General features: G+C 33.2%; 89 protein-coding genes (2 of these 89 cut by a window edge). 83 read left to right on the forward strand and 6 right to left on the reverse strand.

Going from position 1 to position 52,867, the window contains the following annotated elements; all coding sequences use genetic code 11:
* The 10 genes from BC351_RS00645 to BC351_RS00685 all read left to right on the forward strand — a co-directional run.
* Positions 1–69, forward strand: the 3' portion of a protein-coding gene (locus BC351_RS00645) for a hypothetical protein (RefSeq protein ID WP_079408777.1). 129 nt of this gene lie to the left of the window's left edge; only the last 69 of its 198 coding nucleotides appear in the window; the start codon falls outside the window, past its left edge; it ends in the stop codon at positions 67–69.
* Positions 70–130: 61 nt separating this feature from the next.
* Positions 131–622: a hypothetical protein gene (locus BC351_RS00650; protein ID WP_079408778.1), complete on the forward strand. Its 492-nt coding sequence runs from the start codon at positions 131–133 to the stop codon at positions 620–622.
* Between the two features lie 43 nt (positions 623–665).
* Entirely contained in the window at positions 666–968 is a 303-nt protein-coding gene (locus BC351_RS00655) for a hypothetical protein (protein ID WP_079408779.1), read from the forward strand.
* A gap of 40 nt (positions 969–1,008) precedes the next feature.
* Complete coding sequence (locus tag BC351_RS00660) at positions 1,009–1,200, forward strand: hypothetical protein (RefSeq protein WP_079408780.1); 192 nt, start codon at positions 1,009–1,011, stop codon at positions 1,198–1,200.
* A 308-nt stretch (positions 1,201–1,508) separates the two neighbouring features.
* Positions 1,509–1,754, forward strand: coding sequence for a hypothetical protein (locus tag BC351_RS00665; protein WP_079408781.1), 246 nt, complete (start codon positions 1,509–1,511; stop codon positions 1,752–1,754).
* The gene (locus BC351_RS42015; protein ID WP_158081946.1) at positions 1,744–1,908 is read left to right on the forward strand and encodes a hypothetical protein; all 165 of its coding nucleotides are present in this window, start codon (positions 1,744–1,746) and stop codon (positions 1,906–1,908) included. Before BC351_RS00665 ends, BC351_RS42015 begins: the two co-directional genes overlap by 11 nt.
* A 34-nt stretch (positions 1,909–1,942) precedes the next feature.
* Positions 1,943–2,212 carry a hypothetical protein gene (locus tag BC351_RS00670; protein WP_079408782.1) on the forward strand — a complete coding sequence of 90 codons (270 nt, stop codon included), beginning with the start codon at positions 1,943–1,945 and terminating at the stop codon, positions 2,210–2,212.
* Between the two features lie 42 nt (positions 2,213–2,254).
* Positions 2,255–2,947 (forward strand): site-specific integrase, encoded by a 693-nt coding sequence (locus tag BC351_RS00675; protein ID WP_079408783.1) that lies wholly within the window; start codon positions 2,255–2,257, stop codon positions 2,945–2,947.
* A gap of 124 nt (positions 2,948–3,071) precedes the next feature.
* Positions 3,072–3,293, forward strand: a complete 222-nt coding sequence (locus tag BC351_RS00680; RefSeq protein WP_079408784.1) for a hypothetical protein — start codon at positions 3,072–3,074, stop codon at positions 3,291–3,293.
* A 187-nt stretch (positions 3,294–3,480) separates the two neighbouring features.
* A complete protein-coding gene (locus BC351_RS00685) occupies positions 3,481–3,891 on the forward strand; it encodes a hypothetical protein (protein WP_079408785.1) in 411 nt (136 codons plus the stop codon).
* A 174-nt stretch (positions 3,892–4,065) separates the two neighbouring features.
* Here the strand turns inward: BC351_RS00685 and BC351_RS00690 are convergent, their stop codons facing one another.
* Positions 4,066–4,308 carry a hypothetical protein gene (locus BC351_RS00690; protein WP_079408786.1) on the reverse strand — a complete coding sequence of 81 codons (243 nt, stop codon included), beginning with the start codon at positions 4,306–4,308 and terminating at the stop codon, positions 4,066–4,068.
* A 355-nt stretch (positions 4,309–4,663) separates the two neighbouring features.
* Here BC351_RS00690 and BC351_RS00700 point away from each other — a divergent pair, with 355 nt between their 5' ends.
* The gene (locus BC351_RS00700; protein ID WP_244208862.1) at positions 4,664–5,218 is read left to right on the forward strand and encodes a M23 family metallopeptidase; all 555 of its coding nucleotides are present in this window, start codon (positions 4,664–4,666) and stop codon (positions 5,216–5,218) included.
* Between the two features lie 37 nt (positions 5,219–5,255).
* Here BC351_RS00700 and BC351_RS00705 read toward each other — a convergent pair whose 3' ends face one another.
* Entirely contained in the window at positions 5,256–5,495 is a 240-nt protein-coding gene (locus tag BC351_RS00705) for a helix-turn-helix domain-containing protein (protein ID WP_079408789.1), read from the reverse strand.
* 230 nt (positions 5,496–5,725) lie between these two features.
* Between BC351_RS00705 and BC351_RS00710 the strand changes: the two genes are divergently transcribed.
* Entirely contained in the window at positions 5,726–5,920 is a 195-nt protein-coding gene (locus tag BC351_RS00710; RefSeq protein ID WP_079408790.1) for an RNA methyltransferase, read from the forward strand.
* Positions 5,921–5,980: 60 nt separating this feature from the next.
* On the opposite strand, the gene BC351_RS00715 is transcribed toward BC351_RS00710, so the two are convergent.
* On the reverse strand, positions 5,981–6,220 hold the full coding sequence (locus BC351_RS00715; RefSeq protein WP_079408791.1) for a hypothetical protein: 240 nt from the start codon (positions 6,218–6,220) through the stop codon (positions 5,981–5,983).
* Between the two features lie 185 nt (positions 6,221–6,405).
* On the opposite strand from BC351_RS00715, the gene BC351_RS00720 reads away from it, so the two are divergent.
* Positions 6,406–7,569, forward strand: a complete 1,164-nt coding sequence (locus tag BC351_RS00720; RefSeq protein ID WP_079408792.1) for a helix-turn-helix domain-containing protein — start codon at positions 6,406–6,408, stop codon at positions 7,567–7,569.
* Positions 7,569–7,958 (forward strand): hypothetical protein, encoded by a 390-nt coding sequence (locus tag BC351_RS00725; protein WP_079408793.1) that lies wholly within the window; start codon positions 7,569–7,571, stop codon positions 7,956–7,958. The genes BC351_RS00720 and BC351_RS00725 overlap by 1 nt, the downstream gene beginning before the upstream one ends.
* Positions 7,959–7,970: 12 nt before the next feature.
* Here the strand turns inward: BC351_RS00725 and BC351_RS00730 are convergent, their stop codons facing one another.
* Positions 7,971–8,249: a hypothetical protein gene (locus tag BC351_RS00730; protein WP_079408794.1), complete on the reverse strand. Its 279-nt coding sequence runs from the start codon at positions 8,247–8,249 to the stop codon at positions 7,971–7,973.
* A gap of 154 nt (positions 8,250–8,403) precedes the next feature.
* Between BC351_RS00730 and BC351_RS00735 the strand changes: the two genes are divergently transcribed.
* The 30 genes from BC351_RS00735 (at position 8,404) to BC351_RS00920 (ending at position 26,845) form a co-directional block, all read left to right on the forward strand.
* The gene (locus tag BC351_RS00735) at positions 8,404–9,111 is read left to right on the forward strand and encodes a helix-turn-helix domain-containing protein (RefSeq protein ID WP_144028215.1); all 708 of its coding nucleotides are present in this window, start codon (positions 8,404–8,406) and stop codon (positions 9,109–9,111) included.
* A gap of 27 nt (positions 9,112–9,138) precedes the next feature.
* Positions 9,139–9,408 (forward strand): hypothetical protein, encoded by a 270-nt coding sequence (locus BC351_RS00740; protein ID WP_144028216.1) that lies wholly within the window; start codon positions 9,139–9,141, stop codon positions 9,406–9,408.
* Between the two features lie 225 nt (positions 9,409–9,633).
* The gene (locus BC351_RS00745; protein ID WP_144028217.1) at positions 9,634–10,020 is read left to right on the forward strand and encodes a hypothetical protein; all 387 of its coding nucleotides are present in this window, start codon (positions 9,634–9,636) and stop codon (positions 10,018–10,020) included.
* A gap of 25 nt (positions 10,021–10,045) precedes the next feature.
* Positions 10,046–10,396: a helix-turn-helix domain-containing protein gene (locus BC351_RS00750; protein WP_144028218.1), complete on the forward strand. Its 351-nt coding sequence runs from the start codon at positions 10,046–10,048 to the stop codon at positions 10,394–10,396.
* Between the two features lie 30 nt (positions 10,397–10,426).
* Positions 10,427–10,669, forward strand: a complete 243-nt coding sequence (locus BC351_RS00755; protein WP_079408799.1) for a hypothetical protein — start codon at positions 10,427–10,429, stop codon at positions 10,667–10,669.
* Between the two features lie 74 nt (positions 10,670–10,743).
* On the forward strand, positions 10,744–11,118 hold the full coding sequence (locus BC351_RS00760; RefSeq protein WP_079408800.1) for a hypothetical protein: 375 nt from the start codon (positions 10,744–10,746) through the stop codon (positions 11,116–11,118).
* Positions 11,119–11,326: 208 nt separating this feature from the next.
* Positions 11,327–12,646 carry a DNA sulfur modification protein DndB gene (locus tag BC351_RS00765; protein WP_079408801.1) on the forward strand — a complete coding sequence of 440 codons (1,320 nt, stop codon included), beginning with the start codon at positions 11,327–11,329 and terminating at the stop codon, positions 12,644–12,646.
* Between the two features lie 15 nt (positions 12,647–12,661).
* A complete protein-coding gene (locus BC351_RS00770; protein WP_079408802.1) occupies positions 12,662–13,666 on the forward strand; it encodes a phage lytic cycle repressor MrpR family protein in 1,005 nt (334 codons plus the stop codon).
* Between the two features lie 141 nt (positions 13,667–13,807).
* On the forward strand, positions 13,808–14,359 hold the full coding sequence (locus BC351_RS00775) for an accessory gene regulator ArgB-like protein (RefSeq protein ID WP_079408803.1): 552 nt from the start codon (positions 13,808–13,810) through the stop codon (positions 14,357–14,359).
* Between the two features lie 101 nt (positions 14,360–14,460).
* Entirely contained in the window at positions 14,461–15,033 is a 573-nt protein-coding gene (locus BC351_RS00780; RefSeq protein WP_144028219.1) for a hypothetical protein, read from the forward strand.
* A gap of 44 nt (positions 15,034–15,077) precedes the next feature.
* Positions 15,078–15,200, forward strand: coding sequence for an AgrD family cyclic lactone autoinducer peptide (locus tag BC351_RS00785; RefSeq protein WP_079408805.1), 123 nt, complete (start codon positions 15,078–15,080; stop codon positions 15,198–15,200).
* An 80-nt stretch (positions 15,201–15,280) separates the two neighbouring features.
* The gene (locus tag BC351_RS00790; RefSeq protein WP_079408806.1) at positions 15,281–15,805 is read left to right on the forward strand and encodes a LytTR family transcriptional regulator DNA-binding domain-containing protein; all 525 of its coding nucleotides are present in this window, start codon (positions 15,281–15,283) and stop codon (positions 15,803–15,805) included.
* 978 nt (positions 15,806–16,783) lie between these two features.
* Positions 16,784–17,236 carry a macro domain-containing protein gene (locus BC351_RS00805; RefSeq protein WP_079409181.1) on the forward strand — a complete coding sequence of 151 codons (453 nt, stop codon included), beginning with the start codon at positions 16,784–16,786 and terminating at the stop codon, positions 17,234–17,236.
* Positions 17,237–17,295: 59 nt separating this feature from the next.
* Positions 17,296–17,658, forward strand: a complete 363-nt coding sequence (locus BC351_RS44220; RefSeq protein WP_079408809.1) for a beta barrel domain-containing protein — start codon at positions 17,296–17,298, stop codon at positions 17,656–17,658.
* 222 nt (positions 17,659–17,880) lie between these two features.
* The gene (locus tag BC351_RS00820) at positions 17,881–18,117 is read left to right on the forward strand and encodes a hypothetical protein (RefSeq protein ID WP_079408811.1); all 237 of its coding nucleotides are present in this window, start codon (positions 17,881–17,883) and stop codon (positions 18,115–18,117) included.
* A gap of 436 nt (positions 18,118–18,553) precedes the next feature.
* Positions 18,554–18,988 carry a hypothetical protein gene (locus BC351_RS00830; protein ID WP_079408813.1) on the forward strand — a complete coding sequence of 145 codons (435 nt, stop codon included), beginning with the start codon at positions 18,554–18,556 and terminating at the stop codon, positions 18,986–18,988.
* Positions 18,989–19,000: 12 nt separating this feature from the next.
* Positions 19,001–19,264: a hypothetical protein gene (locus BC351_RS00835; protein ID WP_079408814.1), complete on the forward strand. Its 264-nt coding sequence runs from the start codon at positions 19,001–19,003 to the stop codon at positions 19,262–19,264.
* A 168-nt stretch (positions 19,265–19,432) separates the two neighbouring features.
* Positions 19,433–19,861 (forward strand): hypothetical protein, encoded by a 429-nt coding sequence (locus tag BC351_RS00840; RefSeq protein ID WP_144028221.1) that lies wholly within the window; start codon positions 19,433–19,435, stop codon positions 19,859–19,861.
* Between the two features lie 53 nt (positions 19,862–19,914).
* Entirely contained in the window at positions 19,915–20,250 is a 336-nt protein-coding gene (locus BC351_RS00845; protein ID WP_079408816.1) for a recombinase family protein, read from the forward strand.
* Between the two features lie 28 nt (positions 20,251–20,278).
* Positions 20,279–20,491, forward strand: a complete 213-nt coding sequence (locus tag BC351_RS00850; RefSeq protein ID WP_079408817.1) for a hypothetical protein — start codon at positions 20,279–20,281, stop codon at positions 20,489–20,491.
* Between the two features lie 254 nt (positions 20,492–20,745).
* Positions 20,746–21,408, forward strand: a complete 663-nt coding sequence (locus BC351_RS00860) for a hypothetical protein (RefSeq protein ID WP_079408819.1) — start codon at positions 20,746–20,748, stop codon at positions 21,406–21,408.
* A 38-nt stretch (positions 21,409–21,446) separates the two neighbouring features.
* Complete coding sequence (locus tag BC351_RS00865) at positions 21,447–21,833, forward strand: hypothetical protein (RefSeq protein WP_079408820.1); 387 nt, start codon at positions 21,447–21,449, stop codon at positions 21,831–21,833.
* A 41-nt stretch (positions 21,834–21,874) separates the two neighbouring features.
* Positions 21,875–22,309, forward strand: coding sequence for a hypothetical protein (locus BC351_RS00870; protein WP_144028222.1), 435 nt, complete (start codon positions 21,875–21,877; stop codon positions 22,307–22,309).
* 33 nt (positions 22,310–22,342) lie between these two features.
* Positions 22,343–22,564, forward strand: a complete 222-nt coding sequence (locus BC351_RS00875) for a hypothetical protein (protein WP_079408822.1) — start codon at positions 22,343–22,345, stop codon at positions 22,562–22,564.
* Positions 22,565–23,082: 518 nt separating this feature from the next.
* Positions 23,083–23,544: a DUF6985 domain-containing protein gene (locus BC351_RS00885; RefSeq protein ID WP_079408824.1), complete on the forward strand. Its 462-nt coding sequence runs from the start codon at positions 23,083–23,085 to the stop codon at positions 23,542–23,544.
* A gap of 692 nt (positions 23,545–24,236) precedes the next feature.
* Positions 24,237–24,650, forward strand: a complete 414-nt coding sequence (locus tag BC351_RS00895) for a hypothetical protein (RefSeq protein WP_144028223.1) — start codon at positions 24,237–24,239, stop codon at positions 24,648–24,650.
* 318 nt (positions 24,651–24,968) lie between these two features.
* A complete protein-coding gene (locus BC351_RS00905) occupies positions 24,969–25,634 on the forward strand; it encodes a carboxylesterase family protein (protein WP_079408828.1) in 666 nt (221 codons plus the stop codon).
* Between the two features lie 111 nt (positions 25,635–25,745).
* A complete protein-coding gene (locus tag BC351_RS00910) occupies positions 25,746–26,102 on the forward strand; it encodes a hypothetical protein (RefSeq protein WP_079408829.1) in 357 nt (118 codons plus the stop codon).
* Positions 26,103–26,134: 32 nt separating this feature from the next.
* Complete coding sequence (locus BC351_RS00915) at positions 26,135–26,389, forward strand: hypothetical protein (protein WP_079408830.1); 255 nt, start codon at positions 26,135–26,137, stop codon at positions 26,387–26,389.
* A gap of 54 nt (positions 26,390–26,443) precedes the next feature.
* A complete protein-coding gene (locus BC351_RS00920) occupies positions 26,444–26,845 on the forward strand; it encodes a hypothetical protein (RefSeq protein ID WP_079408831.1) in 402 nt (133 codons plus the stop codon).
* 73 nt (positions 26,846–26,918) lie between these two features.
* Here BC351_RS00920 and BC351_RS00925 read toward each other — a convergent pair whose 3' ends face one another.
* Entirely contained in the window at positions 26,919–27,431 is a 513-nt protein-coding gene (locus BC351_RS00925) for a hypothetical protein (protein ID WP_079408832.1), read from the reverse strand.
* Between the two features lie 172 nt (positions 27,432–27,603).
* Here BC351_RS00925 and BC351_RS00930 point away from each other — a divergent pair, with 172 nt between their 5' ends.
* The 24 genes from BC351_RS00930 (at position 27,604) to BC351_RS01045 (ending at position 40,844) form a co-directional block, all read left to right on the forward strand.
* On the forward strand, positions 27,604–27,930 hold the full coding sequence (locus BC351_RS00930) for a DUF5713 family protein (RefSeq protein WP_079408833.1): 327 nt from the start codon (positions 27,604–27,606) through the stop codon (positions 27,928–27,930).
* Between the two features lie 144 nt (positions 27,931–28,074).
* Positions 28,075–28,668, forward strand: coding sequence for a DUF4062 domain-containing protein (locus BC351_RS00935; RefSeq protein WP_079408834.1), 594 nt, complete (start codon positions 28,075–28,077; stop codon positions 28,666–28,668).
* Positions 28,669–28,988: 320 nt separating this feature from the next.
* Positions 28,989–30,110 (forward strand): hypothetical protein, encoded by a 1,122-nt coding sequence (locus tag BC351_RS00940; protein WP_144028224.1) that lies wholly within the window; start codon positions 28,989–28,991, stop codon positions 30,108–30,110.
* 42 nt (positions 30,111–30,152) lie between these two features.
* Positions 30,153–31,349, forward strand: a complete 1,197-nt coding sequence (locus BC351_RS00945) for an AAA family ATPase (protein WP_079408836.1) — start codon at positions 30,153–30,155, stop codon at positions 31,347–31,349.
* 149 nt (positions 31,350–31,498) lie between these two features.
* Positions 31,499–32,167 carry a lytic transglycosylase domain-containing protein gene (locus BC351_RS00950; protein ID WP_079408837.1) on the forward strand — a complete coding sequence of 223 codons (669 nt, stop codon included), beginning with the start codon at positions 31,499–31,501 and terminating at the stop codon, positions 32,165–32,167.
* Entirely contained in the window at positions 32,164–32,433 is a 270-nt protein-coding gene (locus BC351_RS00955; protein ID WP_079408838.1) for a hypothetical protein, read from the forward strand. Before BC351_RS00950 ends, BC351_RS00955 begins: the two co-directional genes overlap by 4 nt.
* Positions 32,434–32,449: 16 nt before the next feature.
* Entirely contained in the window at positions 32,450–32,989 is a 540-nt protein-coding gene (locus BC351_RS00960; protein WP_079408839.1) for an AAA family ATPase, read from the forward strand.
* 45 nt (positions 32,990–33,034) lie between these two features.
* Positions 33,035–33,163 carry a hypothetical protein gene (locus BC351_RS43790; protein ID WP_279628290.1) on the forward strand — a complete coding sequence of 43 codons (129 nt, stop codon included), beginning with the start codon at positions 33,035–33,037 and terminating at the stop codon, positions 33,161–33,163.
* 448 nt (positions 33,164–33,611) lie between these two features.
* Positions 33,612–33,854, forward strand: coding sequence for an HPr family phosphocarrier protein (locus BC351_RS00965; RefSeq protein WP_079408840.1), 243 nt, complete (start codon positions 33,612–33,614; stop codon positions 33,852–33,854).
* Between the two features lie 7 nt (positions 33,855–33,861).
* Positions 33,862–34,593 (forward strand): HNH endonuclease, encoded by a 732-nt coding sequence (locus tag BC351_RS00970; protein WP_144028225.1) that lies wholly within the window; start codon positions 33,862–33,864, stop codon positions 34,591–34,593.
* Between the two features lie 46 nt (positions 34,594–34,639).
* A complete protein-coding gene (locus BC351_RS00975) occupies positions 34,640–35,032 on the forward strand; it encodes a hypothetical protein (protein ID WP_079408842.1) in 393 nt (130 codons plus the stop codon).
* Complete coding sequence (locus tag BC351_RS00980; RefSeq protein WP_079408843.1) at positions 35,022–35,273, forward strand: hypothetical protein; 252 nt, start codon at positions 35,022–35,024, stop codon at positions 35,271–35,273. Before BC351_RS00975 ends, BC351_RS00980 begins: the two co-directional genes overlap by 11 nt.
* 44 nt (positions 35,274–35,317) lie before the next feature.
* Positions 35,318–35,560: a hypothetical protein gene (locus tag BC351_RS00985; protein ID WP_079408844.1), complete on the forward strand. Its 243-nt coding sequence runs from the start codon at positions 35,318–35,320 to the stop codon at positions 35,558–35,560.
* A gap of 12 nt (positions 35,561–35,572) precedes the next feature.
* The gene (locus BC351_RS00990; protein WP_079408845.1) at positions 35,573–35,776 is read left to right on the forward strand and encodes a hypothetical protein; all 204 of its coding nucleotides are present in this window, start codon (positions 35,573–35,575) and stop codon (positions 35,774–35,776) included.
* Positions 35,777–36,038: 262 nt separating this feature from the next.
* Positions 36,039–36,233 (forward strand): hypothetical protein, encoded by a 195-nt coding sequence (locus BC351_RS00995; RefSeq protein ID WP_079408846.1) that lies wholly within the window; start codon positions 36,039–36,041, stop codon positions 36,231–36,233.
* A 27-nt stretch (positions 36,234–36,260) separates the two neighbouring features.
* Positions 36,261–36,647, forward strand: coding sequence for a hypothetical protein (locus BC351_RS01000; protein ID WP_079408847.1), 387 nt, complete (start codon positions 36,261–36,263; stop codon positions 36,645–36,647).
* A gap of 36 nt (positions 36,648–36,683) precedes the next feature.
* Complete coding sequence (locus BC351_RS43795; RefSeq protein WP_279628291.1) at positions 36,684–36,815, forward strand: hypothetical protein; 132 nt, start codon at positions 36,684–36,686, stop codon at positions 36,813–36,815.
* A gap of 27 nt (positions 36,816–36,842) precedes the next feature.
* Complete coding sequence (locus tag BC351_RS01005; RefSeq protein WP_079408848.1) at positions 36,843–37,082, forward strand: hypothetical protein; 240 nt, start codon at positions 36,843–36,845, stop codon at positions 37,080–37,082.
* A 237-nt stretch (positions 37,083–37,319) separates the two neighbouring features.
* Positions 37,320–37,634 carry a hypothetical protein gene (locus tag BC351_RS01015; RefSeq protein WP_079408850.1) on the forward strand — a complete coding sequence of 105 codons (315 nt, stop codon included), beginning with the start codon at positions 37,320–37,322 and terminating at the stop codon, positions 37,632–37,634.
* A 35-nt stretch (positions 37,635–37,669) separates the two neighbouring features.
* Positions 37,670–38,023, forward strand: coding sequence for a hypothetical protein (locus BC351_RS01020; protein WP_079408851.1), 354 nt, complete (start codon positions 37,670–37,672; stop codon positions 38,021–38,023).
* Between the two features lie 171 nt (positions 38,024–38,194).
* Positions 38,195–38,872, forward strand: a complete 678-nt coding sequence (locus BC351_RS01025) for a DUF4230 domain-containing protein (protein ID WP_079408852.1) — start codon at positions 38,195–38,197, stop codon at positions 38,870–38,872.
* Between the two features lie 325 nt (positions 38,873–39,197).
* The gene (locus tag BC351_RS01030; RefSeq protein ID WP_079408853.1) at positions 39,198–39,758 is read left to right on the forward strand and encodes a hypothetical protein; all 561 of its coding nucleotides are present in this window, start codon (positions 39,198–39,200) and stop codon (positions 39,756–39,758) included.
* Positions 39,759–40,049: 291 nt separating this feature from the next.
* Positions 40,050–40,295, forward strand: coding sequence for a hypothetical protein (locus tag BC351_RS01040; protein ID WP_079408855.1), 246 nt, complete (start codon positions 40,050–40,052; stop codon positions 40,293–40,295).
* A gap of 33 nt (positions 40,296–40,328) precedes the next feature.
* Positions 40,329–40,844 (forward strand): siphovirus Gp157 family protein, encoded by a 516-nt coding sequence (locus BC351_RS01045; RefSeq protein WP_079408856.1) that lies wholly within the window; start codon positions 40,329–40,331, stop codon positions 40,842–40,844.
* A gap of 75 nt (positions 40,845–40,919) precedes the next feature.
* Here BC351_RS01045 and BC351_RS01050 read toward each other — a convergent pair whose 3' ends face one another.
* Positions 40,920–41,306, reverse strand: a complete 387-nt coding sequence (locus BC351_RS01050; protein ID WP_079408857.1) for a YhjD family protein — start codon at positions 41,304–41,306, stop codon at positions 40,920–40,922.
* Between the two features lie 113 nt (positions 41,307–41,419).
* Here BC351_RS01050 and BC351_RS01055 point away from each other — a divergent pair, with 113 nt between their 5' ends.
* The 15 genes from BC351_RS01055 to BC351_RS01130 all read left to right on the forward strand — a co-directional run.
* On the forward strand, positions 41,420–41,653 hold the full coding sequence (locus BC351_RS01055) for a hypothetical protein (RefSeq protein WP_079408858.1): 234 nt from the start codon (positions 41,420–41,422) through the stop codon (positions 41,651–41,653).
* 406 nt (positions 41,654–42,059) lie between these two features.
* Positions 42,060–42,683, forward strand: coding sequence for a hypothetical protein (locus tag BC351_RS01065; protein ID WP_079408860.1), 624 nt, complete (start codon positions 42,060–42,062; stop codon positions 42,681–42,683).
* Positions 42,655–44,214, forward strand: coding sequence for a DnaB-like helicase C-terminal domain-containing protein (locus BC351_RS01070; RefSeq protein WP_244208846.1), 1,560 nt, complete (start codon positions 42,655–42,657; stop codon positions 44,212–44,214). The genes BC351_RS01065 and BC351_RS01070 overlap by 29 nt, the downstream gene beginning before the upstream one ends.
* A gap of 25 nt (positions 44,215–44,239) precedes the next feature.
* On the forward strand, positions 44,240–45,073 hold the full coding sequence (locus BC351_RS01075) for a hypothetical protein (RefSeq protein ID WP_158081948.1): 834 nt from the start codon (positions 44,240–44,242) through the stop codon (positions 45,071–45,073).
* Between the two features lie 14 nt (positions 45,074–45,087).
* Complete coding sequence (locus BC351_RS01080) at positions 45,088–46,164, forward strand: DNA primase (RefSeq protein ID WP_079408862.1); 1,077 nt, start codon at positions 45,088–45,090, stop codon at positions 46,162–46,164.
* Between the two features lie 292 nt (positions 46,165–46,456).
* A complete protein-coding gene (gene yyaC / locus BC351_RS01085) occupies positions 46,457–46,975 on the forward strand; it encodes a spore protease YyaC (protein ID WP_079408863.1) in 519 nt (172 codons plus the stop codon).
* A 150-nt stretch (positions 46,976–47,125) separates the two neighbouring features.
* Complete coding sequence (locus BC351_RS01090) at positions 47,126–47,350, forward strand: hypothetical protein (protein ID WP_079408864.1); 225 nt, start codon at positions 47,126–47,128, stop codon at positions 47,348–47,350.
* Positions 47,351–47,378: 28 nt separating this feature from the next.
* Positions 47,379–47,522: a hypothetical protein gene (locus BC351_RS42020; RefSeq protein WP_158081949.1), complete on the forward strand. Its 144-nt coding sequence runs from the start codon at positions 47,379–47,381 to the stop codon at positions 47,520–47,522.
* Positions 47,523–47,558: 36 nt separating this feature from the next.
* Positions 47,559–47,816, forward strand: coding sequence for a hypothetical protein (locus BC351_RS01095; protein WP_079408865.1), 258 nt, complete (start codon positions 47,559–47,561; stop codon positions 47,814–47,816).
* A gap of 148 nt (positions 47,817–47,964) precedes the next feature.
* Positions 47,965–48,144, forward strand: a complete 180-nt coding sequence (locus BC351_RS01100; RefSeq protein WP_144028226.1) for a hypothetical protein — start codon at positions 47,965–47,967, stop codon at positions 48,142–48,144.
* Between the two features lie 34 nt (positions 48,145–48,178).
* On the forward strand, positions 48,179–49,999 hold the full coding sequence (locus BC351_RS01105; protein ID WP_079408867.1) for an ATP-binding protein: 1,821 nt from the start codon (positions 48,179–48,181) through the stop codon (positions 49,997–49,999).
* A gap of 390 nt (positions 50,000–50,389) precedes the next feature.
* Entirely contained in the window at positions 50,390–50,842 is a 453-nt protein-coding gene (locus tag BC351_RS01115; protein WP_079408869.1) for a hypothetical protein, read from the forward strand.
* Positions 50,843–51,063: 221 nt separating this feature from the next.
* Positions 51,064–52,191 carry a hypothetical protein gene (locus BC351_RS01120; protein ID WP_079408870.1) on the forward strand — a complete coding sequence of 376 codons (1,128 nt, stop codon included), beginning with the start codon at positions 51,064–51,066 and terminating at the stop codon, positions 52,189–52,191.
* Complete coding sequence (locus BC351_RS01125) at positions 52,185–52,598, forward strand: coiled-coil domain-containing protein (RefSeq protein ID WP_079408871.1); 414 nt, start codon at positions 52,185–52,187, stop codon at positions 52,596–52,598. The genes BC351_RS01120 and BC351_RS01125 overlap by 7 nt, the downstream gene beginning before the upstream one ends.
* Before the next feature lie 26 nt (positions 52,599–52,624).
* Positions 52,625–52,867 carry the 5' portion of a hypothetical protein gene (locus BC351_RS01130; RefSeq protein WP_079408872.1) on the forward strand. Its footprint extends 144 nt past the window's final position, so only the first 243 of its 387 coding nucleotides appear in the window; the start codon lies at positions 52,625–52,627; the stop codon falls past the right edge of the window.

Raw genomic sequence — 52,867 nt, forward strand, 5'->3', positions numbered from 1 at the left:
GGATTACTTATATTTACAACAGTATATGTTCTTTGCAGATGGAATTTAACAGGAAAAGCTAGGCTATAAAATAAGTCTTTAAATGGGATTTTCAGAAAATTAAGATACATAAAAAAGGAGCTTAAATATTATGCAAACTAAATTTAAATATTTACTAAATGTTGTTGCTAAAGATTCTGTATCGGGTTTTGAAGGTGTGCTTATTGCTCGTAATGCTCATTTGTTCGGTTGTGCTCAATATGGTTTAGCTCCAAAAGAACTTGGTTCAGATGGTTCTCCAAGAAAAACAGAATACTTCGATGAATCAAGGATTGAAATTCTAGATGCAACTAATGCTGCAGATTGTGAAAACGACTATGATAGAATCTTTGCCATTCCATTGGGATCAGAGGTAAAAGACAAAGTGTCAGGATTTCAAGGAAAAGCACTTGTGATCATGGAAAATCTTCATAATTGTAACCAGTATTACTGTGAGCCTGCAGTTGATAAGTGTGGAAAGCCTCAAGATGGACAATGGTTTGATGAAGGAAGATTGGCGTTTGTCAGCAAAGGTATTACTCCAGAAGAAGTTGCAGCACCTAAACGTGGAGCTGTATTCTCTCGTGATTTGCCGCGGAAATAGAATAGGAATTTTCAATGATTAATGTGGGAGGTTGCAAACTGATATGGGAATAGGTTATTACAATTTTAATAATGTCGGTCTAACGTCAATTGAATCAGCGAGAGAGGAATATCAGAGCTTATATGAAGGCTGTCACTGGTTGACAAAACTTATGTTGAAGTGTTGGATCAATCATTCTGAAAGTCGCAACAGGAACGGAAATATGCCCTTTACATTTGAAAATTATAACAATTGTATGAATGATCGTTTTTATCTCGAACAAGTAGAACTTAATATAATTGACTGCTCAGATATTGGTGGAAAAGAAGAAATTCTGCAGTTATTGAAAAATAGAATTGAACAATGAAATGTGAGTTTTATTTATTGAGGAGGTGACAGGTGAGTTTATGACAAAGCCAATTATTGAACAACTAAAGGACACTTATCATGGGGATATTGAACCGACGGTCTTGGATTTTCTATTCTTCTGGAGATTTGCAGGACGTGATTGGTTTATATTTATCGCCAATGATAATTGGGTATGGACGATGGATGAAAACAAGCAAATCTTGCGTGACAATTGGAAAATTGAAAATTAACATAAAATATGACTTTTATCTAAATGTTGAGATAGGTGAACCAAACTGAAATTAAAAAAAGGCGATCATGTGGTAATGCATTCATGTGATGAAGCTAACATTCTTGAGAATCATGGGAAGATATGGACTTGCAAGGGTGATGAATTCACAGCTGGTATTGGTCAATTTAAGTATGTAATTCTGGAAGGATATAGATATGGTTCTAATGGTGATTTTCCAGTAAAGCATTTGTAGTATGTAGATGTAAAAACCATTTGACAGTATTAATTACATAAAAATAAAGAATATAAATGAAAAGAGGAATTGAAATGTCAAATCAAACATCAAATCAGTTTTCGGCCTTTGCTTCATTAAATCGGTACTTTGAATTATCACAGATATCCAAACCTACACAAAAGCAAGCAGAGGAAGCATTGAAGCAGCTTTGCGAGATGTATGAAGTCAAAAGCGAAGAGGAATTGTTTAGCCGCAGCGACGAAGAGTTAACAGAAATTTATTTAGAAACGAAATACAAAATTTTGAATGCTGCAAAGGTTGAAACAGATGAAAAATAACAAATATGAAGTCATACTTGTTGGTTATATATCAATTCAAACTGCAGGCACTGAGTATGAAGCGATTATACTTGCTCAAGCCGAAGCAATTAAGGAAGGTTTGAATTACAGGCTAGTATCAGCTCGTGAAATTGAATACCAAGATTGCCGTTAAAAGAGTGATTTTATTGAGAGAGGGAGGCTGCAGTATGAAATTTTTCTTAGATGGCGATCTAAATCAATTAGCTATTCAAAAAAATTGCTTAGAAACCCAGTGTAAGGGGTTTAAATTGAATTTTGAATCAGGTTTTCCCCCATGCTTAGATTCACAAGAAGAATACGACCGAGCAGTGAGTTGCATTTGGATGGACAAAGTTGAGGGTTGGTGGAATTACAAAAGAGACTTGATATATAGTGGGCACTGTACTGAGGAGAAATTTTATGAGGTTCTAAGAGCTCGAAACTCAAATAGAAATTAAAAGAATAAAAATAACTTAATGGAATGTGGAGTGAATTAAAAGATGAATCAAATGGAAATGGAGATGATAAACGATGTTACAAAATTAGAAAAGCTACATGGAGATTTAAGTATCACAACAAGATTAAGGCTTGATCAGTTCCTAGACAGTCTTAAGCCTTCGACTAGATTAACATATAGAAGCACATTAATTAATTTTCTTTATCGTTTAAAAAGTAGCAATCCACTTCAACTCAGGCAATACAACTTAGCCCAATGGGATCAATATGTTTCAGAATATTTGTCTACATTCTCAAATAAAACAATAAATAATAAAGCTTATGCAGTGAAAGCGTTCTTTGAATATTTAATAGAAATTGGTGAACGTAAAAGCAATCCGCTTGAAGGATTTGTGTGGCTGCAGGAGAGCTCAGACAATGAATCCAGACATGTTCTTACATGGGAACAGATTAGCCTTTTAAAAGCCACAATTAGAGATAAAACGTACGAGGTTTTTATCTGGGGGTATGAAGAAGGTAGAAGGATCTCTGAGACAGGACACAATGGTTCTTATGTTGACTATCATTCGAAATTATTAGGTAAGCAAATTGGAATAGAAAGTTTAAAGTACTCAGATATTACTGCAGCAAGAAAGAGATTTTACGCGACTTGCCCAGTTACACATCAATATCTTGAGATGACTGAAGAAAATTGGATTTTTAAAAATGGATTACTTCAATTTAATAAAAATAAATGAGGTGATATTATGAACTCGGTTTCAGTTGTTGATTCAATCATATTTAATTGTTTTGGTGGATTATCATTTGTTGGAATTGTTTGGTGCTTCGTTGACTCTATAAAAAAGAATAGGAGTGTAGAAATTGAATAACTCAATTAGAAGAAGATTTATTAATGATAAAGATGATTTAACTTTTATTTTTCTCACTAGAGGAACAGGATATAAGGTTACTGTTTTTAATAACCATCAAGATATTGAAACTACTTTAGATTCAATCAGTAAAGAAGCAGAAGTCTATTACATAAAACAATTACAATCTATGATTATTGAAAAACTTAAGCAATCAAGTCAGATTACAGCGTAAAGGAGAGATTTTGAGTGAATATTATTGAATTCGCTGAGTCCACATTGAAAACACCTCTGAGCTTCTATCAACGAGAGCTACTGATGTTGATGGACAGTAATAAGCATGTATTTTTAACAAAGCCGCGAACACATGGGATGAGAGTCATTGATGAAATTTATAAAAAATACTGTGAGGTGATTGTATCGTGAAATACGAAGATCAGTTTAAGGAGACAGATAAAGTTCAAATAAAGACAGCGTTAGGCAAACTGTTCAAAGGTGAAGTTGAGAAAATTGTGTTTAAAGGTGACGCACCAATTGGATTTTGGTGGCATGACAAAGAAGCTGGGTTAGATGAGTTTATTGCTTTTGAGGAAGTTGAAACAGTAGATGTTGTTGAATTGACTAAGCTAGAGAAAGAACTATACCTCACTCTTGGCGAAAACTATGAAGAATTGGAAAATCTTGCTGATGAATATAAAACAAATCCCCAAGAGATTGTTATAGCGTTTATTCATGATCTAATTATGTCTAATTCCAGCGGTGGATCCGATGAAAGAGATGCAGCCAGTAGTTGGTTTAGACGGAATTGTATCAGTGGAGAGTTTGTAAGATAAAAGGAGTATAATCGATGTTAAACGACGATCAACTTGCTTGTGTTCGTGAAATATTAGATGAGGGAGATAGAATTATCTCAGAATTACACGAACAACTTCAAAAGGAAATGAAAATTAAAGAAGACAATTAAATTCGTATTTCAAGGTAAATAAGAGGGGGAATCCCCCCATATATTATACTTTTATACCCATTGCATGCGGTAATTTCTCTTCGTCGCTTAATGTACGAATCACGCTTGCGATTCTTAAAATCGTGGTGCCATCTGCTAGTTTAACAGACTCATGGTTATATTGAATCACTGTTGAAACTGGTCTAAGTCGTTGATTTCCTTGATAAGCAACAACTTCCTCTTTGATCTTGATAGCTGTTTCAAAATCCTTATCTGTTGTTAACACTTGCCCAGCCAAAAAAGTCATTATTACTCCTCCTTTATTATGAATCATGGAGTGTAACTATAGCGCATCTGAAAGACTAAATCAAATAATAATTGAGATATAAATTCCCAATGGAAAAAGCCTTTCATGAGAGGAAGTATAGCTATGATAAATTACTTTAACTTTCTTGAAGAAAAAGTTGATTCTAAAGCACTTCTTTGGAATCACTATGTGAATTGTTGCAAAACACTTGGAACTGAAATTGATATGTCTATAGAGGAGTACTTTAATAAAATGGATGAAGAGAGATTAGAGGAAATAGTGGATTATTTCAATTTGAGATCCAAATAAAAGTCTTCTTTTATGGGAAATGAAGGAGTGAAAAACATTGAGTTTAGTGGGTTTTTCTGAAAGTACTTTTTCTATTAAGGTGCCAATAGGGGCTGTTACATCCCCTTACGGAAGTATTGATAGTGTTCATCATACTCCTCACACTGGCATAGACCTTTATTGCACCATAAACAGCCCTATTTTCGCTCCTCTGGATGGTGTAATATCAAAGGTTCATGATTATGGGAACGCAGGTCTAGGCAAAGCTGTGTTTGTTAGAATGAATGATGGTAGACAGTACATCATGGGACATTTAAATGAAATCAAGGTTCATGCTGGCGACAAGATAATCAAAGGTGATTTGCTAGGTCTTAGTGGTAATACAGGCCATAGCACTGGGGCACATTTGCATTTTGCGGCTGTAGATAAAAACGGACGATTCATTGACCCAGAGACCTTATTTGAATCTATACACTCTGGATTTATTTTGTGGACTCAAAAGGTGGTTACATTCAGTGATTCATCATACACAGTGTTTGCATCTAATTATGCAGCTCCTACTAATGTAGACTCTTCAAGTATGTTGTTTAAGTTGCTTGATGCTGCAGTATATATTTTTTGAAATTAAAAAAGCACAGGTTAAATACCTGAGCTTTAGTTTAACTATTTTTATCTTCTGATTCCTCTACAATAGAAATCAATTCCTCAATACTTTTAATATCTAAGGCTTTTATTATGGCGTTTATACTCTCGCGAGAAAAAGTCTTATTTTCATCCTTCGCCATTTCACCAATTGTAGCTTCTCTTACGTTTGTTAGTTTATGTAGTGCCTTTTGATCAATTCCGTTCTTAATTAATAACTCTTTCAAATTAGATTTAATAATTCTGCGTTTTTGCATCTATATCCCCTATCTATCCATTGGAAGAATAACGATGCACTTATTATATAGTTGTTAATAGAATGTTGACAATAATTTCTTTTAAAAAAATGTTGACAATTGCGAAATTCGCAATTATAATATGCAGATAATTCTGTGATTGCTAATTACGCAATTGATATCTTTAGATTTTCCCCTATAAATGCCACCAGTCACCTTAGATTATGAAGAGTTTAGGAGGGATTGGTCTTATGAGCAAACAATATTGTTTAGAAAAGCTGCGAAACTACAATAAAAGTACCAAAAGTGAAACTTGGATTCCAACTGAAAGATACAGTGATTCATTAGAGGCATTATCTTGTTTCTTGGCTGATGGCTATAGGATTGTTGATACACATAGTAATAATAGGGAGGTAAGAAGAAATTTTGATTCAGAAAATTGGTGATAAATTGAAAAACCTGCCGATTAACTATGGCAGGTTCTTGTAATAAAGAGGAATTTCTATTTAAACGTCATCATGAGCTGAGATCCACTCATGTGCGAATTCAGTCAATATAAGATTAAATTTTGTTCCATTTACGCTATGTAAAATAAGTTCAGCTTTGACTATGGCTTCTTCATTAATATCATTGTGTGCTTTCTTAGTTGCCTCTTCATTACTCAAACCTGCTGTGTTTGTTTCATAAAATGTACTTGAAGCTTGTAGTTGTCCAATTAAGAAAATCCTTTTTTTGTTATTGTGCATTCTCTGACCTCCCATTCTGACTTATATGTGATCCTATGAACCTATAATACTCTCAGACATACATTGTGTCAATTGATAATAACATTTTAATTATATTCGACATAATCCGACTTGAATGCATGTTATTTTGTGTTGTGCAAGCGTTATGTTGTGTTGTATTATATGATTTATAGAGGTGAATTCTAATGGTAAAATCAGATCTGTCTGCTTCAAATAGATTCCTTTCAGATGCTACAAAGAGTTTGCAAGCTACATTTGGTGAATGTGTTAAGTTAGCAAGAAACCAAAAAGGACTCTCATTAAGAAAGTTGGGAGAGATTACAGGAATTAGTTATTCTCACTTAAGTAAGATTGAGAGAGGAGAACATTCTCCAGAAAAAGCCACTATCGATAATCTCGCAAACACTCTCGACTTAAATAAAGAAGATCTTTATATTCTGGCAGGTTATGTACCCAAGAGCTATATTATTGAATCGACAGTGGGTTCTGGTAAATCAATGTTCATAAAACAAATGTTAAAAGGTAAATATGGGGAGAATAACATTAAGTATGTTCCTATAAATGATGAATTAGATTTAAATGATTTGCATTATAATAATATTTTAAAAACTATATTTGATATGTATCAGAAATTAATTACTGATCAGGACTTTGAAAGTATCTTATCTAAACACTATCGAAGTTTCTTTGCAATTCCAGAAGACAGAAAAGAAGAATTTTATAAGATACTGTTACATGAGAAATTTGAATTACTTGATGATAAAGACAAATTTAAATTAATAGAAATAGTTGATCTTAGAAATTCTTTGGCGCGCGCTGAAGTAGCTGCAAATCTCGAAGAGAACAACATTAATAACCTCATCATTACTAAGTCTCTAACTCGTAGCTCTGATAAAATAAACGAACTGATGCAAAATTTTGGAAGTGTAAATCGAATCAATAATAGAGTGGACAATGATAGTTTTATTCAGATACCCATTTATGGTGAAATAAAAGCTGGTTATGACTTCCTAGGAGAACAAAATGTGATTGGATATGAAATAACATCAAAGAATTCTATCTCAGATGGTGAATATTTTTATCTTAAAGTTAAAGGGGACTCAATGATTGACGATGGGATAATTGATGGATGTAAAGTCCTTGTGAAAAAGCAGAGTAATGTAGAGAATGGAAAAATAGGAGTAGTTATTATTAATAATGAAGAGGCTACACTAAAAAGAGTTTTCTACGAAGGCAACAAAGTAATTTTAATGGCAGCAAATAAAAGTGAGAACATACTTCCTAGAACATATGATTTAAACGAAGTGCTTATTCAAGGCCAAGTAAAAAGCTATGTGGTAGATCTATAATGGCAAAAATCTCTGTTACTTACGATTATTTCAATGATATGCTATGTCCAATGCATATGTTGATCCATTTCGGTAAAGGTAACTTTGATTGGTCTAAAAACTATATTTATATTCCAGTAAATTCTCCATTTAAGAGAAAAAGAGCGGAAGATATCTTAGATGATACATTCAGTCTGAGCGTTGCTTCTACTGAGTTAGTGATGAATAAGGATAAAGAGGGATATTTTGGTATTCATATTCCCACAGTTAAGAGTAGAATTAATAAACTACGCGGAGAAGCATTTGTACCTCATTTTCAATTGGAGGATATAGAACAGTTTGTTATTCAAATTGGAGACATTGAAGAGATTTTAGCTATGGATAAGAACGTTCAATATACGTGGAGATAAAAAAGAACCTGACTAAGCAGGTTCAGATATTGAGTATGTATTTATAAGTTCATAACCGCAATTGAAGTCTTCTTCTCCACATGAATCTGTAAATTCATAATAATACCATTTACAGAACCCTTCTTTTACCTTTATAATCAAATCATTGAATGAAACACCTACACTAGAATAATCATTTAAATCATTTATGGATGCCAGTGTGTGATCTGGGGAGATTTCTCTGTCATCTTGATTTATTAAGATTAATTCTTCTGGGGTGTTTTTTGTTTTGTGCAAATAGGCTATTCTCATTTTCTCACCCCCCTCTAAAATACTCATGTTGTCATTAAAAAAAATATGTGGTAATATTTTAACAACAACTGTTGTACATAATATACTACGTAATTTCGTTGTAGTCAATAATCAACGTAGGATTATTTAAACAACTAAATTGATGGTGGTGTGAATGATGAAATATACCGATCTTTTAAAAGAAGCAATAGAGAAATCTTCATTCAGTTTAGGACAATTAGCAGAAATCTTGAATGAACAAGGACTATCTGTTGATAAATCATATTTAAGTAAGTTGCAAAATGGAAAAGTACCTCCAGCTAACGAAATAACTAATAAGGCTCTTGCAAAATTGTTGAATATTAACGAAGATAAGTTAATTATTTCAGCATTTTTCGAAAAAGCACCAATTGAGTTAATTCAAAGAACTAATAGAATTGGTGAGATCCACAAACTTCTTCCTTTAGTTAGAGAATCAATAGATTTACTAAAAGAAAAAAAAACGGTTAAAAATGAATCATCAATGATGATTGACGTTTTAATGTATCAGCTTGGTTTACAATCTTATATGAGTTTAAATTTGACAGATGATCTTATTCAACTAAATGAACTACAAAGAGCGCTATATAGTGAAATAAACAGTTTTGTAAAAGATATTATATTTCCCCTATTTAAATTGAACGACTACGATCCTTTGCTTGAAAATAGTCGTTTCATTCGTACAGCAACTAAAGAAATGCAAATGCTTTTGATTAGTGCTACTGGAAATACAGGGGGAAATAAAACAACTACTTTCTCAGATTTAAGTAAAGATGAAAAGGAATTTCTTGAAAAACAATTAACACTATACAGAGAACTAAAACTCAAGCCAATGAAAGAATAATTTCATCGTATGAAAGTTGGTCTGATCATGAGATTTCTGGACTTATCAGAGCTAAGTATTAAAAGATTGAGTAATGCATTTGTTAATTATCTTGAGGGAAATGGTGTTGGACATCATAAAGTAGCACTGACATTGGACAATTCTGAGCAAATAGTCTTAATGATCGAAGATAAGTACGATAGGATGCACATGTTTAGCTGGGAAGCAGCGGGAGCAATTGGCCAAGAAATGAACGATATTGTTAAAAGTACAATTGATCCCATGCTTGAGAAAATGAAGTCTAGAGAAGAAAGATAATTTCTTCTTTGTTTATATAATAAAAATAAAATATATATTGAATAAATAGCGACTGAGTGGTACAATATATTTCGAGAGGAAATGATCTCCAATCGTGTTATAATATTGGGTAAAATGGATTTGTTTTCGCGGCTATTAACGAGCATTAGATTTAATATGGAAATTTGATGATAACTTAAAACCAGAAACTAAATAAAATTCAGATTTTATAAGGAGAGATATATAATGTATTTAACTTTAGTTAGAGGAAAGTCAAGGAAGTCGCAGTACATGGAGTTGTTTCATAAAGGTGCTAACAATAGTCTTTTCATACAATACGGTCAAGATGTTCCCATGTTGTTGCCAGATCGAAAAGAGAGCTGGACAATTGAGCGAAGCAAAAAGACCGTTAATGACTCATTTGAGTTGGAAATGGAACTTAACGAAGTTATGTCTCAAGTATTGAGTCAAACGGAATACAGATATATCTTTCTTTATGGCAACTTTGAATTAGGCGAAGTGGATGTTATTAAAAAAGTTGCGCTTAAGGTTGATGGGAAATTGACAATTATTGCTTCAATTCAAGATAATACAGTTCTTGATGGTCAAATTATTATTGAAGAAATCCGTTAAAAGTCTGATTTTATGGGAGCAAAAAGTGGATATTGGTGAACTACTCAAAAGTATTCGTGGCAGCGACTCTTTAAGAGCTGCAAGCAGCAAAACTGGCCTAAGTCATAATTATATAATGCTTGTGGAACGGGGAATTGACAGTAGAGGAATGCCATTAAAACCCTCACCAGAAACTTTAAAAGCATATTCAAATGGCTATGGATACCCATATAATGAATTGATGAATGTAATTGGATATACTTCGACAGATGATACTGATGTAGTTTATGATATTGATCCATCATTGTATAGACTTATTAAAAATCTAGAAAAACTACCCCAAGAAAAAAGAGAACTCATTGAATTATTAGTTAATGCTTTATTACAAAGTGGTTAAAACACGGATTTCAATGGGAGTGTCGGATGAATGAATAAACAAGAACTTCACAAATTTGTTTATGGTGAGCTAACTAAAGAAGAAGCTAAACTTCTTTATCAAGGTAAGGGTAACTACAAAGGATGGAGATGCCCTGAAATCGGTGATGGATTAGTTATTATGAGGAAGAATGGAAATGAATTCAAAGCCTTTAGTGGTGCTTCTCCCGAAGAATGGGTAAAAGAATGTTGGATTGAGCTGAAACAAAAAATTGATGAAGCAGAGAGTAAATAAATAACTGTTTTATCGAGAACTAATGGATGAAAAGTTAGAAGTTTACTTCATCAGAATACGTTGGGGGGATAAATATGGACACTGACGAATTAGAATTTGAAAAAGAACGTAAATTTGAAATTGAAATACTTACTAAGCATGGTATTCCTGTACTTACTAAAAATCTAGTTGGAAAAACTGTTTCTTACACATTCAGTGGATTTATTGTCTTTACTGATAATACATGTTTTTTTGCAGATAACTCTCTTGGAACTATTTATGATCAAGATGATATTAGCTTATCTTCTTATTTAAACTTATGGCAGAAAAAGTTCTCCAATGAAGTAATACAAATTAAATCTGAATTAAATTGGTTTGAGAAAAGTGAGATCATTGAATCAATAAACAACCTCCCTAATTCTACAGATTTTAATGAGCTATACAAGAAAATTAAAAAATTAATAGAATAAAATTTATATTCATTGTTCTACACAGTATACACACATAGATTTTTTAAATAAACTCTTCATAATACATACATAATATTTAGCATGTTACTTTGCTATTTATTTAATGTGTTTGTGAAGTTTTTTGCATTTGTTTATAGGCTGTAGTTTATTTTTATTATAAATGTGATATATTGTTAATATGGAAATAATATTGAAAGAAGTGTGATATATGTTTAGAGATCGCATTGAATTAGAAAATGAGTTAATAGAAGTACTGAATAAAATAAAACATAACCGAAAAGACATTTCGAAAATTGATGAAAAACTTTTTGTTAATAACAGGGTTGCCTTAGGGACAATTTCAGACTTAACCAAAGGAGGGCTACAAGAATTAAATAAAATTGATGAGACATTACTGTGTATTGTTGCTAATGCTGTCTGTGATGTTTCTGGTGAAATAAGAATAAGCCCTATCAATTATTACACTCCAGAAGAAATTGATTATGCTTTAAACAATGAGTACTTTAATGGTGAAACTTCAGAAATATTGCCTATTACGCTTGAAAATGTACTTATGGCAAAAACTGATGAATACATTACTGTAATTAAAATAACCGATTTAGTTCACTGGAAGAATGAAGGACTCATCATTTATGATTATGAGTCTCAGCGGAGTGCTAAATACGTTAGAAAACAAAACGGAGTTATTCCAACACCAGACTTAAACAAGCAGCACGTAAAAGAAATATCTGAGCATCAACTGAATGGAACCTACATTGTTGATACTATTACTTTAAATATCTACTCTGATGAGATTACAGCATTGAACTATAATAACAAAACGAAAACCCTTAAGATAAATAAAGGTGCACGAATTTCTATTACTGATGGCTTTCATCGACTAGAAGCTTCCGTTCTAACAGTTAAGAATGACCCAGAGACAGAGGAAGTGTTTCAAGTTGCCATCAAGTCATTCGATACTGACAAGGCACAAAAAACATTTGGACAATACAACACATATCATCCAGTAAGCAAGGAAAGAGTTCAAAGTTTGAAAAAAGAGAAGTTTGGCGACTATGTAGTTGAAAAACTTAAATATAAATCTGATTTAAAAGGAAAAGTTTCTACAGAGAAAAGGTTGAGTACTTTAGCAAATCATTTAACCACAACTAGTATTTTATCAGAAGCGATAGATCATCAATTTAAAATGGAAAGTCAAAAAGATGTGATAGAAGTATCAGAATATCTTGAAAAATTCTTTAATTATTTAATAGGGTCTTTCAAAGATGAGTTTGTATTAAATCAAAATAAATATCGTGAGACTAGTTTTATTAATAATCAGTATGTCTTTGCGGGCTATGTGGTATTAGCAAGAAGATTTAGGGATGAGAATATTCCAATCATTAAATTAGAAGAAGTAATTAAAAACATAAACTTTTCAAAAGAAGTATCAGATTTCTCTGGATTGTTTTCTAAGGGTAAGAAATCTATACCTTTCATAATTAGTTACTTTGAATCATTGAATCTAAAAGAATATGCTCATAATTGATGGAGGAAAATAAGAATGACTAAAAATAAGATATATGATTTAAGGTATTATAATGAGTATCAAAAAATGAGATTTCTCAAAACAGTTTCAGAAAATACAACATACCATCAGTTGTGTTCAAGACTCTTAGGGAGAGTTAGCAGACTAGAGGAGATGTACGATAAAGATCTTTATGATTTTAGTTTACCAGAGTTAGAGAGATTTTTTAGATATTTAAATGCTTCAAAAATTAGTACTTCTAGAATGAATATTCAAGCAATAAATACTTATATAGAGTGGGCTAATGTACAAAATCTTAGAAAAACAAATATAAATCCCTTAACAATTATTATGGATGACGATTATTTTAGAAGCTTTATTGATGAGTCTAAACAAACCATTTTTAGTGAAGAAGAAATTGACGACATTGTTAGAGAATGCAAAAATGCACAGGATGCTGTTATTATCCAACTAATGTTTGAGGGTGCATCTGGCACAGGTCTTGATGAGTTGCTTAACCTGCAGAGAAAGAATATTGACTTTAACCATAATCGATTACTCTTGACAGACTCAGATGAATCAACAAGAATTTTAGAGGTTAGTGAAAAATGCATGAAGTTGATTCAAGAGGCTCTTGATCAAACTGTATACCAAAAGAATAATGGAGTTTTTGAAAGTGACAGAGGATCTGCGGAGATTTCATTAGTAGAAAATGATTATGTGGTCAAAAGCACAAAACTTGGTAAATTAAAGTCTTTTGAGAAAGCAGATAAGTTTTTAGTCCATAGAAGATTGGCAGTATTAGGCGATCCAGACATGTTAGACAAACCATATCTTTCACCTAAGAATATAAAATATTCTGGTATGCTCAAAATTGCCAAAGACTATTATCTTAGAGATGGCAGTATTGAGAAACAGTGCGGAGACGAAATAGGAAGTAAATTTAATATCAGGAAATTAAATGGCGAGTATGTGATTATGCCTTATAAAAGAGACTTTATAAATATAGATACAATTAGAAAAGTATATAATATTGAATGAGGGCTCCATTAGGAGTTCTCTTCATTATAAAATAAAAATAACGAAAATAATTATTGACGTATTTTGGGATATCATGGTATATTAGTAATGGGACGGGAGATATGAGAAATTAGTCCTAGAGGGTGAGATGAAGCCAAGATAATGGTTCTAAGATTATCAAACTACATAGCAGATTATTTAGTGAATAATTCCATAGGTCAAGAACATAAACATAACACTTTAGTTTATGGTTTACAGATAATTATTAATCTAATATTGGTTTTTACATTAATATTAGTTTCCTCCATTTTTTTAGACTTATTCAAAGAACTTATGATTTTGTTTATTTTTACTGCATTACTTAGGCAAATGTCTGGAGGGTTACATTTAAAGTCTTCAGGTTGGTGTGTCATCCTATCTACAAGTCTTATCTTAGTGGTTCCTTATTTACCAAATTATATTCCTGATAATTACTTGCGCGCGGCTGACATAGTTAGTTTTATTACGATTTTAGTATATGCACCAGCAACATTTAAAGTAAATACATATAAAAATAGAAAAGCATACTTCAGAATGAAGATGATTTCATTACTAATGGTCGTGATAAACATTGTACTTTTAAAAATGGAACACTTATCAATAGCAATGTTTATTCAATCGGTATCTGTCGTGATGGAATATTATAGATTAAAGAAAGTTGGTAGACCGATATGAATTATTTATTCTCATTCATTTTTTCATCTATTGAATTTTCCTCATTAATAATATTAACTATGGCTACATTTCGATTCAATATTCTCAACTATAAGAGGGAAGTGATTATTTTATCTCTTATATTATCGTTTTGTTCAAGCGTATTAGATTCACTACCTTTACAGACCATTGCACCAATAATTCAACTCTTTATATTAATTGTCTTATTTAAAGTTCTAATAAAAGAAAGCATTATATTTTCTATTCTTGTTAATGCTCTTGGATTTATTTTCTTCAATGTAATCGAAGCTCTTTACTTTGCGATTCTTCAGTACTATGCCATTGCTGATATTTCTGATCTAGGAGGCACACACAATACTACAACGTTTACTCTTCAGTTAACGGCTTCATTAATTGTGTTCATTGTCTCAGCAATAATAAGAAATTTAAATTCTGGTTTCGGTTTTATGGATAAGTTCAGATCAACAAAAAGTAAAATTAAAACAACTAACAAAATTTTAGCAATTATTTCTTTTATCTCGATTCTGTTATTAAGTGTAAGCCTATATATGTTACTCTCAAACAAAAATTTATACTCTTTTATGGCATTTTTGATATTCGTATTAATTTTTAACATTATATTATTCTACTTTTATAATAAAAGAGACAAAGAGCAATTTGGCAATGCTAATTAGATTGTACATCGCTCTTTGAAAAACAATAAGGAGGTGTGTTACAAATGAAAAAATATCTATCCCTACTAGGAGTAATTAGTTTTGTTGTCATGGTTGCAGATTATTATACAACTGCTTGTGTGTCTATATTTCATGAGCCCGAAATGCCACTAGAACTTCAAAAGTAATTACATAGGATACTGGGACTCATTATCGTTTAAATGCGATGTGAGTCCGAATTATAAGTTTGAGATTGGAGGATGATTATATGAAATTTGAAGATTGGATAAGCAATATTATAGAACAGAAGTTAAAAATGAAATGTACCAAGATTGAGATAGACAATATAACTAAGGAAATAATTGATGAGTATAGTCAAATGAAAAACATATCTTTTGTGAATAAAGAAAATGAGATAGTGTTGGTTGATTTGAATGAAGTGCTATATATAAATGAATATAAAAAGAATATGTTTATGTTCTATACTCATGAAGGTGCATATGAGCTATTTAACAAGAATATAGACATTTCTTCTCTGATAAATGAAAATTTTATACAAATGGATAAGTCCATATTGGTTAATATGACAAAAGTAAAAAAATACAACAGTTTCTACGGGGACGTCTATTTTGATGATGTAATTGATGAAAGCTCCATTCGTGTTAGAGTTTTGTTTAAAAGTATAGAAGTAGTTAAAAGAAAGCTCGGCAAAGATAAGAACATTTATAATGAGGATGATACTCTGTATTCTCCACTAAGCAACAATAAGAAAAAATATACATTGTTTCATTAAGAAACACTTTATAATATAAAGACAAACTTTATAACTTTCGACATTATACTACAGACATACACAAATGGAAAATGAAGTAAATAACTTGTTTTACAATAAATCATGAAATAGATCTTATAGATGGCGCGCAACTCAATGTGATAACATATATAATATAAAAGATAACTCACCGATGTTTTTGCACTTTAGTATGGGTGATGATTACGATTTAATTTATTGACACAGGGGGTCTGTTATTAACTATTTTACTAAGGATTCATTAATTGTGATGAATCTGTATTATTTTTTTTAACTCTTTTATGGTTGCAAATTTCGCAATTATAAGTAAACATTAAAGCTTGGAGGCTACAACATGACAACATATAGTGTAGATGGCACACTTATTATCCCTTTTAACATATTGCAAAAAGCGCCGAATTTGCAAGATCTAATGAGCAATCTTTTACATGAATGCGACATTGAAACAGTCTCTATTAAAACGAAAAACGGAGACTCGTACATACTAAATCATTATGACTACATAGATATTGAATATAAAGAAAAGAATATTCATGAGATTTAAACCATGTGAGCTGCTTGTTAGATAGGCAGCTTTTTTAATATATAAAGTAAAAATAAAATTAATAGTTGATAATGAGATGCTGCTGTGTTATATTTACATTACAGAGAAGGAAAATATCGGAAGACAATAAAAGCATTCATTTATTGGAAGAGGAGACGTATGGAAAAGAAGATTACATATAAAAAATACTCAAGTGATGGGTCATTAGTTGAGTGCTATTATGGAGATATGCTTTTTGCCTTAGTGAGTAAGGTGTCTCAGAGCAACTGGAGAGGCAATTTAACAACAGATCCCAATTATGTGCTCACCAGAAGTACCAGATCTGAATTAATACATGAGCTGCTAAAAGAGTGCCTAAGCAAATGAAATCGTTGTTTCATGGGAATATGGAAGACAAGAGAAAGGGTGTAAGATTTATGACTATTAAGGTAATTGAGGGAGACCTATTGAGTGCTGAAGAAGACATTATTGCACATCAAGTAAATTGTATGGGCGTAATGGGTTCAGGCATTGCTAAAGTAATCCGCAATAAGTATCCAGAAGTATATGACCAATATTTAAATGAGTTTAAAGGGAAATCAAAAATTGAATTGTTGGGTGAATGTCAGGTTATCAAAACTAGTGTTGGAAAATATGTAGCTAATTTGTTTGGGCAGTTCAATTTTGGTGGAGATGGTAAGAAATATACTGATGAGGAAGCATTGAAAGGCGCGCTAATAAGTCTGAAAGAGTTTGCTGTAGAAAATGGTCTTAGTGTGGCGCTGCCCTTTAAAATAGGCAGTGACCGCGGTGGAGCAGACTGGAATGTGGTTTATGGAATTATCGGTGAGGTTTTTGCTGAATATAGTGTTACATTGTATCGATTATAATTGAATAACAATACAGCAATTATTATATTTAATTTTAAAAGAGAGAGGAACTGATTCCAATGTCGAAACTAAAAATTGGCACTAAAGTCTTTTTAAAGCCTATCAACAACAAAGCTAGGTCTGGAAATATACCAGTTCAGGAGTATGAAGTGAAAAGTGTTGCTAGAAAATATTTTGAGGTATGGCAAGACGAGAGAGAAACTAGCGCATTAAAATTCTATATTGAAAACAATAGCCATGTTACAAAGTATTCTCCTGATTGGAAGCTGTACTTCACTATGCAAGAGATTGTGTATCTAAAGAAGAATTTGAGAGCCTATTTAAACACTGGGTTGATTCGAATGGATGGGAATATGAGGGATCATTTATTAACGTGGATAAACAGAATTCTACGAGTGCATGGACTGAGATGGATGATTTAAATTTAGCCGAAATGGTTCTTCGTAGCATAAGAGAGAATAGAAAACTTAAAGAGGGGTTCGAAGAAGTATCTGAAAAGATCGGACGAACAACAAGTGCTTGCGCGAACAGGTGGAATTCTTTTTTGAAGTATCAGTATCAAGCAGCTATTCAAATAGCAAAAGCTCAAGCAGACAGAAAGAGGCAAATGAAATAGATAGTTTATAAACAAAGGAGAAAAGATAATGACTAATATTCCTAATGAAATACAGGAAGCTATAAAGAATTCCGCAAAGTATCATGAAAAAGCCAAAGAGCAACATGCAGTACTTAAAACTTGGATTCAGAATAATTTCGGAGAATCCGCGATTGATGATGATATTATTAGAGATACCATTGTAAACCTAATTGAGCAAGCGAATGATCCTTTAGGGGCTATTAGGATTCTGGAGAGTGCACTTGATAATTATAAATACAGATAAAAGGATAGTTTCATTCTAATAAAACAAGGAGTGTGCATATAATGGGTTGGTTTTTTAATGAAACAAAAGACAATTCTTACGTAGTAATTCCGTCAGAAAATGTAACTAAGATAAAATTTGGAGATACGTGTTATATTGGTTATCAAATATATGGGCAAGAATTCTGGGAAATAACGAGTGTCTCTTTTACGACTGAAGTATCTTCGTTAGAAGTTCGTAAATACAAATACCATATGGCAGGATATCTGCATCATGCCTTATTGCCGCTTAGCAGGCTGCTATAAGTTAATTTTCTATTTTGAAGAAGAAAATGGATGAACTTGCAGGAGTACATGACATCTAAATATAGGGCTAGTAGCGATCTGTTGGGTTGTAGAGCAGATTGATTAGAATAGGATATGAAGAGATAGTTTTATTGCAAAGAGAGGTGTGAAGATTGAGAAATTATACAATTCGAGTCCCAGACAGTAATAAGCCAGCTTTAAGAATAAGTGGGATCAAGTTTGAAAGAAATCCCTTTGAAGTATTGGGCTCCATCACACTGGAAAAGACTAAGTCATTGGGTGGATTACCCAACTATACAGTAGTTGATTCTGATCTTTATGACTGCTTTCCAATTGGAGAGCGATTTTGGAATATTGGCGATATGTTCTGTAATTCTTGTAACGATAACATACATTCTTACAACTGGAATAATTACACACAAGCATATGAAAAGCTCTGGCATAAGTCTAACATGCCAATATATAGTAAGCACAAGATTGATGATAAACATTGGAAAATTTTGATATACAAGCCCTCTGCAATTTTTGATGAGCCCGTTTTTGAGATGATTGAAAAAAGGCTACATAAGGTGGAATTTACAATTTAGGGGGTGGTTACATTGAGTAAGCTGCCAAGTCACACTAAAGTGAAAATAGAACAATACATGAAACATTCTCATAAGGCGAACAAACTTAGAAATGAGATTGATGAATGGTTCGTTTCGAAAGGGATCGATACTATTGGTACAGATGAGAATGACAGTAATGGGGGAAGTGCAATTCAAGATGTTATTGTAGATGCTGCTCAAGGGACAGAGACAACCGAAGAACAAATTGAAAACACAATTAAATTGATTGAAATTAACTATTTTCCAATAAAATAGTAACTAATATTACCAAAAGAAAGGGAGCAACAAGACATAGCTATACCAAAACCCCCATTTAACGACTATCAAACATTTGATGACACAACAATCATCTATCATAAGAATAGAAAAGGTCATGAATTTGAAATACTTATCGACACAGAAGATTTGCCGAGATTATTGGATTTGAATTATCATTGGATTGTGGGATATTACCCGAAAATTAATGGCTATTATGCTCAAGCTTCCATCTATTTAGGAAAGAATAGTAAGCCGCGATATAAAACTTTATATTTGCATCGATATATATTAAATGCTGTTGAAAATGACAATATTTATGTTCATCATAAAGACCACAAGCAGACTCTAGATAATAGAAAATCAAATTTGATTGGAACTTCTAACGAAAATAACTCAAAAGATAGAAAAGGTAAAAACAAGAATAACAAGACAGGTTATAGAAATGTCACTTTCACTGAAGGAAGATATGTTGTTCAACTTCAAGTCGAAGGAAGAAATAAACGGATAGCTACGTTTGAAGATCCTCATGAAGCAGGAGCATTTGCAAAAGAAATGAGACTGAAATATTATGGTGATTTTTCTGGACTTGATTGAGCAACCAATGAAACCTGAATTTTAATACACAATTTGTTAATGGAGGAAATGACATGAAAGAAAAAGTTGTGATATATGCACGAGTTGGAAGCCAAGAACAGGCAAATGTCTCACTAGATAGACAAATTGATTCATGCAAAAGCTTTGCTGTAAAGAATGATTTGATGATTAAAGGAATTTACAAGCAAGTTGGTGCTTCCGCACATGGAACACAAGAGAAATTCGAGTCTATTCTGAGCAATATGTATCAATCGAATGTCGAGACACTATTAATCGAGGACTGGAGCAGAATTTCTAGGAATGCAATTGAGGCTATGGAAATTGAGAATCGTTTCAAAAAGAACAATAAGAGTATCGTTACTGTAAATGGCGATAAACTTTTACTTTAAAAAGATAATTTTATGAGGTGAATCCAGAATGAAGAACAGATCTGAAATGACTTTACTTGAGCTGTTAGAACTATATCAGAATGAAAAGAAAGCATTCGAGAAGTACAGGGAAGACACCTTTATGAAAGACGTTGACGAGAAAGACGAGGTTACCAGAAAACGTCACTTCAAAGAATATGAGGAACTTCAATTAGAAGTTATGAACATAGCCTGCTTTATTGCAGAGAAATTATTAAAATAAGATAAAACAACAATTTAAATGAGAGTTAGGTGTCGTGATGTTGAAGGTTATGTTTATGGCTACTGATGGAGACCTATTGTATAGCCGCGACATGTCACTAGAACAACTCTATGCACTCAAATTCGTTGATTCAATTGATATAAAGACCGAAGCATATACATTTAGCGACATTGGTTATAACGTGAATTTAGAAGAGTATTATGTTTGGTTGAAGTAACATTTTTAGCACGAAATCTGGAGTAGGGGTAAGTCAAGTGATCCAATTTATTTCAGGCATAACAATTTACATTTTTCTGAATGCTCTTTATATGAGGGGATTCTATAAATTTGGGAAATCAAAGTCTGCATTTGAAGTGGGGATAATCGAATTGATTTTTCCTATTACTTTGGGGCTGCTCACTCAATTTGGAATTTTGGAAAATGTCATTGCATTGACTGCTGTAATATTTACATTTACTGCTTTGAGACATCCTCATTTCTGGCAGATACATCTGATATTTTCCTTTAGTGTCACATTAAGTTATATCATCATAAACAATAGTATTTCATATTGGGTATCTCAGGATTATCATCACGAAATTACTATCGCGATTTTGCTATTTGCAAGTTTAATCTTATTAATTACAAAAAAAGGAATTCGTATAAGCTACTCAACTAATTTTTTAACGCATTCTTCGTGGATTTATCGTACTATTGTGCTATCAGTGTTATTGAATGTGGGACTGCAATTCTTAAAGTTAAACCAAATTGTACTTATTGTAGAGAATATCTTGCTTTTCGTATTTTTGTTCATCTTAGTCAAGCTAAATATTAAATTTAGAAGACTTTTGAAAAGTCTAATTCGTCCAATGACTCCAGAATTAGAAACACAAATTAAGAGTTTCGTATCTGAATATGAAAATAGAGATAAGAAATAAAACAAAAATTTATTATGAATCGCGGAGGTTAGTTGAAAATGAGATTAGTTGAAAAATGGGATGATATTAGAGAAAATATTGAAACTCTAGAAAGTTACAGATGGTCTGAAAAGTTGAATACACAGTATAGAGAATTGATTCAAAAAGGTATTTGTTTTGTTGTTACGCTTGATGACAATGGAAATCATCTATTCTCTCCAAGTCGATTTATTGGCTATATCGACAATTTGTATGAAAATCACATCCTGAATTTTGATAAGTATGGTGGAGACACAAACACAGAAATATCAAAAATTCTTGGAAAAGAGCCTTATGAAAACGAGCAAATTGAGAAATATTACAAGGAATTTTGTGTAAAAAATGATATTGAATATAAATTAACTGGTGCATTTGGTAAAGCTCGAAAGTATTGGGTGTTTAACTAGGTCATATAATAATACTTTCAATGAGATAGGCAGGTGTTCTGGTGTACAGTGGTAATCATAAACAAATCACAGGAGATTTTGCAGAACATTTAACTATGTACTGGCTTTCTAAAGAAGGGTATGAGTGCATACATGCAAGGCATATCGGGATAGATATAATTGCAAGTAAAGAAGGAAAAAGAATGGGGATCTCGGTTAAAGCTAGAAGTAGAAAACCAAATGAAACTAATTTTGGATATACGGTTCTTAAACCGTATAATCATTTGCAGAATATTAATAAAGCCTGCGAAGACTTTAATTGCAGCGGATACTTCTCTTTTGTTCTTGATCAACAAGGACTAATTAGAGTGTATTTGGTTTCTGTAGCTTCTGTTTTAAAGTATTATAATCCTAGCTCAGACACGAAAAATCAGGAATGGAAAATAAACAAATTCATTAATGATTCTGAGTTGAATACGAATTTAAACTGGAGATAAAACAATTCTTTTGTAGGAGAGGTGTTGTTTAAAATGAGAGAGCCAATTAAGGATGGGGAAGTAAGGGAATCAAAGAATGGCCTTGCGCTTGTTGTTGGAATTTGGCAGGATGACGACGGACATACGATCCATATTGTTTCGGAGGGAAATTTTATTTCAACAATTAATGATAAAGAGGGAAGTGCGCGGCAGCATAGAAACCTACATAAACATCTGAAAGAGACGTTACAGGAACATGGTAAATGGAGAGACTAATCTATTATCCAATTTAATATTCTTTACATCGGTGGGTGAGAAATAGTGATTAAACCAGTCGAGGAGGCTAAGACCTGCTCGGAATGCGAGCAATTACAAAACGACAAGGGTGTGAAGAGATGTGCCATGTATGATGGCGCTATACTAGACAACATTACTGAGAAACATTGTGAAGATAGTGTCCATTAAAACGAGTCTTTCAACTGGTTTTTAAGTGCTTTATTGGTTGGGATGGTGAATAGAATTGTCGTATTCATATGAAGACCTTGAAAGAGACTTGGCGATAGGTCACGAACTCCATTTCAATTTTAAAGGTAGGGAATATTCAATAAGTAATAACAAGGATGGTTGGTATCTGTCAGAGTCTTATTCTGATTATCAGTCGTTTGTTGACACAAATGAATTGCTCGCAAAAGGAAAAATTGATGGTAAGCTCTTAAAAGAAATATGGGACGAAGTGGACGTTTCAGTTATATTTTAATGAAATGAATCATTCAAAGGAACTGGAGATTGAAAAAATGATTAAAAATATACGTAATACAGAATATGGATTAGTGGGCGAAATGTATTTTTCATTATTTGATCGTAATATTGAAGTCTCAATAGATGATGAATTAATGATAGAGTATGCAAATATATGTGCCGAGTATCTAAACTCATTAAATGATGAAGTAATCAATCAATTCTGTCTAGCTGCAATAAGATACTGTAATGAATTCTTGTCCGATATTGGAGAAGATGAAATAGGCTTTAATAAGCCATCTGATGTTCTGACTCTCATTAAACCGAAATCTTTAACAGTGCCAGATCCTCAAAATGGCCTTGAACCTGTAATTGATATGGAGTTAGACTGTGAATGGGAAGAAGAGCATGGCATGGAACTAATAATAAGGAACGACACGGTTTTATATGTCGGTGCTTATTATGGAGAAAATCCATGGGGTGACTATACGAATAAAAAAAGTTGGAATTACGCATAAAAGTTGAGATGTTAAATGAGAATATCGAATGGTTAGTGTTACGATAAAATCGAAGTTTCAATGGTAATTGTAATATATAATCTACGTTGAAAGAATGATTTTATCGAAGGGTGAAGGAATGAAAAAGAGGATTAGGAAGAAATTTCACAAGATTTATCTGGGGGATATTGTTTACGAAATTAGTGTTTCATCATTGTGTCGAAAGGAACTTTTTGAAGGTAATAAATTGACTGTTAGCCCAAACAACCTATATGACCTTTCTAATTATATAAAACTGCGGACTAAACGCTATGGTTTAAGGTACCATGTTTCGATTGTTCGACACTCTGAAACAGTTGGTTGGGAAGATTGGGGAGACGACCAAGTTTACTTCAAGTTTGAATCTGCGGAGTTTCCATACATCAAATCTTTTTCGGCTAACAACCCAAAAGTAATTTAAGAGTTATTGCAATGAAAGCACGATTTTATTTGAATGAGGGTCAACAACTGAGTAATTAGGACTTTTCTAGGAGACGGGGGATATATGAAAAAAATTGCAAAAGGTTATAAAGGTGTAATCATCGGCATAACAGTCATAGCACTGATTATTGTTGTAATAGTTCTTGTGATAGTACCAAAGATTACTTTTTGATATTCAACCCATTGCCGCCAGCCATAAAACACGGTGAATTTCAGTTTCAATTAAGTATGAATTGAACGGAGAAACATTTGAGCTGAATGATACCGTTGTTTGTGATTTTGATAAAATTGCTGTAGACAGTGAAATGTTCTATAAGGAGAGAATGTGGAAGGAACATTTAGAAAACGGAACAAAAAGGATTACTATATTGAGTGAAAATAATGTTCGTTCAATAATCAAACCCAATAGAATCGATTCAAAGATCGAAATATACTACAACTACGGCTCTGCAACATTTTTTATGGGTGATCCTACAGGATCGACTTCTGAAAAGCCACAAATAAAATATATTGAAACTTATAGTGAACGTCCAAATGTAACTGTTATTGATGCTACTCCACTCACTGCCGAGCAATTACAAGAACACTTTGGCATAAAAATAATAAGCTACAGTTTTAGTCCTCCGATCAAAAATACATTTAAATAATTCAAGAGACATTTTTTAACACCAAGAACCTCATTAATGGAAAACGCTAATTTATGAAAGAGCAATTTTATATATGAAAGGGGGCAGATACAATTGAATAGGTTCGTAGTACATATGTGTATGTTCCTTCTTTATTTATGTGTATCTTCACTTATTAAATATTTGGGATGGTTTCCAAAGCCTGTTGGAGATAGAGATTGGGTAATGTTTATCTTAATTGGAGTTGTTATGGTTGCTCTTTACCTGCCTTGGATTATACGCAAGAAGAAATAAAACATGGATTTTATTAAGAATTGGTTAAGGGGTAGATAAGTTGAAATGACAGTTAAGAATTATACGTTATACAAAGAAACACCTCAAAATATTCGTGTCAATTACCAATTGTTTTTACCACACGATTATGAATCAGAAAAAGATAACAAATATCCATTAATATTGTTTCTCCACGGCGTAAAAAAACGCGGAGAGGATATTAACATGCTCGATGGCTACGGACTTACTTGGATGGCGGAGAGCAAACAAGACTTCCCGTTTATTGTAGTTACTCCGCAATGTCCATCCAACTCTAATTGGATATTAGAGAGTCAATCCGTCTTAGCTTTGGTTGATGAAATAATTACGAATTATCGGGTTGATTCAAACAGAATATATGTAACTGGATTTAGCATGGGTGGAAATGGTGCTTGGAATTTTGCCTTAAAATCACCAGAACTTTTTTCAGCTGTAGTTCCGATTTCAGGATGGTTTGATCCAGATAAGGCTATGCGACTAAAAAATGTACCTATATGGGCTTTTCATTGTATAGACGATGATACTGTCCCTGTTTCAGGAACAGAGGATATGGTTAAGGCTTTAACAAGTATTGGTGGGAATATAAAGTTTACTTATTACACTGGACTTAAGCACGATCACCGAGTCATGTACGAAACCTTCAATCATGCAGAATTGTATACTTGGCTATTGAATCATAGAAGGGAAATGTAAATGATTTTTTCAATAAAAGAGAAGTTTTATTAAAGTGGTAGAGCTTTTGTAGAAAATTTAACGGAGTACAAAGCGAATAAAATTGAGGTTTTAAGGAGGGATTGAAAAACCATGAGCAGACCATTAACGGCAGATGAAAAGAAAAGTATGGCTATCTTGTTTCCCATAATCGCAGTTGCGATTATTTTAATCTTCATCTTTTCGTCAATAAAAGACAAGAAAGAGAGCGAAGAATTAAAAAAAATAGCAAAGACTCAAATTGAAGTGATGTTTCCTAAAGCCGCAGTCAGTTCAGTAGGGGAACCAGACATTAGAGAGGGACATGAAACTGCAAGCACTTTGAAAAAAGATACTGCTACTGTTGCTGTTAGCTTTAAAGTAGATGGCAATAATCAGCTTGCATATGTATGGTTTCAAAGAATAGACAACAAAGAATGGCACGAAACAGATGTAAGGGGATTGAAATAAAACTGAGATTTCATCGGGAAAGGAGACTAAAAATGGAGATTAGATTACACTCCAGTTCTGGAGATTTAAAAAGGTACGGGCGGATTCTCGAATGTTTTGGAAAGGGTGCGCAGGACATCTTGAGTATTAGTGGAAAGGAGTCTGTGATAATTGAACTCGAAACACTCTCTCAACTTTTTAATGCGCTCAATGCTTATAAATGTGACATAGTAGCTGATTTTGAGTTTATTATCGGCGTAACCGATGAAAATAAATACTACATTGAAATTTATGATGACTATAGGTAGAAATAAAACGGATATTTTATTTGATTTTTTGCATTGTTAGAGTGGAGGATTGTTATGGAGGATATGAGTCCTTTATATATCACGGGAGCAACTATTAAAAATCTTGTCAAGAAGTTAAATTTACCTGCCCTTCACCCATATTCACAAGATTGGGAACTTGAATCAGCTGATTCGTCGAGAGTGTTGGAATTTATAAATTTTTACGAAAATCAAGCCCTTAATGAAAATGAACAGTTTGGACTTATGGCTTTGATTATATCATCGTATGATGACTACTTAGCAATAGGCAATGAGCCTGATCTTGTATGGACAAAAATTAGATATAATCTGTTAAAAGAGTTTCTTATACATAAGAACACAATCTTATATTGGGCAGTACTAGATGAAACTGAAATTGATAATTGTTTTGCAGTTACTCCATTAATTAGGGAAGTTCTAGCATATAAGTACAAATAAGTATGTGAAGATGCAAAATTATTATGAAACGTGCATTTTAATATAAAAAGCCTCCCAATGAGGGAGACGTGAATTATGACTTAATTGGATTTGGTTTATCAGAAAGAGTGCTATTGTTTTCTGTTATGACTATAACTCTCTGAGCTTTATATTGCTTTTGAGTTTGATCATTCACAAAACCAAGAACAAGGGAGTTAAAATTAGATGCTTTTTTTGGATCTGTAGATGATTTAACAATCACTGTGACTGCGGTTTCGGAGTCACCAATATTCACTTTATAATCCATAATTGAATCATACCAAGATGTTTTGTAGCCTTCAATACCAAAATTCTCATCGACATACTTTTTTAACGCAACTTTAAATTCATTCTCTTTACCAGAATTATCAACTTTCTGTGGTGTAGGAGATGGAGTCGGCTGCGGAGCAGAGCTTGCTATTGCTTTAGGTTGTTCACTTGGTTTATTACTTACTGTTGGTGCTGCACTTACTTGTGTTGTAGTCGTGGATGTCACCTCTTTAGAACTGCATGCTGTTAGACAAAAAGCGATTGAAGAAACTACCACTATTATCTTTAAATTTTTCAAAAACTTTATCCCCTTTCAAATACATAACAAAAAATATAGCATAATCTGGACTATATTGGAAATAGAAGTTCGAGGTAAAATCAAATAAAAAGTACATTTTATTTTGTTGATATGAAAAAAGTGTATGTGGTAAAATATTCATATGCTAGACATACTATCGGAGGAGCATTTCATGAAAAAACTAAGTTCTGACTTTGTATATTTAAAAGATATGTATATCGATGGATACTTTCCTAATTTTCTTGTGGATAAAGTAAAAGCTGAACTAGTTAAAGTTGTTGAATTTTTGGAACAAGGAAATCAAGATATCGAAGAAATTCAATTAAAGCTTGATTTCGCTATCCATGCAATCAATGATTTAGCAGAAGAGTTTGACGAAAATGACAGCGAAATTGAAACAGTTGCGAGAGAATCAATTGCACAAACTGTTGAAGATATTTTAGCCTTTTTTGGTATCGATATAGATACAGAAGTAGCCATTCGTGAACGCGATTGGTAGTTTCTTGGATATAGAAAATGAATCTCATATTTTAAGGGGAAGCGAAGTCAAATAGATAGTGAAAATACAATTCATACATTTCATTGACAGATGCAGTGCTCTAATGGTATTATTTAGAATATTTTTCTTGAATACAGGTGACCTATGAGAAAAAAACTACAAGTCTTCATATCGTCTACTTTTGCCGATCTAGTTGCAGAACGTCAAGCCGCTGTAGAAGCTGTTCTTAACGCTGGTCACATTCCTGCTGGAATTGGGATAGAGCCATTCTTTATGAAAAGTCCAATGGAAACGATTAAGAGATGGATTCATGAATCCGATGTATATATCCTCATTCTCGGAGGAATCTATGGAACAATGCTTCCCGATGAATCGAAGAGTTATCCACATTGGGAATATGATTATGCTGGAGAACTAGGTAAGCCAAGATTCGCTCTTGTTTTAACAGATGAAGCATTAAGACAAAAGCCATACGACTTTGTAGTAATGTCAGACTATCAGAAGTTCCAAGAGTTTAAGCAATCCGTATTGGAGGAGATGCCCATACTCCATATTGAAGAAGAATGGCACATTAGTTGGGTTATTCATGAAAAGTTGAAAGAGTATAAAGGAAGAGACGATTTGTATGGCTGGGTTTCTGGCAAGGATGTATCAGACGTACAAAAGTTATTGGAAGAGAACGCGAATTTGTTGCGAGAGAATGTCAGGTTAAATGCGGAGTTAGACAAAAAAATGTGATTTATGATTTTTTTGTCTAACTCCGATGAAAGACGAATTTCAATAGAATTTATAAACTAAAAATAACTATATACATAATTATAATCGTGTGTTATATTATTAATGAGCCACAAGGAGCCTTAGCTTAGATGGATAAATAAATTTCAAGATCATCAGTTCAAGTCCGATAGGCTCCACTAAAATAACACGCTTAGGCGTGATTAGATAAACATACAACGAAAGGTTGTGATGATCTATAATAACTGATCGAGCACCGCCTCGCTCTCCAGAATATATTATATAGTAAAAATAATTTAATATAAGGGAGATTGAAAATGCATATGGCAGATAACAAGTATAAAATTAATAAGGGCAAATACCACACAGGAAAAGAATTTGTAAATAGTAACCATTTCATCGGTAAAATCAAACCAGTTAAAAATAAAAATGAGAGTACGGATAGTTGGGAAGATGTTCCATACTTCCGACTCGAAGAAGATGGCAAGAAAAAGGTATTGGAATTCATCCTTGAAACTGCATTGAGTAATGATATCAAAGTTAAGTTAACAGGGAAAGAACAACCTTATGCATATCCATATAGCAGCAAGCATAAGAAAGCTGACAAGGTAGCATGGGCTGATCGGTTTGATAAATCAAAATATCCAGACGATACTTATCACTTGATTGATCCAGACTGGGACAAAATTGATAAATTAAAAGAAATTGTAGTAACAGATGGTTGGGTTGAGGTTAAAGGCAAGTACAATCCTTATGAATTTGAAAATGAACAACAGCAGACAATTAAGGGTGTAAGTCGTCAAATTGGCTATTTGAATCCAATTATTGATGGAAAAGTGCTTGTAAATGGAAAGTTGGAAGTCATCAAATCTCAAGGAAAAGAAATTACATATGTGTGTGATTTTGAATCTCCTGATTTTGTTGAAGTAAATACATATAATATGCAAATTGGAATCAAGAGTACATATCAAGAAGAAGATAAAAGCACAAAGGTAAATGGCGTATTCCTTTCTTATGGCAAAGAACGATCAGAGCCGCGGGATGTAGAAATGACTGTCTATTATAATGAAACTACTGATGGAAGTAAGCCACTTGCGGACGCATTTGCGACACTGAATCCACTGGATTTCATTGAAGTAATCGGAGTAGATAACAATAGAGCCACGTTTGCTTATGTAGATGTTGAGAGCAGCATGGAAGAAAACGATCCATTTAATGATGTTGGGACAGATGTTGGATCTACAAAGAAAAAACGAGTTGTTAACGGGGACAAGAAGGGACTTGAGGTTACTGGCTTCGTTAAGCAGTCATTGATGCGCGGCCTATTGACAGAAGAAGAAGTCACTAAATCAGTCTCAACTCAAGCGAACGATCCTTTTGTTACAGAGACATCAAAGGAAACTGATCCATTTGCCACTAATGAGGAATTCGACCCGTTTGCTTAATTTTTTAATAAATAATAAAAATAAAATTAGGGAGAGATATATTTGTCATTTAGAAATAAAGTTCGTACTAACACACCAAAAGTTGAGCTTCACTCAATTATGTCCTTGATTGTCGGAGGATATAAAACAGGGAAAACAAGGCTATGGAAAGAGGCAACGGAGTTACATTATACTGATCCAGAAGAAGCAATGCTCATCGCGTTTGAGAGCGGTTATGAAACATGGGAGCTAGAAAATATCATTCCTGTCCATGAAGAGGGATCAGACGAAGATCTCTGGAAAGTCTGGGAATTCTTCAAAAAAGATATCGTTTCTGGTCTTGTGCAAGAGGCTAAAACAGGCCGTAAAGTAAAATTAATTGGAGTGGATACTGCTGACCGATGTGTTGATGCGGCAACAGCATGGCTATTAAGAGATCGTGCTAAAAAGTATGGAGTTCTCAAAATAGTTTCTTTACAGGAGCTTGGCGATGTTTCAAATAACAAAGAGAACGGTTATTCAGCGCTTTACGAAGAAATGAAAAAACCATTTGATGCTCTAAGGAACGCTGGATATGGAATTTGCTCTTTGGCGTGGACGAAGGAGAAAGAAACAACCCTATATAATGGTATGAAATACAATTCTGTTGAGCTGATGATGCATGCAACTGCTAAAAAGATTTTTGAGTCTCAGGCTAGTTTGATTTGTTGCTTGTTTAATGAAGTAGTCGTAATGGATAAATCAGGGAATGAATTGACTGACAATATTAAAGATAAAAAGAATAAGGAAAAGGGAAGTAACTTTCACGAAACTCGTACAGTTATGGTATTTCGTCCAACTGAATATATCTCAATTGCTGGTGGACGCTATACGGATCTTCCAACGGAACCAGTTGAGTATAGTGCTGAAAACTTCCTGAAAGTATTTGAAGATGCAGTTAAAGGACAATTAAAGAAGACAACCAAGTCGGTTCAGGAATTAAAAATTGTACAGCAAGAAGAGTCAGATGAGAAAGCAAAAGGGTTTGCTGAAGGCGTTGAAGAGACTGAAAATGCCGAGTTGCTAGCTGTTCAACTTATTGAGAGTATCACTGAAGAAACAAATCGATTTAATGTTTCTATTAAGAAAGTAATTATTCCAGAATTCACAAAAATTTTCAAGGAATCGGGTACGCATGACTACAGGAAAGTGTTGGATGTAAAGGCACTTAACGATGCTCTTGAGTTCATTAAAAAGCTTGAAAGTGATCCTGCAAAGTAATCCCAACGAAAGAGATATTATATCGTATCTGAGTTTGGGGAAACTCAGATCTCTAAGATGATGAAGAATTAAACGAAAAGAAGATTGATTTACAATAAGCTGCCTAGAAATTAAAACGTCTAGGCAGTAACTATAACTCAGGAGGTACGATGCAGAGACCGATTACAAAGTTCTCCCTTATAACTGCTCTTGCGCTATCATTAGTCGCTTGTTCTCAAATCGAGACGGTTGTAAAGGAAGAGAAAACAACTGAAAAATACATTTCAATGCCAATTGCTGAGTCAGCTTTTATTAAAAAGTATGAATATAATAAAAATAAATATTTATTTATTTATGATGAAGAAAAGCGACCATACATTAAGGATGTAGATAACCGTCTACCGAGTGCGTTGCTCGATTACATATATGAGGAATCGAAGAAAAATAATCTTAGTTATGAATTGATGATGGCTCTAGCTAAAGTTGAATCTGATTTTAATACTCAGCTTGTTTCTACAACATCGGATTATGGGTTATTTCAGTTACATGCTCCAACGGCAAAAGCGATCGCTGATGAGATGGGAATTAAAACTTATAATCTTAAGGATTCGAAAACAAATGTTCGTTTCTCAATCCATTACCTTAAACAACTCAGAGACTACTGGCGAGATCAAGGTGTCGATGAGGAAGATATGTTTGCACTGACTGTAATAAGCTATAACCGTGGAATCAGTGGTACTAAGAGCTATTTAAAACATAGAAACATTGATGATAATACATATTTGAAACGCGTTCGTGAATGGAAGCAAAAATATGAGGAAAGCGTGGTGGAGAGTTGAAAGTCGAAATTGAACCGAATTTATTCATTGAGTCAGATACACATGGATATCAAGTTGTAAAGTATACAGGATATAGATTTGATAAGAAGTTGAACAGAGACGTTGAGACATATAATGTTTTAGCCAACTTTCAGACAGTAAAAGGTTGTGCAAAGTGGATTTCTTTAAGCCTCAAAGTTAAAGAATCTACCGCGGCGACTTTAAAAGAGTTAGTTCAAGATGTTAAGAGGATTGAGAAATACATAGAAAATAAAATCAATTTCTAAGAGGAGTTGAAAATATTTGAAAAAAACGATTTTTCTTATTCTTGGTGAGAGTGGATCAGGGAAAACTGAAATTGCTCGTGAGCTTGGATTCTACGGTTATAAAGCAATTCAATCTTATACAACGAGACCAGCTAGGAAGAAAGATGAATATGGGCATATCTTTTGCTCAGATGTTGATTATGATGCCTTTCGTGAGAAGAATGAGATTGCTGCTTATAGTTGGTTTAATGATTATCATTACTTTACAACTAGAACTCAATTGGCAGAGAGTGATGTTTATGTGGTTGATCCAGATGGAATTGAAGATCTTAAAAGCAACGTAAAGAATATCAATTTTATCTCTATCTATCTCAATGTAGATGAAGACACTAGGGTTAATCGTATGAAAAAGCGTGGAGATAGTGAAGAGACAATCATGAATCGGTTAAGCGTTGATCAACAAAAATTCCGATATAAACAATTTGATTACTGTCTTCCTAATGATAAATTGACAAAGACAATTGATATTATGAGATACATTTTCGATGCTGAGACAGATGGAGCATATGACGAATAGCAATAAAAGTTAGTTTTCATTGGGAATATGAGGGAGGAAAAACAGATGAAAGATTGGGCAGTAGGACTAACAATTGCAATTATTGTTTTTGCTGTGGCAGGATGCACTGCAGTTGGAATGGTTTCTGATAATAATAAACAAGTTGAGATTGCTAAACTGCAGAATCAAAAATAACCGATGAAATCAGATTTTTATTGGAAAGCAGAGGGAGTTGTTTAATGAATATTCAAGGAATCGATGTAGCAAATGTAATGACTTATATCATTAATGAGTTGGCTTGCATGGAGTCCAGAATTCTGTCACGAAGATTTGGAAAGGTATTATAACACTGCACAAGAACAGTTGAAGAAATTAAATTTCAACCTTCTAACAGAAGACGAACTTAAATTCTTGGGATTCAGAAAGTATTCCGATAATAGTGAGAATTACTTGGTTCCACTTTGGCTACTGAGATGCTTGCCTGAAGGCACTGTATTAAGGTGTCTCAGTGGGAGAGAATGCGTAGTTGGTACAGATGAAATTGATAATGATGTTCGTTATGGATTGACTGCATTTAGTTTGATTCAACACTAAGAGTAAAACCCAATCAAACTAATTTTTTATTAGAAAAGGAGAATTGAAAATGAATAAAAATATTCTGAAAGTTAAGGTTCTTACGGAGAAGATCGATACCAAATTCATCTCAAAAATTACTCATGCAGCAGGCCACTCTACAAGCACAGTAGAGGTTAGCAAAAAACATATTCGAGTCGATTCTAAAAGTATCCTTGGGCTGTTTACATTGGGTTTGAGATCTGATGATGAAATTACATTTACTTCAGATGATCAAGAAGTATTAGAAGATATTGCAGCGTTGTTTGCATAGGCGAAACGTGAAAATAATAGTCGTTGATGGGAATGATGTTCTTGTCGATGATGATGACTACTTGTTTCTAATTAATTGTTTTAATTTAAGAATGGAAGGCGTATATGTCCAGTGCACACCAAAGAAACAATACAAGAAAATGGGATTGAGAGCTAATTCACTTCAAAAATTATTAGTGTTACCCGAGAAATTGGGGAGAAATATTGTAGTAGATCATATTGATGGGAACGAGTCGAATAATCAGAAAAGTAATCTTAGAATATGTACACATCCAGAGAACATGAAGAATAGAAAAAAGAATAAAACTTATGCCAACAGAAAGCCAACTTCGAAATACAAAGGAGTCTATTGGTATAAAGCAAATCAGTGTTGGCTTGCCAGATTAAATGTAGACAATAAAAATGTTACAGTTGGATGTTTTTCTAATGAAATAGCCGCTGCTTCAGCATATAACCTGTATGCTAAAAAATATCATGGCGAGTTTGCAAAATTGAACGATCTAGAAAAACTAGAAATGAGCGAAAATGAATTTGAGATACATAGGATGGCTAAAAATAAATCTTCGCAATACATAGGTGTTTGTTTTGTTGATGATCGATGGGTTGCACAGATATGTCACAAAGGTAAGAACATGAGAATTGGTGGATTTCATACCGAAATAGAAGCGGCAGAGGCATACAACAATAAGGCATTAGAACTAAAGGGTGAGAAAGCTAAATTAAATATGATACATGCATAAGAGGCAATTGAAATCGCGCTTTCATCGGGAATAGGGGGATAAGAATATGAGTGTATTTTATTATGGAAGTTTTAATATTAAGAATACCGATGAATTTGAAAGTATGGTTAACTTTTGTACAGTTGATTTAGAAGAATCAAAACATATACATAAAGTATTTGAATTTGAAGATCATCAAGTAGTTGTTACAAGAATTAAAGAAGATGAGTATTCAATTGATCTTTGGGACGGACAATTTTGGTCTGGCTGTAATCGATATGTTAATCGAGGAAGCAATGAACATGAACCCATTGGAACTGCATCATCAATGCACGACTGTGATGGATGTGAAAAACTTGATATCTGCAAGATTAAACAGTATGTTCCAGTTTGGAAGTGGACTGAGGAAATTGAGAAACAAATGGAGTTAGATTGGAGAGAAATGGCAGATGCTAAATAATGATAAATTTATACTAGTTCAAGGCGACGATTGGGAAGGTCTTTATTTAAACAATGAGATGTTTGACGAGGATCATAAAATTCTAAGAGAGGCTCTTGTTGGGTATATGAATAAATATAAGACTCTCGATGTTGAATTTCATAGTCTAAATGACGAGGGCGATGCGTGGTTGCAAGAACGAGGAAATTTGCCAAATTATTATAATGAAATTCCTGAAAACTATTTCGTTTATACATTTTAATAATCACATGAAACCACACATTTATCTGAAATGGAGGTGAGAACTTGAAATTTTCTCGCAAAGCGACATCAGATGATTTTGAGAAAGAAACTCAGAAATGGGTATTACAGCTATCACTTGAAACTAGAGAGGCCTTGAGAAATGGTGATCACGGCACTCGCTACAGAATTAAAAAAGAATTTCAGTGTAGCATTCAGGAAGCTGCAGTAATTCAAAAAGATTATTTGGCTTATTGGTCAGCATTAAAAGATTTCTCTGAGGGTAAGGAAGTATTTGTTGAATATTAATGGAGGTTACATATGGAACTAGACAATAGGCAAAAATATTCATTGCTTCAAGCAGTTAATGATAAATTATTTATTCTTGGATGGAAGATCTCAGATTACGAAAAACTTCCAGAGAGTAAAGGGTTGAACATTGTTCTTCGTGATGTGAGAAATGAAATAGATGACCTCAAGTATGTTAAAGCAGAACTTGAAAAAGATGTTTACAGACACGGATGAAATGGAACTTGTATCGGAATTTTTAGAATGAATACAATATTAATCACCTTAGAGGAGGAAAGTGTGTGAAGGAGGATTTAGTAATGGATATTAATAAGTGCGGAGGTCAAATCTCTTGTGCGTGCGGTGAATCGCTTGATCATCATGAAGTAACAACTGAATGTCTAGATATTATGGTTGATGCTCTTAGGGAGGTAAGTAGTTTGTAGGGGACTTACTAATTACAAATAAAAAGCGATTTCATCAACAAAGGAGTTTATAAATGAAAATCATTAAAGTTGATAATTATGCTAGAGAGCACATTGCTGATCACTTGATCGCAGAGAACCTCAATGATTATTGGGGGAATTATATTGTTGAGTTACTCAACAGCAGACAACATGAAGATAGCGATAATTATTTTAGATTGGTTGAAGACAATCATGTTCTGTGGCGTGGAATGGAAGAATTAATTTAGAAAATTATTTAAAACGGAGGAATCTGAATGAGCTGCAACGAGACAAAAACAGTATTAAGAGCTGAGATTGAAGAGCTAAGAAGCAATAAGTACAATGAAGCCTACATGTTTTTTAGAGGCTTGGGTTTCCGTGAACCAGATGATATTGATGGAAATGATGAATCAGTTGAGTGGTTCTATTACAAAGAAAAGGTTGGGGAAGTTGTTCCCGTTTATGATTATGATGAAAAACGTTGGGGAGTTGATTTAGTTTTAGGACACTCTACAGACTATGATGATTCGCATAGCATTTCTACAACTCTTCAAGAACTTCAAATTAAGATTAATGAGTTAAGCGAAAGATTCGGGAATAGAAATTGGAAATTCGTAAGTTATACATGGTACAACGGTTCAGATGAACCGATTCAGTTTTAATAAAATAAAAGTTTCATGGGAAAGGGTGATAAACCAATGACTGTTCGAGAATTAATTGCACATCTAAAAGATTGTGACCAAGATGCCAATGTAATGCTGGATTATGGTGGCACTGAGATGGACGTTGATGGAATAAACGAAGAAGACGGATATATTGTTATTCAATAAAAGGATGATTTCATTGGGGGAGAATAGATGTGTTATGTATGTGGAGGCAGAAATAAAAAAGTAAAAATAACCATGATTATAGGGGACATTACTTATATTAATTTCCCTGCCACTGATTGCGAAGAGTGCAGCGATAGAGGAAGAACATACGGGATTGGACATTTAATTTATTATCCTAAGTATGCAAAACATCTGGGAGTTAATGAATTCGATTGTGACAGTATTGAATGGGAAGCATTATGTAAATGGATTAAGGAAAATAAATGATGGATTTTATTAAGAAAAAAGAAGGCTGTTATAAAAACAGCCCGATGATTACAGCCATAACTGTAGGACTCACTTTAAATTGGAACTTGAAAGCACCAGTAGATTTTTTCTCAAATAATATTTCCATTTCTATCACCTCATTCCACAGTAACAATCGAAATTACTCACTGTATCGTTGCGGAGGAATGAGATATAAAATATTAAATCAGTTAAAACAGCAGTTTTATAAGGAAAGGAATGAGAGGGATTAGACTTCATAAATTAAACCAATTTGATATTTTCACAATAGATGTACTATGTACAGATTTCCCTGATTTGATGATTAGGGACGAAGATGAAGTCTATTGTACACCATCAAATGACGGAAAAAATTTGCTGATAATTGAGACAGATCTAGATGAGATTAATTGCCTATTTAGAGTATTTAAGAGAAGTTTTTTATATGGCAATCATGCTTTTACAATGATTGTGTCTCAAACAAAAGATGAGAAACGAAACAAAGTTGAGGAAGATGAAGAAATCGATAAGTTTCTAGAAAAAGTTTTGCATTGAAACTTGTCTTTCATTAGAAAAAAAGAGGTGAAAAGTTGAACAAAATTATCAAATTTGTTAATGAAACTGATATCCCAGATATGGTCAAATACATCACTAATGGCGATAAAGAAGTTTGGAAGGTTATCAATCAAATTAAAGAAGGTAGCTTAGAATTTATGAGTAAGGCGCAAGAGTTAGTTGACGAGTTATCAAAACATCTTGTTGAGTATAAGCCAAAAATGATTGTTGAAGCCCTAGAAGACTGTATGAATAATTTCAGAAAAGGTCAGCGTTTAGAGATTACCGCGGTAACCAATGGGGGAGTTGTTTTAGAAGATTTAGCGGATATTGAAGAGAAGTGGATTCGTAAATATTTTAAAGTTGTCGGAATGAGTGAATGTCTTTGACCCTGCTGATAAAACTGAGCATTGTGTGACGTGCAGCTTTGAGGGATTTGAAGCGGAAATTTACAACAGAGGATCGTTGAGTCGATGCTTGAGATGTAGAAGAGCAACGAACAAGGAAATTTCAGGAGATGAGTATTTCAAAAACAAAAAACATAAAGAAGGTGAAAGGATTTGATAGTCAAACACCTATATAAACATCGCAAATTATTCGCAACAATCATCGTTGTCACTGGAGTTACCTATTTTGTTTCAAACTTACATCTTGGTGGAGGCGTCGAGCCAGAAGTTGTACACCACGCGTATACAGGTTTAAACCATATTGAAGAGGCTGATGTAATTGATAAGAATGTTGTAATCAAGGCCATACACAGTAAGTCAGAATTAGTCGGGCTGGATACACATGGACTAAAAACGTACATAGTTTCAGATTCATTTTTTCAAAATCATGGATCTATTAAAGATTACCTTGGTAATAGAACATTGGAAATTATAGCTCAAACATATTTTAAAACAGGAATCGATTTATCCAGTATACATAATGAAGATGTGGTTGTTTATGGTCAGACTTTATTTTTGAAACTAAGTAAAAGTCAGATGCAGATGATATCATTAGATATACCATTCGATCAAATACAATTTAATACTAAGTTAGGTCTGTTCCGTTCAAACTTTAGCTTAGAAGATAAACAATTTTTATATAGTGAACTAAGGAAATCAGTCGAAAATGAGATCATGAATAATGAAATCATAAGAGAAAATACATATAAGAATGTCTCGGATACGCTAAGGAATCTGTTGGAGAAGATTCCGAATTGTACGAAAGTCGTGATACAAGAAAAAATAACATAAGATAATAAGATGATTTGAAAAATGTCTTAGAGCTCTTGGTGTAGTGTATGAGTTTGAAAAACTAGTTTAAATACCAATAAAGACAATCTTTTATGAGGAGATGATAGTAATTAGCAACTGCGAACATAAAAACAAAGTTTTTTCTAGTCTTTCTTATGCAACAAACCCACCAAAAACACCTTGGATATGCAAAGATTGTGGCGAAGAGGGAATTCATGTATCACAATATAATTTTAACGATACTTATGAGAGTATTAAGAGAAAATTCGATATTAAAACCAAATAAAGTTCAACTTTTAAGATAAATTAGAAAAGGAGAAATTAAATGGATAAATTTTTTAATGATTTGAAGAAGTTTATGATTCAAGAAAGCCAAGAGCAAAAGTTTAATGCTTGCGAATATTTTCATACGTTACACCAACATAAAGATAAATTAACAGAACTAATTCATACATACGAAAATCACAATTGCTATTTTAGTTATACAGTAGATAATACAGACGGCTACACTGATGGTGTCATTAGCATTCATTTTAATAATTGGCAAGAGGGCTCTTACTACTACGATATTGTTCTAAGCTCTAATCAGATGTGGGGAGGTTATTGTCAATGCACACCTGAAGATGAGGGCTATAATCCAATTCATGACTGCTGTGGTCTTGGATGCGATTATAATGCACCATCATTTAATATAAAGAAGATCTCAAATGTGGCAGGCGAAGATTTTACTGGACATGAGAGAGATATGTGGTTGCTTCAAGAACAATGGGATAAAGATATGGGCATTTATAAAGAAGACAAGAATAATGCTCAAATAAAGGAAATTGAAAAACAAATAGCAAGCCTACAAAAGAGAAGGGTAGAGCTGCAGTTATTCAATTCGTAATGAAAGGAGATTTTCATTGGGAAAAATAGGAGTGATTAAATGAGTTGTAACAATATGTACTGTTACTGGAATTATAATGATCAATGTTGTACTGACAGCGAAGAAGCTTTTGAAAAAGCTATTCCAAATACATTAGATTGTCCTTCCTCTCTTCGAAAAAACTTCGAGGAACAGTTATACATCCTCATCGATGAGTGTACTGAATTACTTAATAAAATGAACATGAGAGAGTTAATCACAATTAAGAAGTTTATTGAGAATCAAAGAAAATAGATTGAGGGAGAGATGTGCGTGTTAAGGATTATTGAAACTTATAGTATTGATGAAGTTTATTATCAAGAGTCGTATGAAATTGAATTGTATCAAGATGACGTAAGAATAACTTCAGTAAGATTTCATGATGGTGAGTCTGAAGACAACACAATTAGTCGTAATTTTAATGATGTAAATAGAATTACGGATCTTATGATAATTGCTTATAATGCAGGCAAAAATGGGGAAGAAATGGTTTTTAAAAATAGCGAATCCAAAGAATAATAAAAATAAATATACAAGGGAGATAAAATATATATGCCAAAATTATACGATCTTGCTGAAGACTACAAGTTTTTTAATCAAATGGTGGAAAACGCCTTAGACTCAGGCGAAGAGTTAACCGAGGATGATCTGCAAATGTTTATCGATACTCTAGATTCATTGCAAGATGGACTTGAAAATAAGCTAGAAAATATTGTTAAGTTTCTTCGCAATATTGAAGGCGATATTAAAGCTTACAAAGAAGAAGAAAAGAGACTAGCTCAGAAACGAAAATATCTTGAGAGCAAATTTGATGGCTTAAAGAGTTACACTCAAACAGTGTTGGAAGTTAATAAAATTGAGAAAGTAAAAGCAGGGAATTTCAATGTTAGACTACAAGCAAACCCCGCATCTGTGAAAATCTTGGATGAGAAAAAAGTACCAGTTGCTTACCGTGTGCCTCAACCTGATACTATTGATTCAAAGGGTTTGCTTGCTGCTTTAAAAGGTGGCAAAACAATTGAAGGGGCAGAATTAGTGACAGACAAAAAGCATTTACGAATTAGTTAATATATAAAGTAAAAATAACATATACAAAAATAAATGTTGGTGTTACAATCGTATTGAGGGGTAAGAAAAATTGTATCACTTCTTACCAATCTCAAACAGTAACTTTTCAATTTTTTGTACATATTTCTTCAGTAAAACACCAAGTTCAGGTTTGGCTGTTCCTTTGAGAATACTAAATTTCTCAGTGTATCCGCGGCAATGTAATACATAGCTTAATTCATTTTCATTTGAACGCTCCTTGGATAAATTAGCCTCGGATTGCTTCAACAATAGTTTAATTTTTCGTATGTCATTGTTGATATCATCAATAACAGCATCCGTTGTAGAAACGTAAAGTGATTTTAATGTCATTGAAGACAACTTTAAATCATCTCTGTTATTGCATACGATATCTCGAAGTATTTCAAGTAATGCTAATTCACGGGCTTTATCGATTTCTTCTGCAGTGGGACGATTACTCACTTAAATCACCTCTAAAGGAACATTTGTTCTAATATCATATCATATTTACGTGACTGAAGCCACGTTTCAAGTGTATAATATAAGAACGAGTGTTCTTTTTGGAGGAGAATTCAATGAAAAAAAGTAATGTAGATACATCGCGGATACCAAAGTTTAATTCCCATGAAGAGGCGTTAGTTTATTTCAATAAGTGGGGAAAGCTCACTTTTTTTGGTAAAATCGGTGGATTTGATGATGGATACTACGTCTACACATTTGATCATTTTGATGGCAGACAGTTCTTTTTAGATGTGTACGATAATGGAAGAATTGTATTGGAGTTAAGGGATTTTGCTCAAAATTTTTAAACACTAAAGTATTATTTAGAGATTAAAAATAAAATTATGTTTTTGAAATGTAATGAAATATAGTTTTCATTGGAATGAAGGTGGTGAAAAATGTTTAGGAAACACTGGTGTGGATTTTTAAAACTGCAATTGGAAATTTGGAGAGACGCAAAGAGATCTTGGAAGTTCTGTTTTGTATTTGTCCTCTGTGTTATGGGATTAAGTTACTTTACAGGACTAAGCCCAGACAGAATCTTCGTAGCAATTACAATGGGATTTGCTGTTGTTGCACTTAGCTTTATTATTTACACTTTGTTGTTGTTACTGCTTAGCAAGAAAAAATGAGATGTGAAGTGAAACGGAGGTGATATAAATCGGACGACTTGTTAAATGTCAATGGTGTGATATTAAAGATGAAAAAGTGCTGATGAAGTCTATAGGAGACCGATATGTACATGTTAACTGTTATGAGGCTTATAACACCGATAAAGATTTAAGAGCGCAAGTAAAATGTTTTCAGTGTCAAAACTATGGCACTAAAAAAAATATGACTAGATTAAATAATAAGAACATTCACCTCTCATGTGTACCTGAATATGAAAAGAAGTGTATAGAGAATGAGCATTGGGATCGATTATACAATCATGTTAAAGAAATACATAGCGCACTTGTGATACCTAAAGGATTCATTACTCGTTTGCAGAAATTGAGAAATGGTACCTACATAAAATCAGGTAAACTTATAAAGCAGTATAAGTGCGGTTTCGAATATGAGTTAATCTTGGATGCATACTTGTTGGGAGATGGTTCAATAAAGTGGAACTTAGCCAATAAATTAATTGAACCATATAGTGAAAGCTCAATGCATTATTGCTTTGAGATCATGTATGGAAAAATTAGTGAAGCTTCACGGCGAAGAGAACAGAAACACAAACAGGCAGAAAAACAAAAAAGGCAAGAACAGCAACCAATATTAAATGACATGTCGTTAGAAAGTAAAAGTAATATAAAATATAAAAAAGATGAATCAGATATTACAGCATTCATCTAAAAAATGGAGATGTTGGGTCATAGAAGAAAAAAAACATATTGAGGAATTTGTTCTACCATCAGAACCACATGAGTCATTATTTATCGGATATCTTTGGAAGAATCCAAATTTAATCACGAAATATAAGTCACATAAAATTGAGAAAGAGACTTTTACTAAGAAAATTTGGTATTTCTATTATTACATAGGTAAAGAAATGTTCGATGGAGGAATAAGAGCTTTCGATGAGGCTTCAGTCTATTCATTTATTACCTCGAAGCCAGCTGAGACTGGGAAGAAGTCCTACTTTGATTACTATAATGAGTACGGTGGCTTCAATACAGTACAAGAACTTATGGACGAATGTGAAAAGAATAATGGCAACGACGAATATCATTTTAGTGAAATTCAAAAATATGAAAGTTTAAGATCATTTCAGGATGAGGGCTTAATTAATGTAGCAAAAAAAGAGTTAGTGAATAAATTTGTAAAGATGACTTTGAAGCAATTACAAAGTTATTTTCAGTATAAAACTTCACAAATCTTTTCTCATGTTAATTGCGGAGAAGTCGTTGAATACAATCTTCTTGATGATCTTGATGTAGCTATCCAAAAGATGAACGAAGGCGATGCCATGGGATTACCGCTTCATGATTCCCCGCGGCTAAGTAAGAAAATTAAAGGTTGGAGAAAAGGCGAGTTAATGTATCTAGTTCTAAGCAGTGGAGTGGGCAAGAGCTCCATATCAATGGAGAAATTCGTACTATCTTTGGTTGAAAATCAAGAGAACGGTTTGATGTTTACCAATGAGGAGAATGTTTGGAAATCACGAAACCTTATCTTAGCTACAGTCGCATCAAAAATATTGAATAAAGCGATTAATAGGGAAAAATTAACAGAGGGATCATTTGACGAAAGTACTATGTCAAAGTTAAATGCAGCAAAAGACTGGTTGAATGAGCAGAAGAGGGATCTTATTAAGTTCTACGACCTAAAGAAGTATCGAGTCGAGGATGTTATTAATAGGATTCAAATGATGAAACCTTTAAATTTTAACTATGCAATCTTAGACACATTCAAACCTGACAGCTCATCTAAAGAAGCTCAAAGGTGGGAGGCTTTTAGTAACTCGGCGCAAGAGATTTTTGATTCAATCAAACCTGAAGCAAATAACATGGGAATGCTTGCAACAGTTCAATTAAAGATAGGCAAGGAATATCGATATCTAGATCTTAGTGCAATTGGTAAATCGCTTGAGATTGTTGAGGTTGCTTCTGTCGTAATGATGGGAAGATTGCTTTATTCAGATGAGTTTCCAGATTGCAAAAATGAATTAAAACCTTATAACTGGGAAAAAGATGAATTTGACGGGAAATGGCATAAAAAACTATACAGACTTGATCCTGACAAGACATACATGATTCTTTTTCTAGCTAAGAATAGAAATGGTGGAGTTGATGAACAAATTTTGTACGAAGTGAATTATGGGATAAATAGTTTTCGTGAGGTGGCTTGGGTTCAAATGGAACGTAAGTCAAATACAATGTTTTAGGAGGAGCATGTTGAAGAGTCCAAGAATGAAGATAGAAGAAGATGTCCTAAAACATTTATACTTAGAACTGGGATTAACCGCTAAAGAGATTGCAGAAAAATATAATGGATACGCAGCTCACAATATTAAGTATTATTTGAGACAATATGGACTAGTTAATAATAAATATAAAATCAATCATGTTTTAAGTGAAATTCAGAAGGACTTGATTATTGGGAGTGCATTAGGTGACGGTGGTTTTGATTACCGAAATGATTCGACTTCTTTAAATGTTTCACATGCTGAGAATCAAAAAAGCTATTGTCAGATGAAATTTGAGTTAATTAAGGATATATGTAATCATAGAGAGTTAAGATTTAAAGATAGGTCGAATGAAAAAGATGGACATAAACGTCAATCTCAATTTACCTTTAACACAAAATACATTGTAGCAATGAATGAATTTTATAAGATGTCCAGATATGATCTTATGGATAATTTGAATTCAAATTCAATGATGATTTGGCTTCTAGATGATGGACATAAATATGAACCAAGGGGCAAAAATAAAAATTCTAGCTATGAACTATCAGTTGGAAGATTCACTTTAGCTGAAGTTGCTTATGCACAGAAAATAATAAATGATAAATTCAATCTCAATACAGGCTTAAAGTACAATGAAAAATGGAAGAATCCACAGTATACCATAACATTTGACGTAGAACAGAGTTACCTTCTCTCGCAAATTATTAGTAATTGTGAAATGGGTTATATAGCAAAAGAGTCTATGTCATACAAATTAATAGATACTATACATATAAATAGGATTACCCAAAATTACAAAGTAGTCCAAGAAATGATGTCTCGTTCTATTTCTTAGGTGGAGGAGGCAAGATGAATAATGACTTAACGGATATTAAGAAGAGGATTCTAGAAGAGGATCGTTTAAAAGAAATATTAAATTTAATGGAATGTGAAGAAGTAAAGTTTAAAAACAATCGATTTGAAGCAATGTTGCCACCCAAGTTTAACAGTGATAGTACAAGGTCAGTACAGGCTTACCAAAACGAAAACATTTCATGCCGCATACGTACTAGAAGCGTTTCAAATATAGATATTTTTGATTTGATTTCATATATAGTTTTTGATTGTTATGATGATAATTCTATACATAAATGTCTTCCTAAATCGAAAAGATGGCTGTGTGAAAAATTAGGTTATGATGAATATTTAAATGGGTTCGCTCGAACTGAACCCAAAAAAGACCATTTAAGGTGGTTGCACGATCTAAAACGAAAACGAAGCAAACAGAAACATCAAATTAAAGAAAATGAAATCTTCGATGATTCAATTCTTAGCCAATTTGTTATGTATCCTCATGTTAAGTATTTGGATGAAGGAATAGAATATAAAACACAGTTGGAGTTTCAGATTGGGTTCGATATTCAATCAGAACGGCTTATATATCCAATACATAATCAATTTGGCGAGATTATCTCTGTCAAAGGCAGAACTTTAGAGCTTGAATATGAATTAAAAAACATCCCCAAATTCCTATATTTGATTCCTTTCAATATGATGTATGAATGGTACAACTGGCACCGAGCTATGTATTATATTATTGAGGCAAAGGAAGTTATCATATACGAGGCAGAGAAAACAAGCTGGCTTAGTACTCAATTTGGGATTCGAAATTGCTTATCAATAGGTGGTGGAGACATCTCAGAGTTTCAAGTACAATTAATAAAAAGTCTAGGAATGGAAATTAAAATTGTTTTAGCTTATGACAAAGATAAGACTGCAGAAGACATCAAGAAGCAAGCCAAGAAATTTGGCAATACCCGCTCTGTATTCGCTATGTGGGACGGTAGAAAGGTATTTTCAGCAGATGAAAAACATTCTCCCACAGATTTAGGAGAGGAAGCGTTTAAACAGTTATATGAGGATAGACATCAATACAGAATAATATGATTAATAAAGTAAAAATAACTATTGAATTGTAATATAGGAGGTGTTATACTGAGGACAAGAAAGAAATTCCAGTTTCTTAAGTCAAAGTGTAGCACCTTTTGTTTAAAATGAAAGGACAATTTCATGGGAAGGAGGAGATGATTATCTATTTTGCATTAGCCTGTTACTCAAGCGCTGTTGTCGGTTTTATCTCTGGTTTGCTTGTAGTGGCTGTATGTATCACATCTAAGAAATCAGATAACGAATTTAATATAAAGTAAAAATTATATAATACATATTGGTAGGTGTTTGGATGGATTTCGAATCACTATTAGAGGAAGTTTATGAAACGTTTCCTAATGGAATCACAAATGAAGACGTTGTATATCTCTGTATTGGGACAGATCGCTCAACGGGTGACTCTTTAGCCCCCATGGTTGGCAGCATATTGACAGATCTAGGCTACACAAATGTTTATGGAACACTTGATGATCCAGTTCATGCAATGAATTTAATGGATACACTTATGATTCTACCTAGCGATAAGTTAGTAATTGCTATTGATGCTTGCTTAGGCAGAGTAACAAGCATTGGGAATATAAGAGTATTCAAAGGCTCAATAAAAGCTGGAGCTGGAGTAAAAAAAGATCTACCTGCCGCGGGAGATTATAGTATCACTGGAATAGTTAACGTAGGTGGTTATATGGAATATGAAGTATTACGAAATACGCGACTTAGTTTAGTAAAGAACATGGCAGATTCGATTGTTGATTTAATTTTACATAGGTTTCAACTAGAGAGCGAAGCAGATAAAAACATTTTGATAACATAAAAAGAGTGGGATGAAATGAGATATTTACAAGAAATTGATGCAGTATGCATTCACTTATACTCGGATCGGTATTCACCACCTAAACAAATATTAGAGAAATACAGGACTAGAAGCAAATAAAAGTATGTTTTCAAAGGAGGGGCTGTTAAAGTGAAAACGTTCAAGTTCAAAGGAATTAAAAATGGGGATCATGAGTCGTTTTGTTTTGATGTTGATAAAGAAGATTTTATTAATATCACTGGAAAGAAACCAAACAAATATGATAAAAGTTTTTTCAATAAAGGAAAGTATCGAATTTATCCGAACGATTTATTAAAAGATATTATTGATGATGTAGAGCATGATTTCGAGTTTGCTATTGGAGTTAGCAAATAAAATATTGAATTCAAGGAGAGTTTTGTGTATGGATCTGGATAGATTCTTAAAAGTGGCTGATGAGTTAGGAGTTGAATATGAAATCAACAGTGATGACGCAGGCATGTTTGTAGAGTTAAAGGATGGAACAGTTACAAGGGTAACTCTTGAGCAAATTTTAGGCATCGAATAAAATGTAGATTTTATCATATAAAAGGAAGTGTACAAAATGAAGCCCAAGATAATGTTAGAAGAAATATCATACAAACCTGAAGGTTATCCAGATGGAAGAGAGTATCCTATTTATGTGATTGACGGTGCTCATAAAGCGCCATACACACAAGGACATATTCATTGCACTGGATGTGGCAGTGGGCATCATTATAGGTGGAATCAAAATTCTAGATGGGTGCAAATTAAATGTCCAAAATGCGAAACTGTGTCAGCGTGGTTTGAAGAGTATGATGATGAAGATGAGGAGAGTTAGATCATAATGCAATTTAGTAACGTAGACGACATCATAGAATACTACTCGTTGACAACAGAACAACGAATTTATATAGATAAAAATAATGAAGATGAGTATGAATGAATCAACATGCATGATAAAAGATAACTTTCATGAGGTGATGAAAATGAGTATTACAGAGTTTGTAGATGAGCGTATTTTGGATTTAGAAGACAAAAGGAAGCAATATATTGTTGACGATATGTTTGTATTTGCTAATCAAATGTGGGCAAGAATTCAGGAGCTAAAAGCACTAAAGATAAAGTACAGTGATAAACACGGTGATTGGCTACCTTTGTATCTATAAAACATATCTCTCATGAGGATTTTAAGGAGGACAAATGGATAAAGTTGAAGTAAAAGTGAATGTAATTAATCAGCTCAAGTTACTACGTCAAAGCACATTCAAAGATAAGTTGTCATTCTTGGACGAAGATATTCAGAATGCTCAACGAGCTAAAGCAACACGAGTGGATGTTACCGTTGACTACAATGCAAAGAAAGTGACCATTGAAAACAATGGAAAAGTATTAGAGAATCCTCAAGCATTATTCTCAATTGCTGAGTCGGAGTGGGATGAAGATGTTCAGAAAACAGAATCGCCATTTGGAATGGGGTTCTTCAGTAACATTACCGTAAGTGATCATATCGAAGTATTCTCAGGAAATAAACACATCATCTTTGATGTGGCAAATATGATTCAAAGCAACAATACGGACATTGAGATTAAAGAAACTGAGGAAACGTACAGCGGTTTTAAACTTGTCTTAAACAATTTTGATTTCAATCAAGTTGGGTCATATGTAATTCGTGAACGAGTTGAAATTCTAGGCAAATACATACATGAATTAGATGTTTATTGTGATGGGAAATTGCAGCCAAAGAAAGAGTTGACTGAAGGCGATGGTAGCATCTTTATGAGTAAGATTGAAGATGATCCAACATTCAAAGGATGGGTGGCTTTAAATACAGGGTTTAGTCACGATTTAAAAGTGTTCTATAAGGGTCGTTTTGTAACTAAAGTTGACAGTTATTACTATATCAAAGGTGACTTACATATCACAGATAAAACGTTGAACCTAACTGCTCCAGACAGAAAAGACATTATTAAAGATGAAAAATACAAAGATTTTCTTAAAAAAATTAAAAAACAAATTCAAGAATTAGCCAATAGGAGTTTCCTTGAAGGCACTCAGAAAGAAATTGAAAGGCATTTAGAGTCAATTAGTGAGTATGCAGATAAGAGCAAACTTAAAGATGAAATGACATTTCTTGTCCTTGAGACTAAAAATGAAGATGATCTTAAATATTTGAATGGCATTGCATTAGCTAAGAAAAAGAATTCAGATATCAAGTCATTAAACGACTACGAAGTTTTCGTAAGATCTGAAGCATCTAGACAATCTGAATCTCATTTTTCTGAAGTTTTGATTGAACAGGAAGTAAGAGATAAAGCTCCAAGAGCACAGGGTACTAGAAGCTATGGTGGATATTCGGATAGTAGTATAGAGAGGCCTGAAATTAATTCTGATGAAACTGAGGAACGACAAGGAAAGCATATTATTGTTGATGAAGAGCCAGTCTTTTGGTTGGGTTTTGATGAAGTAGTTGAACAAGAGAAAAGATTCAATATTGCAAAGCATTATGGGTTGAGAATTATCGTTTCTAGGAACAAATTTGAAAGTAATGTTTTGAAAATGTTGGGTTACGAACAAAATGTAGTTCACATATCTGAATTAGAGGAAAAAACATTGATCAAGGCAACGATGACCAATACTCAACTTACAACCAAAGAACAAAGAGCACTGATGCTATTCGATATGATTAGCCGCGTAGTCGGATTTACCAGAAATGTATTTTCAATTGGGGATCTAATGGTGTTAAAAGAAACTTGTATCGATGTATTAAACAAGACATTCGACGGTATTGAAGCAGATGCAGTAGCTATATATTGCAAAGACAATGATAAGGTTTATATTGATAGATCAATTATTGATAAGAGTAAATTGCGTGATGATTTAGATGAGTATTTAGATTTGAACGACTATAAGTTTGTCTTGTTAAATTTAAAAGAAATTGTAAGAGAGCTTGGACTTATGGAATTTCAAAATAAGGATAATCTATATGACTCAATTTTAAAAACACTAGCTGTGGCTGCATAATGTCCATAAAATATCATTTTTATTAGGAGGACAAAAAGTACCCTGTAATATCAAAAACAGGCAAGGAATATTTAGTAGATGTAGAACAAGATGATTGGTGTCACATTGTTAATGTATACATTAAAGTAAAAGGGTTTTTCAGAAAAGAAAAGCTAAAAATGGTATCTGGCGGATATTTTGAAGGACGGTATAATTCAGCGCAATGGAAATATGATTTAATTTCTATGGCGAGTCATGAAGTTAACAAGTATGAGAGATTAATACAAGAGAACATCGACATAGAATTAAGTAAGAAAAATGGTGAGAATAGGTTTGAAAGTTGGGACGGCAAAATCCAATAAAGCAGCTATTTCATTTGAAATATAACAGGAATTTTATGGGGGGACGAACATGGACTTAGACTACATCTTAGATTTAAAAGCAGGTAAGGAGTTAGACAGTCTCATCTATAAAAAATACTATGATGAGGATTTATATATTCGAGAGGTTCACACATGCCCAGACTGTGGTTGGGAGACTAAGGATCTTGAAACCTCCAGTAGGTGTCAAGCGTGTTGGGCAAATGGTGATCGAGTAACTATGGATGAGTTAAAAGAGGTATATGATTTTCGACCTTCTACCAATATTTCTATTGCTTGGAATATAGCAAAAAAAGAAGGTATCGCTGTGATTCCACAAAGCAGAGAAAATGGAGGATTCGATTGGTACGCATGTGATATCGAGGCAGTAAAATATCGCGGAAATGAAATTGCAATCAGCATATTTAATGACAGTGGCATTTCTTGTGAGACAGCAGAGGAAGCGATTTGTAAGTGTGTGCTATTAGCTGATCTTAGTCAATAAAACAAAGATTTCAAGGGATGTGATTGATATGGCTAAGCTTGAGGGATTTAAAATTATATGCACAACATGCGGCAATGAGGATCAAGACTACATAGAGTGCATTGGAGACTATGACGGTATAGTTCTTATCACGTGTCGCATATGTGACCATACGGCAGAAGATCAACGTTGGCATAGGCAATAAAACACGAATTTTATAGGAAAATTGAAAGGATGATTGAATGAAAACTAATATTTTTATTCCAGAAAAAATTAATGCAGGCTTTCAAAACAGAACTGATACATATACAAAAAAATTAGCTTATGTGATTTATTTCGATCAAAAAGGCGTCTTAAGAAAAGAATCATCATGGAATGGGTGGAGAGATAAATCGATTGACAATGTAATCCATGATAATATTCCGACATCAGGATTTGTATTAAATAAAAAAGCAGGAGGATATAGTACAGGATGGAATCATAGACAGACTTATGTTCGTGTTTATGATCCGCGTGATTTCGAATTTGAAATTAGCATCTCAAATTTACTCTACATCCTAGAGAACACAAACTCGATTAAAGGTAAGGGACTTGAAGGCGATTTTGTTTACGGTTTCGATGGTAAAGATCTGCTACTTATACCAACCAGTTCACCAGACTATATTGAGATTTCACAATTTAACAAAATTCTGCACGAGAAGAATTATGTTAAATCAAAGGAATTGGTTATTGGGGGGACATATAAGTCCAAGGACAACACTGAATATATTTATATGGGGCGTTTTGATTTGAAGGATACTAAATCTGAGCGAGTTGAAGTAAAAAATGGAAATGGAAATTATGGCAGAACATACAATTACGTCAATCATAATGTGAATAAGGGTAAATATTATTTCTTTACTACTGGGGTAAGAGAAGGATATGACGGAAACAAATATTTAAGCATGTTAACACTTAAGTCTTTAGGCGACAAGTTTATTGAGACTACCTCAACAGAATGTGTTGATAATTATGCAGAGTTGTTTGAATACCTAGAACGAAGCACAGATTATTCACATTATGACAAGACAAAAGATGAGCATGTTCCATTTACTCTTGATGAATTTAAAGAATTTGTATCAGAAAAGAAACTCGACTCATATTCTTATAACCGAAGATTTACTTTAAGAACTAGTGGATATAACAAAGAAGAAATTCATTTCAATAACGACAAAAAAGAATACTATAAACAAGGCACTTACATTAGCAATAAAGGATATGAAGAATTTCCAATTGGTGATATTGAACAAGTTTTCAATAAATTTGAGCCAATTTACAAAAATGAATATTTGGAAAATGGAAAATTATATCGGAGGGTTACGTCATGGTAAATAATAACGATAACAAAATTCTAGAACTTAAAAAGCAAATTGAAGAAAAACGTGCAAAGGTTGATAAGTCTAAAAAGTTTACTCCTATTACTAACTGCTCAATTGAGTTAGATGGTATTCGTCATAATATTCAAGTTTTAGGTAAAGAGCAAATTATTCAAATGATGATTAATTTAAATACATATATCCTTTCTGCAAAGGATCTTGGGTTGTTAGATGAATACGTGATTACTGGATATAATGCTGTGGACTGGATGACTGATCTGAGGGCTAAACTTGAATTTCTAAATCGTAAGGACGAGGAGAATAAACTTAAAGCAATGGAAGCTAAATTGGATAAACTTCTATCAAACGATAAGAAAATTGAGCTTGAGATTGGAGAGATCGAATCATTACTTAAAGAGTAAATTATATTTTTCATAAGGAGAAGACAATGAGTAAATTAGTTGAACGACAGAATAGAATTGATATTGTTAATCGAATTATTCAAGAGATAGGTAATAGAGGTAGGAACTTTTTTTACAAACCAAATCATCATGGTTATGCCCATTTTACTCAAGTTGGGAAAACGCTGTTTTATTACGATGATTATACTGGAGCCAGAATATACCCGTATGAACAATTTTATGATCAAAAAGGGTTTAGTCATGGTGGCACATTATGGGGGTTAGTCAAC

Origin of the sequence: Paenibacillus ferrarius, assembly GCF_002027705.1 — a bacterium.
Lineage (GTDB): Bacteria > Bacillota > Bacilli > Paenibacillales > NBRC-103111 > Paenibacillus_E > Paenibacillus_E ferrarius.

What these genes read in the sequence shown, in the direction of transcription:
- BC351_RS00650 (WP_079408778.1), top strand. Translation starts at nt 131, where the DNA reads ATGCAAACTAAATTTAAATATTTACTAAATGTTGTTGCTAAAGATTCT.
- BC351_RS00655 (WP_079408779.1), top strand. Translation starts at nt 666, where the DNA reads ATGGGAATAGGTTATTACAATTTTAATAATGTCGGTCTAACGTCAATT.
- BC351_RS00660 (WP_079408780.1), top strand. Translation starts at nt 1,009, where the DNA reads ATGACAAAGCCAATTATTGAACAACTAAAGGACACTTATCATGGGGAT.
- BC351_RS00665 (WP_079408781.1), top strand. Translation starts at nt 1,509, where the DNA reads ATGTCAAATCAAACATCAAATCAGTTTTCGGCCTTTGCTTCATTAAAT.
- BC351_RS42015 (WP_158081946.1), top strand. Translation starts at nt 1,744, where the DNA reads ATGAAAAATAACAAATATGAAGTCATACTTGTTGGTTATATATCAATT.
- BC351_RS00670 (WP_079408782.1), top strand. Translation starts at nt 1,943, where the DNA reads ATGAAATTTTTCTTAGATGGCGATCTAAATCAATTAGCTATTCAAAAA.
- BC351_RS00675 (WP_079408783.1), top strand. Translation starts at nt 2,255, where the DNA reads ATGAATCAAATGGAAATGGAGATGATAAACGATGTTACAAAATTAGAA.
- BC351_RS00690 (WP_079408786.1), bottom strand. Translation starts at nt 4,308, where the DNA reads ATGACTTTTTTGGCTGGGCAAGTGTTAACAACAGATAAGGATTTTGAA.
- BC351_RS00705 (WP_079408789.1), bottom strand. Translation starts at nt 5,495, where the DNA reads ATGCAAAAACGCAGAATTATTAAATCTAATTTGAAAGAGTTATTAATT.
- BC351_RS00710 (WP_079408790.1), top strand. Translation starts at nt 5,726, where the DNA reads ATGAGCAAACAATATTGTTTAGAAAAGCTGCGAAACTACAATAAAAGT.
- BC351_RS00715 (WP_079408791.1), bottom strand. Translation starts at nt 6,220, where the DNA reads ATGCACAATAACAAAAAAAGGATTTTCTTAATTGGACAACTACAAGCT.
- BC351_RS00720 (WP_079408792.1), top strand. Translation starts at nt 6,406, where the DNA reads ATGGTAAAATCAGATCTGTCTGCTTCAAATAGATTCCTTTCAGATGCT.
- BC351_RS00725 (WP_079408793.1), top strand. Translation starts at nt 7,569, where the DNA reads ATGGCAAAAATCTCTGTTACTTACGATTATTTCAATGATATGCTATGT.
- BC351_RS00730 (WP_079408794.1), bottom strand. Translation starts at nt 8,249, where the DNA reads ATGAGAATAGCCTATTTGCACAAAACAAAAAACACCCCAGAAGAATTA.
- BC351_RS00735 (WP_144028215.1), top strand. Translation starts at nt 8,404, where the DNA reads ATGATGAAATATACCGATCTTTTAAAAGAAGCAATAGAGAAATCTTCA.
- BC351_RS00740 (WP_144028216.1), top strand. Translation starts at nt 9,139, where the DNA reads ATGAGATTTCTGGACTTATCAGAGCTAAGTATTAAAAGATTGAGTAAT.
- BC351_RS00745 (WP_144028217.1), top strand. Translation starts at nt 9,634, where the DNA reads ATGTATTTAACTTTAGTTAGAGGAAAGTCAAGGAAGTCGCAGTACATG.
- BC351_RS00755 (WP_079408799.1), top strand. Translation starts at nt 10,427, where the DNA reads ATGAATAAACAAGAACTTCACAAATTTGTTTATGGTGAGCTAACTAAA.
- BC351_RS00760 (WP_079408800.1), top strand. Translation starts at nt 10,744, where the DNA reads ATGGACACTGACGAATTAGAATTTGAAAAAGAACGTAAATTTGAAATT.
- BC351_RS00765 (WP_079408801.1), top strand. Translation starts at nt 11,327, where the DNA reads ATGTTTAGAGATCGCATTGAATTAGAAAATGAGTTAATAGAAGTACTG.
- BC351_RS00770 (WP_079408802.1), top strand. Translation starts at nt 12,662, where the DNA reads ATGACTAAAAATAAGATATATGATTTAAGGTATTATAATGAGTATCAA.
- BC351_RS00775 (WP_079408803.1), top strand. Translation starts at nt 13,808, where the DNA reads ATGGTTCTAAGATTATCAAACTACATAGCAGATTATTTAGTGAATAAT.
- BC351_RS00785 (WP_079408805.1), top strand. Translation starts at nt 15,078, where the DNA reads ATGAAAAAATATCTATCCCTACTAGGAGTAATTAGTTTTGTTGTCATG.
- BC351_RS00790 (WP_079408806.1), top strand. Translation starts at nt 15,281, where the DNA reads ATGAAATTTGAAGATTGGATAAGCAATATTATAGAACAGAAGTTAAAA.
- BC351_RS00805 (WP_079409181.1), top strand. Translation starts at nt 16,784, where the DNA reads ATGACTATTAAGGTAATTGAGGGAGACCTATTGAGTGCTGAAGAAGAC.
- BC351_RS44220 (WP_079408809.1), top strand. Translation starts at nt 17,296, where the DNA reads ATGTCGAAACTAAAAATTGGCACTAAAGTCTTTTTAAAGCCTATCAAC.
- BC351_RS00820 (WP_079408811.1), top strand. Translation starts at nt 17,881, where the DNA reads ATGACTAATATTCCTAATGAAATACAGGAAGCTATAAAGAATTCCGCA.
- BC351_RS00845 (WP_079408816.1), top strand. Translation starts at nt 19,915, where the DNA reads ATGAAAGAAAAAGTTGTGATATATGCACGAGTTGGAAGCCAAGAACAG.
- BC351_RS00850 (WP_079408817.1), top strand. Translation starts at nt 20,279, where the DNA reads ATGAAGAACAGATCTGAAATGACTTTACTTGAGCTGTTAGAACTATAT.
- BC351_RS00865 (WP_079408820.1), top strand. Translation starts at nt 21,447, where the DNA reads ATGAGATTAGTTGAAAAATGGGATGATATTAGAGAAAATATTGAAACT.
- BC351_RS00875 (WP_079408822.1), top strand. Translation starts at nt 22,343, where the DNA reads ATGAGAGAGCCAATTAAGGATGGGGAAGTAAGGGAATCAAAGAATGGC.
- BC351_RS00885 (WP_079408824.1), top strand. Translation starts at nt 23,083, where the DNA reads ATGATTAAAAATATACGTAATACAGAATATGGATTAGTGGGCGAAATG.
- BC351_RS00905 (WP_079408828.1), top strand. Translation starts at nt 24,969, where the DNA reads ATGACAGTTAAGAATTATACGTTATACAAAGAAACACCTCAAAATATT.
- BC351_RS00910 (WP_079408829.1), top strand. Translation starts at nt 25,746, where the DNA reads ATGAGCAGACCATTAACGGCAGATGAAAAGAAAAGTATGGCTATCTTG.
- BC351_RS00915 (WP_079408830.1), top strand. Translation starts at nt 26,135, where the DNA reads ATGGAGATTAGATTACACTCCAGTTCTGGAGATTTAAAAAGGTACGGG.
- BC351_RS00920 (WP_079408831.1), top strand. Translation starts at nt 26,444, where the DNA reads ATGGAGGATATGAGTCCTTTATATATCACGGGAGCAACTATTAAAAAT.
- BC351_RS00930 (WP_079408833.1), top strand. Translation starts at nt 27,604, where the DNA reads ATGAAAAAACTAAGTTCTGACTTTGTATATTTAAAAGATATGTATATC.
- BC351_RS00935 (WP_079408834.1), top strand. Translation starts at nt 28,075, where the DNA reads ATGAGAAAAAAACTACAAGTCTTCATATCGTCTACTTTTGCCGATCTA.
- BC351_RS00940 (WP_144028224.1), top strand. Translation starts at nt 28,989, where the DNA reads ATGGCAGATAACAAGTATAAAATTAATAAGGGCAAATACCACACAGGA.
- BC351_RS00950 (WP_079408837.1), top strand. Translation starts at nt 31,499, where the DNA reads ATGCAGAGACCGATTACAAAGTTCTCCCTTATAACTGCTCTTGCGCTA.
- BC351_RS43790 (WP_279628290.1), top strand. Translation starts at nt 33,035, where the DNA reads ATGAAAGATTGGGCAGTAGGACTAACAATTGCAATTATTGTTTTTGCT.
- BC351_RS00965 (WP_079408840.1), top strand. Translation starts at nt 33,612, where the DNA reads ATGAATAAAAATATTCTGAAAGTTAAGGTTCTTACGGAGAAGATCGAT.
- BC351_RS00975 (WP_079408842.1), top strand. Translation starts at nt 34,640, where the DNA reads ATGAGTGTATTTTATTATGGAAGTTTTAATATTAAGAATACCGATGAA.
- BC351_RS00980 (WP_079408843.1), top strand. Translation starts at nt 35,022, where the DNA reads ATGCTAAATAATGATAAATTTATACTAGTTCAAGGCGACGATTGGGAA.
- BC351_RS00990 (WP_079408845.1), top strand. Translation starts at nt 35,573, where the DNA reads ATGGAACTAGACAATAGGCAAAAATATTCATTGCTTCAAGCAGTTAAT.
- BC351_RS00995 (WP_079408846.1), top strand. Translation starts at nt 36,039, where the DNA reads ATGAAAATCATTAAAGTTGATAATTATGCTAGAGAGCACATTGCTGAT.
- BC351_RS01000 (WP_079408847.1), top strand. Translation starts at nt 36,261, where the DNA reads ATGAGCTGCAACGAGACAAAAACAGTATTAAGAGCTGAGATTGAAGAG.
- BC351_RS43795 (WP_279628291.1), top strand. Translation starts at nt 36,684, where the DNA reads ATGACTGTTCGAGAATTAATTGCACATCTAAAAGATTGTGACCAAGAT.
- BC351_RS01005 (WP_079408848.1), top strand. Translation starts at nt 36,843, where the DNA reads ATGTGTTATGTATGTGGAGGCAGAAATAAAAAAGTAAAAATAACCATG.
- BC351_RS01015 (WP_079408850.1), top strand. Translation starts at nt 37,320, where the DNA reads ATGAGAGGGATTAGACTTCATAAATTAAACCAATTTGATATTTTCACA.
- BC351_RS01030 (WP_079408853.1), top strand. Translation starts at nt 39,198, where the DNA reads ATGGATAAATTTTTTAATGATTTGAAGAAGTTTATGATTCAAGAAAGC.
- BC351_RS01045 (WP_079408856.1), top strand. Translation starts at nt 40,329, where the DNA reads ATGCCAAAATTATACGATCTTGCTGAAGACTACAAGTTTTTTAATCAA.
- BC351_RS01055 (WP_079408858.1), top strand. Translation starts at nt 41,420, where the DNA reads ATGAAAAAAAGTAATGTAGATACATCGCGGATACCAAAGTTTAATTCC.
- BC351_RS01065 (WP_079408860.1), top strand. Translation starts at nt 42,060, where the DNA reads ATGAAGTCTATAGGAGACCGATATGTACATGTTAACTGTTATGAGGCT.
- BC351_RS01070 (WP_244208846.1), top strand. Translation starts at nt 42,655, where the DNA reads ATGAATCAGATATTACAGCATTCATCTAAAAAATGGAGATGTTGGGTC.
- BC351_RS01075 (WP_158081948.1), top strand. Translation starts at nt 44,240, where the DNA reads ATGAAGATAGAAGAAGATGTCCTAAAACATTTATACTTAGAACTGGGA.
- BC351_RS01080 (WP_079408862.1), top strand. Translation starts at nt 45,088, where the DNA reads ATGAATAATGACTTAACGGATATTAAGAAGAGGATTCTAGAAGAGGAT.
- yyaC (WP_079408863.1), top strand. Translation starts at nt 46,457, where the DNA reads ATGGATTTCGAATCACTATTAGAGGAAGTTTATGAAACGTTTCCTAAT.
- BC351_RS42020 (WP_158081949.1), top strand. Translation starts at nt 47,379, where the DNA reads ATGGATCTGGATAGATTCTTAAAAGTGGCTGATGAGTTAGGAGTTGAA.
- BC351_RS01095 (WP_079408865.1), top strand. Translation starts at nt 47,559, where the DNA reads ATGAAGCCCAAGATAATGTTAGAAGAAATATCATACAAACCTGAAGGT.
- BC351_RS01100 (WP_144028226.1), top strand. Translation starts at nt 47,965, where the DNA reads ATGAGTATTACAGAGTTTGTAGATGAGCGTATTTTGGATTTAGAAGAC.
- BC351_RS01105 (WP_079408867.1), top strand. Translation starts at nt 48,179, where the DNA reads ATGGATAAAGTTGAAGTAAAAGTGAATGTAATTAATCAGCTCAAGTTA.
- BC351_RS01115 (WP_079408869.1), top strand. Translation starts at nt 50,390, where the DNA reads ATGGACTTAGACTACATCTTAGATTTAAAAGCAGGTAAGGAGTTAGAC.
- BC351_RS01120 (WP_079408870.1), top strand. Translation starts at nt 51,064, where the DNA reads ATGAAAACTAATATTTTTATTCCAGAAAAAATTAATGCAGGCTTTCAA.
- BC351_RS01125 (WP_079408871.1), top strand. Translation starts at nt 52,185, where the DNA reads ATGGTAAATAATAACGATAACAAAATTCTAGAACTTAAAAAGCAAATT.